Annotated in this window: 60 protein-coding genes, 2 tRNA genes and 1 other annotated feature (2 of these 63 cut by a window edge); of the genes, 56 read left to right on the plus strand and 6 right to left on the minus strand. The window is 33.0% G+C overall.

Translation table 11 applies throughout. The features are described from left to right. The 3 genes from RD055328_RS02425 to RD055328_RS02435 all read left to right on the plus strand — a co-directional run. Positions 1-2,607, plus strand: the 3' portion of a protein-coding gene (locus RD055328_RS02425; RefSeq protein WP_244087222.1) for an LPXTG cell wall anchor domain-containing protein. Its footprint begins 687 nt before the window's first position; the window shows 2,607 of its 3,294 coding nt (coding positions 688-3,294); the start codon falls outside the window, past its left edge; the stop codon is at positions 2,605-2,607. 154 nt (positions 2,608-2,761) lie between these two features. Next, entirely contained in the window at positions 2,762-3,445 is a 684-nt protein-coding gene (locus RD055328_RS02430) for a response regulator transcription factor (protein WP_244087223.1), read from the plus strand. Next, positions 3,445-4,896 (plus strand): HAMP domain-containing histidine kinase, encoded by a 1,452-nt coding sequence (locus RD055328_RS02435; RefSeq protein WP_244087224.1) that lies wholly within the window; start codon positions 3,445-3,447, stop codon positions 4,894-4,896. Before RD055328_RS02430 ends, RD055328_RS02435 begins: the two co-directional genes overlap by 1 nt. A 5-nt stretch (positions 4,897-4,901) precedes the next feature. Here the strand turns inward: RD055328_RS02435 and yidC are convergent, their stop codons facing one another. After that, positions 4,902-5,903 carry a membrane protein insertase YidC gene (gene yidC / locus RD055328_RS02440; protein WP_244087225.1) on the minus strand — a complete coding sequence of 334 codons (1,002 nt, stop codon included), beginning with the start codon at positions 5,901-5,903 and terminating at the stop codon, positions 4,902-4,904. Between the two features lie 69 nt (positions 5,904-5,972). After that, complete coding sequence (locus RD055328_RS02445; RefSeq protein ID WP_244087226.1) at positions 5,973-6,251, minus strand: acylphosphatase; 279 nt, start codon at positions 6,249-6,251, stop codon at positions 5,973-5,975. Between the two features lie 66 nt (positions 6,252-6,317). Here RD055328_RS02445 and RD055328_RS02450 point away from each other — a divergent pair, with 66 nt between their 5' ends. The 14 genes from RD055328_RS02450 to RD055328_RS02515 all read left to right on the plus strand — a co-directional run bounded on the left by RD055328_RS02450 (position 6,318) and on the right by RD055328_RS02515 (position 18,759). Beyond that, positions 6,318-7,082 carry an RNA methyltransferase gene (locus RD055328_RS02450; RefSeq protein WP_244087227.1) on the plus strand — a complete coding sequence of 255 codons (765 nt, stop codon included), beginning with the start codon at positions 6,318-6,320 and terminating at the stop codon, positions 7,080-7,082. Between the two features lie 75 nt (positions 7,083-7,157). Next, positions 7,158-7,661 carry a hydrolase gene (locus tag RD055328_RS02455; RefSeq protein WP_244087228.1) on the plus strand — a complete coding sequence of 168 codons (504 nt, stop codon included), beginning with the start codon at positions 7,158-7,160 and terminating at the stop codon, positions 7,659-7,661. A gap of 295 nt (positions 7,662-7,956) precedes the next feature. Further along, positions 7,957-9,009 (plus strand): phenylalanine--tRNA ligase subunit alpha, encoded by a 1,053-nt coding sequence (pheS, locus tag RD055328_RS02460; RefSeq protein WP_244087229.1) that lies wholly within the window; start codon positions 7,957-7,959, stop codon positions 9,007-9,009. Further along, on the plus strand, positions 9,009-11,411 hold the full coding sequence (pheT, locus tag RD055328_RS02465) for a phenylalanine--tRNA ligase subunit beta (RefSeq protein WP_244087230.1): 2,403 nt from the start codon (positions 9,009-9,011) through the stop codon (positions 11,409-11,411). Before pheS ends, pheT begins: the two co-directional genes overlap by 1 nt. A gap of 114 nt (positions 11,412-11,525) precedes the next feature. Beyond that, positions 11,526-12,611: an endolytic transglycosylase MltG gene (mltG, locus tag RD055328_RS02470; RefSeq protein ID WP_375708073.1), complete on the plus strand. Its 1,086-nt coding sequence runs from the start codon at positions 11,526-11,528 to the stop codon at positions 12,609-12,611. A 93-nt stretch (positions 12,612-12,704) separates the two neighbouring features. After that, positions 12,705-13,181 carry a transcription elongation factor GreA gene (greA, locus tag RD055328_RS02475; protein ID WP_244087231.1) on the plus strand — a complete coding sequence of 159 codons (477 nt, stop codon included), beginning with the start codon at positions 12,705-12,707 and terminating at the stop codon, positions 13,179-13,181. Positions 13,182-13,255: 74 nt separating this feature from the next. Next, complete coding sequence (locus RD055328_RS02480) at positions 13,256-13,549, plus strand: HesB/YadR/YfhF family protein (protein ID WP_244087232.1); 294 nt, start codon at positions 13,256-13,258, stop codon at positions 13,547-13,549. A gap of 14 nt (positions 13,550-13,563) precedes the next feature. Beyond that, positions 13,564-15,660 (plus strand): penicillin-binding protein 2, encoded by a 2,097-nt coding sequence (locus RD055328_RS02485; protein ID WP_244087233.1) that lies wholly within the window; start codon positions 13,564-13,566, stop codon positions 15,658-15,660. A gap of 86 nt (positions 15,661-15,746) precedes the next feature. After that, positions 15,747-15,896, plus strand: coding sequence for a 50S ribosomal protein L33 (rpmG, locus tag RD055328_RS02490; RefSeq protein ID WP_244087234.1), 150 nt, complete (start codon positions 15,747-15,749; stop codon positions 15,894-15,896). Between the two features lie 48 nt (positions 15,897-15,944). After that, positions 15,945-16,496, plus strand: coding sequence for a 5-formyltetrahydrofolate cyclo-ligase (locus RD055328_RS02495; RefSeq protein ID WP_244087235.1), 552 nt, complete (start codon positions 15,945-15,947; stop codon positions 16,494-16,496). Between the two features lie 9 nt (positions 16,497-16,505). Then, positions 16,506-17,174, plus strand: coding sequence for a rhomboid family intramembrane serine protease (locus RD055328_RS02500; protein WP_244087236.1), 669 nt, complete (start codon positions 16,506-16,508; stop codon positions 17,172-17,174). Between the two features lie 4 nt (positions 17,175-17,178). Then, entirely contained in the window at positions 17,179-17,388 is a 210-nt protein-coding gene (locus tag RD055328_RS02505) for a YqgQ family protein (protein ID WP_244087237.1), read from the plus strand. Then, positions 17,378-18,355, plus strand: coding sequence for an ROK family glucokinase (locus RD055328_RS02510; protein ID WP_244087238.1), 978 nt, complete (start codon positions 17,378-17,380; stop codon positions 18,353-18,355). Before RD055328_RS02505 ends, RD055328_RS02510 begins: the two co-directional genes overlap by 11 nt. Positions 18,356-18,357: 2 nt before the next feature. Continuing rightward, positions 18,358-18,759 (plus strand): rhodanese-like domain-containing protein, encoded by a 402-nt coding sequence (locus RD055328_RS02515; RefSeq protein WP_244087239.1) that lies wholly within the window; start codon positions 18,358-18,360, stop codon positions 18,757-18,759. Between the two features lie 39 nt (positions 18,760-18,798). On the opposite strand, the gene RD055328_RS02520 is transcribed toward RD055328_RS02515, so the two are convergent. Continuing rightward, a complete protein-coding gene (locus tag RD055328_RS02520; RefSeq protein WP_244087240.1) occupies positions 18,799-18,981 on the minus strand; it encodes a DUF3042 family protein in 183 nt (60 codons plus the stop codon). A 67-nt stretch (positions 18,982-19,048) separates the two neighbouring features. Here RD055328_RS02520 and miaA point away from each other — a divergent pair, with 67 nt between their 5' ends. Further along, positions 19,049-19,957: a tRNA (adenosine(37)-N6)-dimethylallyltransferase MiaA gene (gene miaA, locus RD055328_RS02525; protein ID WP_244087241.1), complete on the plus strand. Its 909-nt coding sequence runs from the start codon at positions 19,049-19,051 to the stop codon at positions 19,955-19,957. Between the two features lie 67 nt (positions 19,958-20,024). Next, positions 20,025-20,098: transfer RNA gene (locus tag RD055328_RS02530), tRNA-Arg, on the plus strand. A gap of 127 nt (positions 20,099-20,225) precedes the next feature. On the opposite strand, the gene RD055328_RS02535 is transcribed toward RD055328_RS02530, so the two are convergent. Next, positions 20,226-20,312: transfer RNA gene (locus RD055328_RS02535), tRNA-Thr, on the minus strand. A gap of 125 nt (positions 20,313-20,437) precedes the next feature. Here RD055328_RS02535 and RD055328_RS02540 point away from each other — a divergent pair. The 17 genes from RD055328_RS02540 to recN all read left to right on the plus strand — a co-directional run bounded on the left by RD055328_RS02540 (position 20,438) and on the right by recN (position 34,265). Then, entirely contained in the window at positions 20,438-21,649 is a 1,212-nt protein-coding gene (locus RD055328_RS02540) for a carboxylate--amine ligase (RefSeq protein WP_244087242.1), read from the plus strand. A gap of 22 nt (positions 21,650-21,671) precedes the next feature. Beyond that, entirely contained in the window at positions 21,672-22,679 is a 1,008-nt protein-coding gene (locus RD055328_RS02545) for a peptidoglycan bridge formation glycyltransferase FemA/FemB family protein (RefSeq protein ID WP_244087243.1), read from the plus strand. Between the two features lie 114 nt (positions 22,680-22,793). Further along, the gene (locus RD055328_RS02550) at positions 22,794-23,996 is read left to right on the plus strand and encodes a glycine betaine/L-proline ABC transporter ATP-binding protein (protein WP_244087244.1); all 1,203 of its coding nucleotides are present in this window, start codon (positions 22,794-22,796) and stop codon (positions 23,994-23,996) included. Further along, a complete protein-coding gene (locus tag RD055328_RS02555; protein ID WP_244087245.1) occupies positions 23,989-24,843 on the plus strand; it encodes a proline/glycine betaine ABC transporter permease in 855 nt (284 codons plus the stop codon). Before RD055328_RS02550 ends, RD055328_RS02555 begins: the two co-directional genes overlap by 8 nt. A gap of 12 nt (positions 24,844-24,855) precedes the next feature. Next, on the plus strand, positions 24,856-25,755 hold the full coding sequence (locus RD055328_RS02560; protein WP_244087246.1) for a glycine betaine ABC transporter substrate-binding protein: 900 nt from the start codon (positions 24,856-24,858) through the stop codon (positions 25,753-25,755). A 54-nt stretch (positions 25,756-25,809) separates the two neighbouring features. Further along, positions 25,810-25,879, plus strand: a sequence feature (ribosomal protein L21 leader region). Positions 25,880-25,888: 9 nt separating this feature from the next. Next, positions 25,889-26,203, plus strand: a complete 315-nt coding sequence (rplU, locus tag RD055328_RS02565) for a 50S ribosomal protein L21 (RefSeq protein ID WP_244087247.1) — start codon at positions 25,889-25,891, stop codon at positions 26,201-26,203. A 2-nt stretch (positions 26,204-26,205) separates the two neighbouring features. Then, a complete protein-coding gene (locus RD055328_RS02570; protein ID WP_244087248.1) occupies positions 26,206-26,538 on the plus strand; it encodes a ribosomal-processing cysteine protease Prp in 333 nt (110 codons plus the stop codon). 16 nt (positions 26,539-26,554) lie between these two features. After that, the gene (gene rpmA, locus RD055328_RS02575) at positions 26,555-26,827 is read left to right on the plus strand and encodes a 50S ribosomal protein L27 (protein WP_244087249.1); all 273 of its coding nucleotides are present in this window, start codon (positions 26,555-26,557) and stop codon (positions 26,825-26,827) included. A gap of 142 nt (positions 26,828-26,969) precedes the next feature. Next, positions 26,970-27,530, plus strand: coding sequence for an elongation factor P (gene efp, locus RD055328_RS02580; protein WP_244087250.1), 561 nt, complete (start codon positions 26,970-26,972; stop codon positions 27,528-27,530). A gap of 29 nt (positions 27,531-27,559) precedes the next feature. Then, a complete protein-coding gene (locus RD055328_RS02585; protein ID WP_244087251.1) occupies positions 27,560-27,973 on the plus strand; it encodes an Asp23/Gls24 family envelope stress response protein in 414 nt (137 codons plus the stop codon). A 14-nt stretch (positions 27,974-27,987) separates the two neighbouring features. Continuing rightward, the gene (gene nusB / locus RD055328_RS02590; RefSeq protein WP_244087252.1) at positions 27,988-28,419 is read left to right on the plus strand and encodes a transcription antitermination factor NusB; all 432 of its coding nucleotides are present in this window, start codon (positions 27,988-27,990) and stop codon (positions 28,417-28,419) included. A gap of 35 nt (positions 28,420-28,454) precedes the next feature. Further along, positions 28,455-29,309: a bifunctional 5,10-methylenetetrahydrofolate dehydrogenase/5,10-methenyltetrahydrofolate cyclohydrolase gene (locus tag RD055328_RS02595; protein ID WP_244087253.1), complete on the plus strand. Its 855-nt coding sequence runs from the start codon at positions 28,455-28,457 to the stop codon at positions 29,307-29,309. Continuing rightward, the gene (xseA, locus tag RD055328_RS02600) at positions 29,296-30,627 is read left to right on the plus strand and encodes an exodeoxyribonuclease VII large subunit (RefSeq protein WP_244087254.1); all 1,332 of its coding nucleotides are present in this window, start codon (positions 29,296-29,298) and stop codon (positions 30,625-30,627) included. Before RD055328_RS02595 ends, xseA begins: the two co-directional genes overlap by 14 nt. 2 nt (positions 30,628-30,629) lie before the next feature. After that, positions 30,630-30,860 carry an exodeoxyribonuclease VII small subunit gene (locus RD055328_RS02605; RefSeq protein WP_244087255.1) on the plus strand — a complete coding sequence of 77 codons (231 nt, stop codon included), beginning with the start codon at positions 30,630-30,632 and terminating at the stop codon, positions 30,858-30,860. 4 nt (positions 30,861-30,864) lie between these two features. Then, on the plus strand, positions 30,865-31,746 hold the full coding sequence (locus RD055328_RS02610; RefSeq protein ID WP_244087256.1) for a polyprenyl synthetase family protein: 882 nt from the start codon (positions 30,865-30,867) through the stop codon (positions 31,744-31,746). Further along, positions 31,739-32,569, plus strand: a complete 831-nt coding sequence (locus RD055328_RS02615) for a TlyA family RNA methyltransferase (RefSeq protein WP_244087257.1) — start codon at positions 31,739-31,741, stop codon at positions 32,567-32,569. Before RD055328_RS02610 ends, RD055328_RS02615 begins: the two co-directional genes overlap by 8 nt. A 10-nt stretch (positions 32,570-32,579) precedes the next feature. Beyond that, complete coding sequence (gene recN, locus RD055328_RS02620) at positions 32,580-34,265, plus strand: DNA repair protein RecN (protein ID WP_244087258.1); 1,686 nt, start codon at positions 32,580-32,582, stop codon at positions 34,263-34,265. Here recN and RD055328_RS02625 read toward each other — a convergent pair. Further along, a complete protein-coding gene (locus RD055328_RS02625) occupies positions 34,254-34,580 on the minus strand; it encodes a hypothetical protein (RefSeq protein ID WP_244087259.1) in 327 nt (108 codons plus the stop codon). The two genes, recN and RD055328_RS02625, sit on opposite strands and share 12 nt — an antisense overlap. Before the next feature lie 175 nt (positions 34,581-34,755). Between RD055328_RS02625 and gmk the strand changes: the two genes are divergently transcribed. The 10 genes from gmk (at position 34,756) to RD055328_RS02675 (ending at position 45,212) form a co-directional block, all read left to right on the plus strand. Next, positions 34,756-35,367 (plus strand): guanylate kinase, encoded by a 612-nt coding sequence (gmk, locus tag RD055328_RS02630; protein ID WP_244087260.1) that lies wholly within the window; start codon positions 34,756-34,758, stop codon positions 35,365-35,367. Continuing rightward, entirely contained in the window at positions 35,367-35,630 is a 264-nt protein-coding gene (gene rpoZ, locus RD055328_RS02635; protein ID WP_244087261.1) for a DNA-directed RNA polymerase subunit omega, read from the plus strand. Before gmk ends, rpoZ begins: the two co-directional genes overlap by 1 nt. Positions 35,631-35,693: 63 nt before the next feature. Then, complete coding sequence (gene priA, locus RD055328_RS02640; protein ID WP_244087262.1) at positions 35,694-38,087, plus strand: primosomal protein N'; 2,394 nt, start codon at positions 35,694-35,696, stop codon at positions 38,085-38,087. Between the two features lie 9 nt (positions 38,088-38,096). Then, positions 38,097-39,038, plus strand: coding sequence for a methionyl-tRNA formyltransferase (fmt, locus tag RD055328_RS02645; RefSeq protein WP_244087263.1), 942 nt, complete (start codon positions 38,097-38,099; stop codon positions 39,036-39,038). Continuing rightward, on the plus strand, positions 39,031-40,353 hold the full coding sequence (rsmB, locus tag RD055328_RS02650) for a 16S rRNA (cytosine(967)-C(5))-methyltransferase RsmB (protein WP_244087264.1): 1,323 nt from the start codon (positions 39,031-39,033) through the stop codon (positions 40,351-40,353). Before fmt ends, rsmB begins: the two co-directional genes overlap by 8 nt. 11 nt (positions 40,354-40,364) lie before the next feature. Further along, a complete protein-coding gene (locus tag RD055328_RS02655; RefSeq protein WP_244087265.1) occupies positions 40,365-41,108 on the plus strand; it encodes a Stp1/IreP family PP2C-type Ser/Thr phosphatase in 744 nt (247 codons plus the stop codon). 2 nt (positions 41,109-41,110) lie between these two features. After that, positions 41,111-42,985, plus strand: coding sequence for a Stk1 family PASTA domain-containing Ser/Thr kinase (pknB, locus tag RD055328_RS02660; protein ID WP_244087266.1), 1,875 nt, complete (start codon positions 41,111-41,113; stop codon positions 42,983-42,985). Positions 42,986-43,017: 32 nt separating this feature from the next. Further along, entirely contained in the window at positions 43,018-43,896 is an 879-nt protein-coding gene (rsgA, locus tag RD055328_RS02665) for a ribosome small subunit-dependent GTPase A (RefSeq protein ID WP_244087267.1), read from the plus strand. A gap of 2 nt (positions 43,897-43,898) precedes the next feature. Then, positions 43,899-44,543, plus strand: a complete 645-nt coding sequence (gene rpe / locus RD055328_RS02670) for a ribulose-phosphate 3-epimerase (protein ID WP_375708060.1) — start codon at positions 43,899-43,901, stop codon at positions 44,541-44,543. A gap of 9 nt (positions 44,544-44,552) precedes the next feature. Next, on the plus strand, positions 44,553-45,212 hold the full coding sequence (locus tag RD055328_RS02675; protein ID WP_244087268.1) for a thiamine diphosphokinase: 660 nt from the start codon (positions 44,553-44,555) through the stop codon (positions 45,210-45,212). 29 nt (positions 45,213-45,241) lie between these two features. Here RD055328_RS02675 and rpmB read toward each other — a convergent pair whose 3' ends face one another. Continuing rightward, a complete protein-coding gene (rpmB, locus tag RD055328_RS02680) occupies positions 45,242-45,427 on the minus strand; it encodes a 50S ribosomal protein L28 (protein WP_244087269.1) in 186 nt (61 codons plus the stop codon). Positions 45,428-45,628: 201 nt separating this feature from the next. On the opposite strand from rpmB, the gene RD055328_RS02685 reads away from it, so the two are divergent. From RD055328_RS02685 to ffh, 10 genes are all read left to right on the plus strand, one after another. Further along, positions 45,629-45,997 carry an Asp23/Gls24 family envelope stress response protein gene (locus RD055328_RS02685; protein ID WP_244087270.1) on the plus strand — a complete coding sequence of 123 codons (369 nt, stop codon included), beginning with the start codon at positions 45,629-45,631 and terminating at the stop codon, positions 45,995-45,997. A 34-nt stretch (positions 45,998-46,031) separates the two neighbouring features. After that, positions 46,032-47,726, plus strand: a complete 1,695-nt coding sequence (locus RD055328_RS02690; protein ID WP_244087271.1) for a DAK2 domain-containing protein — start codon at positions 46,032-46,034, stop codon at positions 47,724-47,726. Positions 47,727-47,763: 37 nt separating this feature from the next. After that, positions 47,764-49,797: an ATP-dependent DNA helicase RecG gene (gene recG / locus RD055328_RS02695; protein WP_244087272.1), complete on the plus strand. Its 2,034-nt coding sequence runs from the start codon at positions 47,764-47,766 to the stop codon at positions 49,795-49,797. Between the two features lie 15 nt (positions 49,798-49,812). Then, a complete protein-coding gene (gene plsX, locus RD055328_RS02700; RefSeq protein WP_244087273.1) occupies positions 49,813-50,802 on the plus strand; it encodes a phosphate acyltransferase PlsX in 990 nt (329 codons plus the stop codon). A 49-nt stretch (positions 50,803-50,851) separates the two neighbouring features. Continuing rightward, entirely contained in the window at positions 50,852-51,091 is a 240-nt protein-coding gene (gene acpP, locus RD055328_RS02705) for an acyl carrier protein (protein WP_244087274.1), read from the plus strand. A 90-nt stretch (positions 51,092-51,181) separates the two neighbouring features. After that, on the plus strand, positions 51,182-51,874 hold the full coding sequence (gene rnc / locus RD055328_RS02710; RefSeq protein WP_244087275.1) for a ribonuclease III: 693 nt from the start codon (positions 51,182-51,184) through the stop codon (positions 51,872-51,874). A gap of 24 nt (positions 51,875-51,898) precedes the next feature. Beyond that, positions 51,899-55,447 carry a chromosome segregation protein SMC gene (gene smc / locus RD055328_RS02715; protein WP_244087276.1) on the plus strand — a complete coding sequence of 1,183 codons (3,549 nt, stop codon included), beginning with the start codon at positions 51,899-51,901 and terminating at the stop codon, positions 55,445-55,447. A 10-nt stretch (positions 55,448-55,457) separates the two neighbouring features. Then, positions 55,458-56,672, plus strand: a complete 1,215-nt coding sequence (gene ftsY, locus RD055328_RS02720) for a signal recognition particle-docking protein FtsY (protein ID WP_244087277.1) — start codon at positions 55,458-55,460, stop codon at positions 56,670-56,672. Continuing rightward, positions 56,672-57,013, plus strand: a complete 342-nt coding sequence (locus RD055328_RS02725) for a putative DNA-binding protein (protein ID WP_244087278.1) — start codon at positions 56,672-56,674, stop codon at positions 57,011-57,013. Before ftsY ends, RD055328_RS02725 begins: the two co-directional genes overlap by 1 nt. A gap of 15 nt (positions 57,014-57,028) precedes the next feature. After that, positions 57,029-57,671 carry the 5' portion of a signal recognition particle protein gene (gene ffh / locus RD055328_RS02730; protein ID WP_244087279.1) on the plus strand. The gene runs 794 nt beyond the window's last position, so 643 of the gene's 1,437 nt are visible here — the first part of the coding sequence; it begins with the start codon at positions 57,029-57,031; its stop codon lies off the right edge, out of view.

The raw sequence follows: 57,671 nt of genomic DNA on the forward strand, positions 1-57,671 counted from the left end.
GGTTCAAAAATAAAAGTAACTTATCAAATTGATGACAAGTTAGAATATCTTGCAATGGCAGATGTTGGTGCTCCACAACCCAAATTATCTGAAGATAAACATACATTAACATGGGAATTAATTGCACCATCCATTGAAGATCAAATTAATCATCCTGATAGTTTTTTTGAGAGTGATTTGAGTTTGAAATTACACGTAATTGATGATAAGGCTAACGTATTCTTAGATGCTATAAATACGTTATCCGTTGAAGCAACTTTTATTGATGATAAAATATTCAGTCCTGATGTGCTATCAGGTAAAATCACTATTTCACAGTCAGATCCTTCTAGTTTGCCACCGAGTCTTGACGGCTCTGGATTTACTTCGCCTCACGTAGGCCCAGTCGATGATACTGGAGCTGTAGGTAGAATTTCCGAATTTCCTGATATCTCAGTAACTGATTCTGCAACGCTAGGCTTTGGAGTTTTACCAGGATCTTTATGGGCAACTAGTTCAACATTTGATTTTCAAGCTTATACAATACATTACAAAATTGATCCAAACTTAAGTATTAAACATTTCTATACAGGAGACTTTGTTTTTAAACCAAGCTCAACTGTCGGAGGCAATAATGTTCCATTAAAGAATAAGCCTCATTATTCATTTAATGTTCGATATGAAGATGATGAAGATGATGTGCCTTCAACTTATAATGGTAAGGCGATTGTTAATCCATTAACTAATGAACCAGTAACTTATGAAGAAGCCCATAAGAATAATTGGCATACATTAATGGCTGATGTACCATTAGGAACTTGGTTAAGTGCTGAAGATTTGAACATCCCTAAAGGGAAACAAATTAAAGAAGTAATGCTACATTTCCATCCTGAAGCAGGTACCGTGAAAAATGGCTACACAATAACAGGTGATGAAGAAGGACTGCCTGATTATTATGAAACTGATCCACAGGGATTCTTTGGTCAAGGAAGACCTAATAATAAAAAATATTTAGAAAACTGGGCGCCAGCTGGTATGGCTACTAAACAATACCTTAAATTTAATATGGGTGTAAAAAAAGGATATACAGGTCGTGTTGAAAATAGCATGTATATTAACTTTAGGGGAGCAGCCGCAAATAATAATATTTATATTCTAGGTAGTAACTATGATTTCATTAATAAACAGCCTGCCTGGACTAAGACTTCCGGGCCACAAGGGGCAGAAATTATTAGGCCCACAGAAGGAGTTAATCGGGTAGTCAAAACAAATGTGTCATTTGATCAACTAGCTGAGTTACCTGGAGGACAGAAGGTTCTAGTTCCTGGTGAGAATACGGTGACGGCTGAAATAGTGAACACTGAAACTTCAAAAGATAATGTTCCAGGTCCTGCAAGTAGTTATGTGCTCTTACCTAAGGGAGTTACTTATGAAAAAACACCAGACAGTAAGTTAGTAACAGATGATTACAAAGGAACAAAACAAAGTTTGGTAAAAGTTAGTTATGTACAAAACTACATTAAGCCGGGAGAAACTATTAAAGCAACTTTCAAAGTAAATGTGTCTGATAAAATATTGAGTAATCCAAAGCTTAAAATATATAGTTTTATTGATACAGAAGAATTCGATGTTCCAAAAGTAGAAGGTGACCCGGTGATTACTGATACTGTCAAAGATGAAGACGTAGATAATTTGAATGGTAAAGGATCAGACAAGTTAATGTTTTATTCAGGAAAAGATTATTATGTTAATAAATCTAGTATGTTATCAGTGACTTCTTATGTTGATGAAAAAATAGGAGAAACAACGAAAGAACCTGGATCTGTAGCTGAGTATAAATTGGCTTTGAACAATACATCGGATGATGACTTGCAAAATATGATCTTGTTGAATACACTTCCATGTACTAATGATTTATCAATTACAACCAATGAAAAACGTGGATCGCAGTTTTCTATGGGATTAACTGGTCCAATTAGTATTTCTAAAGACTGGAAAGATAAGGTAGATATTTTATATTCAACATGTAGTAACCCTAAAAAAGCAGGAATTTTGGATAAAGATACGATATATCCATCATCATCTCAACAATTAGAGGATCCAGAAGGTGCAATTGATCCTGTTTGGGTTAAAGCACAAGATGTTAAAGATTGGTCAACAATTAGAGCATTTACAATTAGTTTAAAGAAAGACATTGAATGGGTGAGCGGTTCTGATATGAACATTCAATTTAAAGCAAGAGTTCCTGAGTCAGCAACAGATGAACAGGTTGCAAACAACTCATTTGCTTTTGCGGCTAATAACTCACAGGTAATTGAGCCATATAGATCACAAGTTATTGTTGAAGAAAAAGATACTACTGAACCAGAAGAACCGAACAAACCAGAAGAACCAAATAAACCTGTAAATCCTGATGGCAATGTTCCTCCAACTGAAATTAACAACGATAAAAAAGAAACTGAAAAAGTAAAAACAAAAAGTAAAAAAGATGGAGTGAAAAAAATCATGGGGATTACATTACCACAAACTGGTGAAGATTTATGGTATAAATCATTACTGATTGTAGTAGGAATTACGATTGTAAGTATTTCAACATATCTTGTTATTAAGAGAAAAAGGGCTAAATAATTAAAAAGGCTTTTCCAAATGAGGAAAGCCTTTTTATTGCTAATATTTTAATATTATTTTAATAATATGATAAACTTAACGAGTAGAGAATTGACTAGTACAACAGTAATTAGAGATGACTTATAATTAAATATAAAGTGAGCGAGGATTTAGTATGGCAAGAATTTTAATAATTGAAGATGAAAAAAATATGGCTAGATTCGTTGAACTTGAACTACAACATGAAAACTATCAAACTCGCGTTGAATTAGATGGACGTTCAGGACTTGATGCAGCATTGTCAGAAGAATGGGATGCCATTTTACTTGACCTTATGCTACCTGAGTTGAATGGAATTGAGGTTTGCCGTCGAGTTCGTCAAGAAAAAGACACTCCTATTATCATGATGACTGCTCGTGATTCAATTATTGATCGTGTCTCTGGTCTTGATCATGGAGCAGACGATTATATTGTAAAACCATTTGCTATTGAAGAATTATTGGCTCGTTTACGTGCTTTATTAAGACGAATTGATTTAGACGAAGAGAAGAATGTCAATTCTGATCAAATAATTACATACAAAGATTTGGAAATTCAAAAAGATACAAGAACAGTTCGTCGAGATGGAGAAGTTATTGAGTTAACTAAACGTGAATTTGAACTATTAAAGACATTAATGGAAAGCCAAGGTACTGTTTTGAATCGTCAAATTTTATTGGATAAGGTTTGGGGAGAAGATGGCAACGAAGAAACTAACGTTATTGATGTCTATATTAAATACATAAGAAACAAAATCGATAGAGAAGGTAATCCTAGCTATATTCAAACAGTTCGTGGAAGTGGATACGTGATGAAATAATGGAAAAAGAAAGAAAGAAAAAAGGCCCTCGAATTTCTTTAAGATTCAAATGGACTTTTTTTATTACTACAGTTGTCTTTTTTATATATGTAGTATTCTCAACTACAGTCTTATACTTTGTAAGCTCATCGATGTTAAAAAATGAGGTTAATACCATCAAAAACGCTGTTTCAGCTGTTTCAAGTAGATTTGAAGACTCTGAACAGCTTTTGAGTAAAAGAATTGTAAATGACAAAGTAGAAGGTTTGTCAGATGCAGGATATCAAGACACTTTAGTTGAGCAACTAAAGCGGAGTAATTTACAGGTTTTACTTACTGATATAAATAATCAAACTTTGTATAAGACTCAAGATATTAAGATAGATAGTAAAAAAACAGATAGTTTGAAGATAACTAAACTCTATAAGAATTCTAATATTGACTCACTTGCAGGAAGTGCACCAATTAAATCTACAAAAACAGGCGAGATAATTGGATATGTGACTGTTAATAACAAAATGTCGGAATATCATCGTACTATTAGAGAATTATATTATGAATTAATTCCTAATGCGGTATTTATACTTATTCTTAGTGCAGTTAGCGGTTTTATATTTGCCAGTTTTGTATTGCGTAGATTAAAACTAATCAATAATACTATTAAAGATATCAACGAGTCTCCAGATTCTGATGCTAGAATTCCACATCAATCTCAAAATGATGAAATCACTGATGTAGCTGAGCAGTTCAATGAGATGCTAGATAGAATGCAACAATATGCTAATCAACAAAAAGAGTTCGTTCAAGATGTTTCTCATGAATTAAGGACACCAGTTGCGGTTGTTGAAGGTCATTTAAAACTACTTAATAGATGGGGAAAAGATGATCCAGAAATTTTGGATGAATCATTATCTTCATCACTGCAAGAGATTAATCGTATGAAAAATCTAATTCAAGAGATGTTAGATTTAACAAGAATTGAGCAACCAGATAATCAATTTTCAAATGAAATTACAGAAGTAAAACCGATGATTAAACAAATCTATAATGACTTCAAAGTATTACATCCAGAATTCATTATGAATTTTGATGATGATATTCGTGGTGAGGCATGGGTCAAGATTTATCGTAATCATTTAGAACAAATTATTATTATCTTGTTGGATAATGCTATTAAGTACTCAAAAGATCGAAAAGAAGTTAATCTAGCTATTTCTAGAAACGAAAATTATTTAGAAGTTGCTATACAAGATTTTGGAGTCGGGATTTCAGCTGATGATCAAGATAAGATTTTTAACCGCTTCTATCGTGCGGATAAAGATCGTTCTCGTCAAAGTGGTGGGAATGGTTTAGGATTGCCGATTGCTCGTCAGTTGGTTAAGAACTATCAAGGGTTTATGTATGTTGAAAGTGTAGTGGGATCAGGTTCAGTATTTAGAATTGAATTGCCATTACAAAATAAAAAAGACTAGATTGACTAGTCTTTTTTATTTTGTTGAATATTTTTATTTTTATTTCTAGCACGTTCATGGACGTCAGAGCCAGGAGTCTCTTCTGTTGAAGGTGATGTAGAATCTTCGGTTGTTCTTGAAGCAGCACCCTTGATGATAGCATCTAATGATTCTTCCGTAACAACTTGTTTAACGGGATGTTCTTTTAGATATGCATCGATATTTTTCTTAATTTTAGGTTGTAGTACATAACTAGTAATTACTTGTTGAATCAACATTACCACACCACCGGCTAAGAAATATAATCCTAAAGCAGCTGATGAAACCATTGAAATAACAAAAGTAATGATTGGATTCATGTACATAATTGTTTGTGATTGTTTGCGTTGTTCAATAGGCATGGATTGAACAGCTATATAACTTTGAATCACGTAAAAAATTGAAGCAACAATAGCGATCACAACACTCGATTTACCTAATGGGAGACCAAGGAATTTAGCAGAACCAATTTCTGGTGAGTATTGAACGGCTTGATAAATACCAGCCATAACAGGTAATTGAAGTATTAATGGTAAACAACCAATACCACCAACCATACTCATATTGTTTTCACGATAAACGCTCATCATAAGTTGGCTGATTTTTGCTTGTGCTTCAGGTGAATCAGCTTCTTTTTGTTTATCTTGAATTAATTTAAGTTGTGGTTGAACAGCTTTCATTTTTTCTTGTTGAGTAGTAGATTTGTAAGCTTGGTTTAATCCAAGTGGCAATAATACTAAACGAACAATGAAAGAAATAATAATAACTCCCCATGCGAATCCATTAGCACCACCAATGGTCTTGGCAGTGTATTTAATTAATTCTTGGAAAGGATGTCCAATATATTTAAATACTAGAGAATAAGGACCACTAGTTGGTGGTTTAATCACTCCATTAGTACCGGTTTGAGTACATGCTGAAGCAACAACTGCGATCAAAATGAACATTGCCATCAAACCAAATATTTTTTTAAAGTTTTTAGTTTTCAAAATTATTTTCCTCTCTGATACTTTGATAAAACATAACAAGGAATAATATACGTTAAACTAGTGTTTACTTCAACTAATCACTTCAAAATTTGTATAGTTTTTAAATTCTGTATTATAAGTAATATCAAGTTGGTCTACACGGCAAAAGGCCGAAGGTCCAGCTTTAATCGTACTAATGAAGTCTTGCAAGATTATGTCTTCTGCTGTGGCTTCGATTGAAACAGTGCCATCAACATTATTTTTGACGGTACCTAATATATTCATTTTGGTAGCTAAGTGATGAACAGAATATCGAAAGCCAACACCTTGTACGCGCCCGTGAGCGACTAAAGAAACATTTTTAATCATATATTTAACCTCCTAATTGTTGTATGCTTAACTCGGTAATTAAAAAATAGAATATTGAGGTTCAATATGCAACAAATTACTTCGAAGAAAAATGATGTTATTAAAGAAATAAAGAAATTAGATGCTAAGAAAAACCGAAAGAAAAATAATCGTTACTTAATTGAGGGCTTACATCTAATTGATGAAGCTTTAAAATATAATGTTGAGATTGTACATGTTTTAGTAACAGATAAGTATGTAAATCATCGATTAGTTAAAGAAAATTATGATACTGCTTTTGAAATCACTGAAGAATTGTCTGAATATATTTCAGATACTAAATCTCCTCAAGGTATTTTTGCGGTAGCACATATTGATGAAAATAATAAAATCAATGATTTTCATGGTAAGTGGATTTTATTAGATAATGTCCAAGACCCGGGTAACGTTGGAACAATAATCAGAACAGCAGATGCTGCTGGATTTGATGGTGTAATTTTAGGTGATAACACAGCTGATATTTATCAAGGAAAAGTACAACGTTCTACACAAGGTAGTCAATTCCATATCAAAACTATTACTACCGATACAAAATACATTATGGGTGAATTCAAAAACAATGGTATTCCTGTTTGGGCAACTGAAGTTAATCGTCATGCCAAACCTATTACCGAGTTGAATAAAGTTGATGATGTTCTAATTGTAATGGGTAATGAAGCTAATGGTCTTAACCAAGATGTTCTTAACTTAGCAGATGAACAAACTTTCATTCCTATCTTTGGTAAGGCGGAATCATTGAATGTTGGCGTAGCTGCTTCAGTTATGATGTATTATTTAAGTTTAGGTGCTTAAGATTGATTTTTGGGTAAAACCTGTTATAGTTCAGATTAAGTTATGTAATATATAAAAATTGAGGTAACTAATTTAATGATTAGACAAAGTGATTGGCAACATGATTCTCAATACATGGCAATCGTGGCTGATTTATTAATCAAACCTGAAGTTTGTAAGTTAAAAGATATTACGCAGCATATTAATTCGAACCGCTTAGATCATTCAATTATGGTTTCTTATAAGAGCTATGTTCTAGGTAAGAAAATGCACCTTGACTATAAAGCAATGGCTCGTGCCGGTTTGCTACATGATTTGTTTTATTATGATTGGCGAACAACGAAATTCAATGAAGGTTCACATGCTTACGTGCATCCTAGAATTGCACTAGATAATGCAAAGAAAATTACTAAGTTATCTAAAAAAGAAGCAGATATTATAGTTAAGCACATGTGGGGTGCAACTGTTGCTCCGCCTAAGTATATCGAGAGTGCGATTGTATCTTTTGTGGATGACCAATGTGCTATTGTTGAAGCTTCAATTCCTTTTTTCAAAACTAAATATGCAAAATTGAAATTCAAGTTTAGTGGTGTCAGTTAATATTGACCACGATTAGAAGTTAGAGTAAAATAAATTAACATAATATAAGCGTTGAAAAAGAGTAGTAGTTAAATTATATGATTTCAGGAAAGGACGGTAACTGTGAAGTCCTAATCATATGTTAATGAATTCGCTTTGGAGCTTAACTAACGAGTGCACACAGCTTTGTGTGAATTTAGGTGGTACCGCGAGCAATCGTCCTATTGTAATGATAGGGCGATTTTTTTGTATTCTAATTATGAATTTAAAATTCGTTTCGTAATTTAATCAATTATGTTACGTTCTGGAGGAAAGTATGTCATTAAAAGAAAACTTAGAAAAACTAAGAGATAATGGGTTACAAGATATTGCTAATTCAAATGAAGAACAAGTACTAAATGATATTCGAGTAAAATTATTAGGTAAAAAAGGACCAATCACCGATGCGCTTAAAAGTATGAAAGATCTTTCTGCTGAAGAGCGTCCAAAAATAGGTGCAATTGCAAATCAGATTAAAAAAGAATTGACAGAAGCAATTGCTAAAAGACAAGTAGAATTGGTTCAACTCGTAATACAAGAAAAAGTTAAAAAAGAAACAATTGATGTAACGCTACCTAGTCGACAAACCAAGAAGACAGGAACGCAACACATTTTAAATCAAATAATTGAAGACATAGAAGATCTATTTATTGGACTTGGATACCAAGTTATCTCAGGTCCTGAAGTAGAAGAAGACAAGTACAATTTTGAGAAGATGAACATCCCTAAGGACCATCCTGCACGTGATATGCAAGATACGTTCTATATTGATGATGAACTCTTAATGCGTACTCATACCTCACCGCAACAAGCACGTACAATGGAACAACATGATTTTTCAAAAGGTCCATTGAAAATGATAAGTCCTGGTAAAGTGTATCGCCGTGATACAGATGATGCTACTCACTCTCATCAATTCCATCAAATAGAAGGTTTGGTGGTTGATGAAAATATTACAATGGCTGATTTGAAGGGAACACTTGAAGTGTTGGTACGTCATGTCTTTGGTGAGGATCGTAAAATCAGATTCCGTCCTAGCTATTTCCCATTCACAGAGCCATCAGTAGAAGTTGATATCACTTGTTTTGCTTGTGGTGGAGATGGTTGTCGTATCTGTAAACAAACTGGTTGGATTGAAGTTCTAGGAGCTGGATTAGTGCATCCTAATGTCTTACGTAATTCAGGAATTGATCCCGAAGTATATTCAGGATTTGCTTTTGGTGTGGGACCTGATCGTTTTGCTATGCTTAAATACGGAGTAGAAGATATTCGTAATTTCTATTCAAATGATGTTAGATTTTTAGAACAATTCAAAGGAGAAGAAGCTTAATGAAAATTTCACTTAATTGGCTTAAAGATTACTTAAAAATAAATGCACCAGCTAACGAAATTATGAATCGTGTTTCTTTGACTGGAATTGAAGTAGCTGACGTAATTACTCCTAGTGCCGGACTGAAAAAAATTGTTGTGGGTCATATTAATGATGTAAAACCACATCCAGATTCAGATCATTTGAATGTTTGTATGGTTAATGTAGGCGAAGATGAAGACTATCAAATTGTTTGTGGTGCTCCTAATGTAGCTGCTGGACAAGATGTAATTGTTGCCATGCCTAATTCTCATATTGCAGGTAATGAAAAAATTAAAAAAGGTAAATTACGTGGCGTAGAATCAATGGGGATGATTTGTGGTCTTCAAGAAATTGGATTCAGCGATAACGTTGTACCTTTAGAATATAAAGACGGTATTTATGTATTCGAAGAACCTGTTACACCAGGTGAAGAAGTTTACTCAGCTTTAGGTATGGATGATGAAATATTAGATTTTGATATTACACCAAACCGTGCTGATACCTTGGGAATGAATGGTGCCGCTTTTGAAATGGGCGCTATATATGAACAACCAATTTCAATACCAGTACCAGAAGTAGTAGAAACAGATAATACAAATAATATGGTGGTTAATGTTTCTGCAGATACAAAGACGCGTCAATACCGAGTTCGCACTATTGAAAATGTTGAGATTGGTCATAGTCCAATGTGGATACAACGTCGCCTATGGAATGCGGGAATTCGACCAATCAATAATGTTGTTGATATTACTAACTATGTGTTGCTTGAATATGGACAACCCATTCATGCTTTTGATTTGGACAAACTTAGTGGTAATGAAATTACTGTCCGTAAAGCAAAAGATGAAGAAAAAATCATGGGTGTTGATGAGAAAGAATATGAATTAATCAACACTGATGTAGTAATTGCTGATGACAATGGTCCAATTGCTATTGCCGGAGTAATGGGTGGTAAGAATACTGAAGTTGATGCTAATACAAAAAATATAGTTATTGAGTCTGCAGTTTTTGATGAAACTATGGTTAGAAAAGCGGCTCAACATTTGAATATTCATTCAGAATCATCTAGTCGATTTGAAAAAGGAATAGATAATTCAATGACTGCTCAAGCGTTAGATCGTGTAGCAGAATTGATTTCAAAATATGCTGCCGGTGAAGTTACAGAAGGTCAAACAGTTGGTATAGAAACAGAAGTAAAAGATACATTTGTAGAAATAACAACGAGTCGTATTAATCGTGCGCTTGGTTTAGAGATTAGTACTGATGATGTTATTAAGATTTTTGATCGTTTACAATTCAAAACTACTGTTAATGGTGAAAATATCACAGTTGCTGTTCCTGCTAGACGTTGGGATATTTCAATTGATTCTGATTTGATTGAAGAAGTAATACGTTTATACGGATATGATAACTTACAAGGGACTCTCCCAACGGGACGCCAAACCCTTGGTGCTAGAAGTGATAAAGAAAACTTTATCAAAAAAGCAACTAGACAAATGCGTGCTAATGGATTTAACGAAGCCATAACTTATTCAATGGTTGATGAACAAGATGTTGATAGTTTTCAAATGGTTGATAGCAAGCCAACAAAAGTTGCTTGGCCAATGACTGAAGATCACGAATACTTACGTACAAATATCGTAGAAGGTCTACTAGATACTGTTAAGTATAATTCGGCACGAAAACAAGATAATTTGGCATTTTACGAAGCAGGGCGTGTATTTTTACATGAAGATGGTAGTCGTCCAGTTGAACGTGAATATTTAGCTGCTGTTTTAACCGGAGATATAATTGAAAATGATTGGCATCATGAACAACGTGAAGCTGATTTCTTTGACATTAAATCAGCAGTAGAGAATGTTTTAGATTGTTTAAATAGGGATGTTAAATACGAATTTGTTGCGACTGATGAATTCTCGTTTATGCACCCTGGACAAACAGCAAAAATAATTGCTAATAATCAATTTATTGGATTTGTTGGTAAGGTTCATCCGGTTTATGAAAAAATAAAAGATAATCAAGATGCCTTTGTTTTCCAAATTGATTTAGATACTCTGTATGAATTGAATTCAAAAGAAGATATCTATGAACCGATTCCTAAGTATCCAACAATAAATAGAGATATTGCTATCTTGGTAAAAGATAGTATCAGCAATCAAGAAATCGCTAATGTTATCACTGCTAATGGTGGTAAATATCTGGTAAGTATTAAGTTATTTGATATTTATCAAGGAAAGAATATTGAAGAAGGATTTAAGTCAATGGCTTATAATCTAACTTTCCAAAATAAAAAAGAAACATTAACAGATGATCAAATCAATCAAGATTTTGATAAGATTGTTAAAAATTTACAAGAAACGATTGACGCACAAATTCGATAATGATTAACTGTTGTATGCGAGTAATATTTAATTACTTGTTTGGAGGACTAACTTTTGAGCGAGCGAAGAATATCGCATAGCGATAGAATCAAAAATAAAACAAACGAGAAATATATTTTGAGAAATGATGAGAAAAAAGTAGCTAATAAAATAATTTTGTGGATAGTCGGAGTTATTGCATTTTTAGCATTAATTGTTGGAATTTTCACATATCATTATGTTCATACTTCCTTACAACCATTGGATAAGAATGACAAGACTGAAGTGGTAGTAAATGTGCCAATTGGTTCATCTACAAAAGAAATTGCCGCTATTTTACAAAAAGAAAAAGTAATTAAAAGTGCAACAGTTTTTAATTACTTTGTAAAGACACATAGTTATACAGACTTTCAAGCTGGATATTATAACTTCCAACCGTCTATGACTTTGGAACATATTGTTTCATTACTCCAAAAAGGTGGTACCAGTGAGCCTCAAGGTACAGCAATAGCCAAGGTATTGGTTAAAGAAGGAGTGACTGTTGAACAAGTCGGAGATGCCATTGCTAAGAAGACTAAATTTAGCAAAAAAGATTTCTTATCATTGATGAAAGATAAGACATATATGAAAGAGTTAGAGACTAAATACCCTGAATTATTGAAGTCTTCATTAGCTTCAGAAGATGTAAGATATAATCTTGAAGGTTATTTATTCCCTGCTACATATAACGTAGTAAAAGGAATGACTTTAAAACAACTAGTTACATCAATGGTTGAAAAAGCTAACTCTGAATATGCACCTTATTTCAGTACCATTAAAGAAAAAGGTTTAACAGTACAACAAGCAATTACCTTAGCATCACTAATTGAACGTGAAGGGGTAACTGAAAAAGACCGTAAGAAAATATCTGGTGTATTCTTTAACCGTATTGACGCTAATATGCCATTACAATCAGATATATCGGTTATGTATGCATTGAATAAACATAAACATAGTCTAACTAACAAAGATACTTCTGTTGATTCACCATATAATTTATATATCAATGCTGGATATGGACCTGGTCCATTTAATAATCCAAGTATCTCATCATTACAAGCTGTAGTGAATCCAACAGATAGTAATTACCTATACTTTGTAGCTAACCTTAAAACGGGTAAAGTTTACTATTCGAAAACATATGATCAACATTTAAGTAAAAATGCTTCATTAGGACAATAATAGAAACGCCGTTAGGCGTTTTTTTATTAATTTGACAAAAAAGCTAATACCCAATATCATTAGCGATTGTATATAAAAGATTGAGGTGAAAAAATGGCAAGTAAAAGCTATCAAATGACCGCTGAAGGGAAAGTTCAGCTAGAACAAGAATTAGAAGATTTAAAGATGGTTAAAAGACCAGAAATAATTAATCGTATTAAAATTGCTCGAGGATTTGGAGATTTATCAGAAAATTCAGAATATTCATCAGCAAAAGATGAACAAAGTGTAATGGAATCACGTATCTCACAAATACAAGAAATGCTTCAATATGCTGAAGTTGTGGATGTATCAAACGTTCCATCTGATGAAGTTTCAGTTGGTAAAAAAGTAACAATCGTTGAAGATGGAGAAGAACCAGAAGAATACTTCATCGTAGGTTCTTCAGAATCTGACCCAATGTCAGGTAAGATTAGTAATGATTCTCCAATTGCCAAAGCATTGCTTGGTAAGAAAATTGGTGATGCGGTTGAAATTCAAACTCCGGCAGGATCATTCACAGTAAAAATAAAATCTGTAGAAAATGCCTAAAAGCATCTCATTTTGAGGTGCTTTTTTGTTTCTTTTTTTTAAAAATGAGATATTATAGGTCATGGGTGATAATTATGAAAATAGATATTACGGAAAAAGCATTGGATTGGTTCAAAAATGAAATGGGACTAGAAAAAGGCGACGGAGTCCATTTCTATGGCAAAGTCTATGGGAAAACTAATGTACATGATGGTTTTTCACTAGCTTTAGAGGTTAAAAAACCAACTAATCCAGAATATGAATTAAAGAAAAAAGATATAAGTTTTTTTGTTGAACATGGCGATATTTGGTTCTTTTCGGGTTATAATCTAAATATTGATTATGATGCTAGTGTCGATGGACCAAAATATACTTTTGTCGATGCTTAACAAGGAGCTTTATTTTGAGTAGATTTAGACATAGAACAAAAAAAGAAAAGAGTACTAAGTCGATTTTGCCATTTCGATTGAACCTCTTATTTTTTATTGTCTTTTTATTGTTTGCAACTTTAGTTGCACAATTAGCCTATTTGCAGATTGTATATGGTGGGAAATTTCAAGCTGAAGTCGAAAGAACTGATAAGTCTATTATTACTAGCTCAGTACCTAGAGGAATTATTTATGATTCTAAAGGTAGAGTTATTGTAGGAAATGAAGCTAAGAATGCTATAACATATACACGTGGAAGTGATGTAAGTAGTACACAAATGTATAATATTGCCAATCAGTTAAGTAAGTTAATTAATGTTGATACTGACAAATTAACGAAACGCGATAAGATTGATTATTATCTAACTAACACTTCAAATTTTCAAAAAGTTTATGACAAATTGCCTAAAACTGATAAGTTTCTTAATAATGAAAAGTTGGATGATGCAACAGTATATAGTAATGCAGTTGCATACGTAAAAAAAGCGGGATTACATTTAACTTCTAGGCAAACAAAAGCTGCTGCAATCTATAAAAAGATGAGCAGTGTTTATCAATTATCAACTGCGTATATCAAAAATAGTGATGTAACTGAAGAAGAGATTGCAAAAGTTGGGGAACATTTAACCGAGCTTCCAGGAGTTAGATTAGGGACTGACTGGCAAAGAGAGTATCCTGAAGGTGATTCGTTCAAAGATATCGTTGGGAGTGTTTCTACTGAACAACAAGGACTACCTCAGGACCAAATTTCAGGATTACTAGCAAAAGGGTACTCAAGAAATGACCGCGTAGGTACTAGTTATCTTGAAAAAAGCTATGAATCAATTTTGTCTGGGACTAAAGCGCAAACTCAAATTGAAATGAATTCCAAGAATGAAATTAAAAATTCTAAAAATATTTATAAAGGTTCAAATGGATATAATTTACAACTAACTATTGATTCTGAGTATCAAACTGAAGTTGAGAAAATATTAAAACAAGTTTATTCATCAGCAAAAGCTGCTGGACAGACTGCATATTCAGATGGTGTTTACGCTATTGCTATGAAACCTAAAACTGGTGAGATTTTAGCTATGGCGGGAATTAGCAACGATCCAGCTACCGGTAAAGAGACTAGTGATGCACTGGGTACAATCAATAGGAACTTTGTTATGGGATCAGTTGTTAAAGGCGCTACTGTTATGGGAGCTTTAATGGATGGAGTAATTACCCCAGAAAATAATTATCTACCAGATAATCCTGTATACTTGCCAGGTACACCAGTTAAAAAATCTGAATATTCTATTGGAAAATATGCAGGTCTTAACGCTCCAGATGCTTTAGAAGTCTCATCAAATAACTATATGATGAAATTGGCAATGCTTGAAGGTAATGCTAAATATGTTCCTAATAAATATATTCATATGGATCAAGATATATTTACTAAGATGCGGGGTTATTATAATCAGTTTGGTTTAGGATTAAAAACCGGTATTGATTTACCAGGAGAAGTTACTGGTATTGAAGGTGGCTCATTTAATTCTGATGGAACTCTTAAAGCAGGTAGTGTGTTGGATGAATCTTACGGTAATTATGATGCGTACTCATTGGTGCAAATAATTCAGTATATGTCTACAATTGCTAATAATGGATATCGCATGGAACCGCATGTTGTTAATTCAATTTACTCTGGTTCAGAAAAAAATAAGAGTATAGTTTATAAAAGCATGCCAAAGGTTTTGAATAAAGTGGATGCAACTCAAGCAGAGTTTGACGTTGTTAAGCAAGGACTTTATCAGGTTGTTCACGGAAACCCTAATAGGGCGACTGGTGGAACATTGAGAGATGTAAAACCGTCAATTTCTGGAAAAACGGGTACAGCACAATCATTTTATTATGATCGTGATAATCCGAATAATCCTAATCCACCGGCAACAATTACAACTAGTTTTACAGGATATGCACCATCTAACGATCCTGAGATTGCTATATCAGTCGTTTTTCCAAATTTAGCTAGTATGAAAGGTGGATACAATACTGCTGCTGCTAAGTTATTGTTCCAAAAATATTTTGAGTTACAAAATCAGGAATAAGTTAAAAAAATCTAGTCAACCTATAAAAAACATGGTATATTAAGAGAGTTGATTTTAGAAAATCGTGAAAGGGAGATATACATAATATGCGCGTAAATATTACTATGGAATGTACTGAATGTCATGAACGTTCATACTTAACAAACAAAAACAAACGTAACAACCCAGAAAGAATTGAGCTTAAGAAATATTGTCCTCGTGATCGTAAAGCTACTTTACACCGCGAAACAAAATAAAAAACAACAGGTTAATTCCTGTTGTTTTTTTTATAAAGAGTGATAAAAATGCCTGAAAATAAAAAAGAATTTCGTAAACAACAAATTAAATTTCTTACTGACTTTTCAAGAACTAAAGAGGCTCAGCTTGAGTCAGAATCTTTATATGAAAAACTATTTGATAGCCAAGAATTCAAAAATGCTAACTCAATCAGCGTCACAGTTAGTATGGGATTTGAACTTGATACTAAACCAATTATTGAGAGAGCAATTTCGTTAAATAAACAGGTTTATATTCCTAAAACTGATAATCTAACAAAATCTATGACTTTTGTTAGATTTATTGGATATGATGAACTAATAAAAACAGAATTTGGTGTACTAGAACCTGGCAACGAAAATGATACCTTGAATCCATCAGATTTGATTATAGTCCCAGGATTAGCTTACACAGATGATGGTTACCGATTGGGATTTGGCGCTGGATTTTATGATAGATATTTGGCAAAATATCGACCAAGAACTATTAGCTTGGCAAATTCGAAGCAAGTTAATTTATCAAAACAGTGGCAGATAGATAAATTTGACATTCCCGTTAACAAAATAATTACAGCAAAGTAGATGAGACTAATGTATTCAAAATATAAATCAGCACCAATTGTTACATACGTATTATTAGCAATTCAAATAATAGTATTTCTTCTTGAGACAATTAATGGAGGAAGCACTAATTTTAATACCTTAATTTATTATGGGGCTAAAGCTAATGCGCTAGTTATTAACGGTGATTGGTGGCGATTAATCACACCGATGTTTGTACATATTGGATTTACACATATACTGCTTAACTCGTTGACACTTTATTATGCTGGATCGCAACTAGAAGGGATTTTTGGACATTTTAAATACTTCATAATTTATTTTGTTTCGGGAATTCTTGGTAATTTATTTAGTTTTTCTTTTGGATCTGATTTATCGATTTCAGCTGGAGCAAGTACTGCGCTATTTGGATTATTTGCGTCATACATAGCATTAGCATATTTGAATAAGTCAAACCAATATATGAGGGCAATTGGTAATCAATTTATGATGCTGATTGTGTTAAATATTGTCATGGACTTATTTATGACTCAAATTGATATTTGGGGTCATTTGGGTGGTGCTATTGGTGGTTTATTAGCAACATTTATTATTTCAAAAAAATTCTCTGAAAATGAAAATATTCTATTTAGGATTGGCTCAAGTTTGTTATTATTAATATTAGTGGTATTTCTTTATTCACAAGGAATGGGAGCGTAACATTTTGAGAACTCTATATGATGTACAGCAATTTTTAAAAGGTTATGGGACTTTTGTACATGTGGGGAAGCGACTTTGGGACATTGAAGTAATGTCAATGGAACTAAAGAAAATGTATGAGCAAGGAATTGTGCAAAAAGATGAATATATTGAAGCACAATTAATCCTAAAAAAAGAACATAGACTGGAAGAAGAGGATAATCATGGCAAGTAAACAAAAGTTAATCGGTGTTGATTTAGGTGGAACAACAATTAAGTTTGCTATTCTAACTACTGAAGGTGAAGTTCAACAAAAATGGAGTCAAGAGACTAATGTTCTTGCTGAAGGTAGTCTTATTATTCCAGATATTATTGAATCAATTAATCATCATTTAGACCTTTACAATATGAGTGCTGAAGAATTTATGGGTATTGGTATGGGAACTCCAGGTGGGGTTAATCGTGCTGATGGTTCAGTAAGTGGTGCTTTTAATCTTAACTGGGATGCCGACCATAAGGTATATCCTGTGCGTGATATTACTGAACAAACCGGGATTCAAACATATTTAGAAAATGATGCTAATGTGGCAGCTTTAGGTGAAAGATGGAAAGGTGCCGGAAATAACGCCAAGGATGTTGTTTTTGTAACTTTAGGAACTGGTGTTGGTGGTGGAATCATTACTAACGGTAAATTGGTCACTGGTATTGCCGGTGGTGGTGGTGAGATAGGACACGTTACTATTGATCCTGATGGATATGAGTGTAATTGTGGGAAAAAAGGTTGTTTAGAAACAGTTGCATCAGCAACCGGAATCGTTAGAGTTGCACGTGATTTGGCCGAGCAATATGCAGGGAACTCAAAACTTAAATCAATGCTTGATAATGGTGATGATATTTCAGCTAAAGATGTTTATGATTTAGCAAAAGAAGATGATGTTTTAGCATTACAAGTTGTTGATAAGGTTTCAATGTATCTTGGAATAGCGTTAGCTAACCAAGCAAACTCGTTGAACCCAGAATTTATTATTGTAGGTGGTGGTGTTTCAGCTGCTGGAGATTTCTTATTAGAGCATGTTAATAAATATTTCTTAGAATATACATTCCCACTTGTAAGAAGAACAACAAAATTAAAACTAGCTACATTAGGAAATGGTGCCGGAGTTATTGGTGCTGCTTCTCTTGTAATTAATGAAGGTGAATAACTATGAGCATACTATATACAATTAATATTATCCTTGTTGCAATCTTATTATACTTTGGTGGAACTTGGGTATATTATCGACTACGTGGGCGTCAATTAAATGGTGCAATGAGTCCAGAGGATTTTGAGAGTACTATGCGTAAAGCACAAATTATTGATACACGTGAAAAATCTGAATTTGATGCAAAACATATTTTAGGTGCGCGTAACTTGCCTTATACACAAATGAAAATGTATGCTAACGAGTTAAGAAAAGATTTACCTGTATATGTTTATGATCGAAGTGTAAATGCAGCAATTAGATCCACTGGTCGCTTGAAAAAATATGGTTTTACTGATGTATATTGGTTAAATCAAGGATTCAGTGACTGGCAAGGTAAGACTAAAAAAACTACAAAATTGTAAAATAAAAAGACTTGGGAAATCCCAAGTCTTTTATAATAATTAACTTAAATGTGAGTGCATTGATTTTCTGTTAGCGCGAAGACGATTTTCTTCTAGTCTTTCTTCTTCTTTTTCTTCAGGTTCAAGGATAACCTTTGTAAACGCAGTAGCAGCTCCGGCAACAACACCGGCAACAGCGAATGCTCCTACGAAAAATCCTTTAGCAAATGAGTTTTTACTCATAGTAGTACCTCCTAGTTATTTAATTCAAATTCTAACATTTTATATAAATTTTGGAAATGGTAAAGAAATGAAAAAAAATAAAGCAATTATTATTTTAGGCCCAACTGCTATTGGAAAGAGTAGTTTAGGTATCAAATTAGCCCAAAAGTATAACGGTGAAATAATATCTGGTGATTCAATGCAGGTATATCGAAATCTAGATATCGGTACAGCTAAAGTAACTATTGATGAACAACAATTAGTCAAACATCATTTGATTGATATTACTGACGTAACGAAACGATATACGGTTAAAGATTTCCAAGAACAATCAGAAAAATTGATTGAACAAATAAATAGTAGCGGTAAAATTCCAATAATTGTTGGAGGAACTGGCTTTTATTTGAACGCTTTAGTACAAGGAATGAATCTCGGTGGTGAGGGTGAAAGTTCGCAAGAACTCCGTTTCAAATTAGAACAGTACAGTCTAGAATGGCTCATGAATAAATTAAAAGAAGTTGATCCAGAAACCGCTAAAACAATTGATTCAAATAATAAGCGACGAATTATTCGAGCTATTGAAGTTTTTGAACAAACTGGAAATAAGATTTCTGATCAAGAAGATAGTATTAACGATAAAAATGAGTTCTTAATTGTTGGTTTAACTGACAATCGCGAGAGTATTTATGAACGAATTAATAATCGTGTAGAAGACATGTTTAGTGAGGGACTTGAAGAAGAAGCTCGACAATTATATGAAATTAAAGAAACTGTACCTCAAGCAAAAACTGGAATTGGGTATAAAGAGCTATTTGGTTATTTTGATGGAGAATATGATTTAACTGAAGCTAAGCGGTTGATTCAAAGAAATACACGTCATTTTGCTAAACGACAGTTAACTTATTTTAGAAATCAAATGAAAGTTAATTGGGTAGAAATTTCAGATGATAAATTTTCACAAAATATTGAGGAAATTATCAATAAATTCATAAAATAGTTGTGATTCACCGTTGACACAGTACAGTATTATTAATACAATGGTTTAGTACTAATCAAGTATACATGTCGCAGTGGCTCAGCTGGATAGAGCAACGGTCTTCTAAACCGTAGGTCATGAGTTCGAATCTCATCTGTGACATATATATATAAGACTTAGAATAATTCAATTATTCTAAGTCTTTTTTTATCTATTTTTTTTGCACAAAAAAATCCTACCAAACTTCAAGAGTTAAAATTAACACAAGAAAGATGATAGGATCTTATTAAGGAGAGTGAAGGAATTGAACCCCCGCACGCTTACGCGCCCACAAACTACAAGTAGTATTGCAACATTACCGCTCTGCCAACTCTCCATTAGGCATGAATTTAATATAAACTTTTTGTTTTAAATTGTAAAGTGCAATTTTGAGTTAAGTGATAAAAATATACAGTATTTGATGTGTTATAATTAATATTAAAATTTAAGGAGTGAATTAATTTGGATTACGGCAAACAAATTATTCCAGTTTTAGTTGGAACTGACATAAATGTTTATGGAATGGCTCGTTCATTTCATGAAGAATACGGTATTAAAAGTCATTGCATTGGTGTTTCTGAATTAATAATGACTAAAAATTCTAAGATTTGCGATGTTACTATTGTTTCAAATTTAAAAGACAATGAAGTTTTTGTAAAATCATTAATTGAATTATCTACTAGCATTACAAATAGTTTGGATATAAAACCAATATTAATTTGTGCTGGTGATGAATATACAGAATTAGTTATTAAGAATGAAAAAAAGTTAAGCGAATATTTTCTTATTCCTTACCCAAATCAAAGTATCCTTTCCAAAGTTTATTATAAAGATAGTTTTTACGCATTATGTGAAGAATATGGTTTGCCATACCCACAAACTGTAGTAGTTGGCGCTGATGATTATGAACAACAAGTTAATAACTTGAGCTTGAAGTTTCCAGTTGCGATGAAGCCCGTTGATGCTGCACAGCAAATAGCTTTGAATTTTGAAGGGCAACGTAAGGCTTATAAGTTTGAAAACAAAGACGATATTATTAATATGATTAAAAAGACATATGATGCCGGATATATTGGAAAATTCTTATTACAAGATTTTATACCGGGTGATGATACTCATATGTATACAATTAATTTTTATGCGGATGCCGATCATAATGTACGAATGATGACAATGGGGCAACAATTACTGCAAGATCCATCGGATTTCTTAGTAGGTAATTATATTGCAACAATGATTAAATACGTACCTGAAATTGAACAAAAGTTAACTAATTTTATTAAAGAAATAGAGTACTCAGGATACGGTAATTTTGATCTTAAATTTGATGACCGTGATCAAGAATACAAATTAATTGAGTTGAATCCTCGTCAAGGTCGTAGTTCTTTTTACACCACTGCAAGTGGTTATAATTTAGTTAAATATGCAGTTGAGGATTTAATCTTCAACGAGCCATATATAAAAACAGTTTATGCGGATACTGATTTTCTTTGGGTTGGTGTAAATGTTGACGATGCATTGAAGCATGTTAGTGATCCAGAGATTAAACAAAAAATGGAAGAATTGGTTGCGCAGGGTAAGTACGGCGATACGTTGAGATATAAAAAAGATCGCTCAATTACTAGAAATCGACGCGTTAACAAATATTACGCAAGTTATAAAAATAGATTTTAATAATTCAAATGGAGAATGATGTATGCCAGTTGTTAATATAGAAGATAAAGAAGAGTTAGAACGTTATGAGAATTTTGTGAAAAATGCCCCTTTTACATCAGTAACTCAAGACGTTGCATGGGCAAATGTTAAGAATAATTGGGAGCCATTATACGTCTATATAGAAGAAAATAATGAAATAATTGCAGGAATGTCTGTACTTATGATGACTAATGAAGATGGTAAAAAATTTGCCTATTGTTCTAAGGGGCCGGTTTGTGATCCTAGTGATGTAGATATAATAGATGCATTGGTCCAAGAAGGACTGAGTGAATTAAAGAAAAACAATGTTTTCTTACTTAGATTTGATCCAGAAATTAAGTTCTCTGAAGAATTAGATACTAAATTCATTGAACATGGATATATTACTCGTAATCGTAATATGACTAAAGCTCATGATACTATTCAACCGTTATATAATATTGTCGTCGATGTGAAAGATAAAAATATTGACGAAGTTATGGCAAATATGACTGGGAAAACTAGGACCAAAATTCGCAAGTCAATGAAAAGTGGTGTAGAAATTACACAATCAGATAGCTTAGATGATATTTCTGATTTCTTTGAATGTTACAAAACCATGAGTGATATTCATGGTATTACGTACCGTCCGATTGAATACTTCCAACGTATGGTTGAAGTATTTGGTGGAAGAGATATGATGAAAATCTTCATTGCAAGATATGAAGGTCAACTACAAGCATCGGCCATAGCTTTTAATTACGGGGATAAAGTTTGGCATATGTATGGTGGTTCAATGCGTGTGCAAAATAGTTTGATGATTCCATATTATTTACAACATGAAATGATTCAGTGGGCAACTGAAACAAACAAGGAACGTTATGATATGGGTGGAGTATGGGGACTAGATAATGATGATGGACTTTATAGATTTAAACATCCATTTGCTCCCAAACAAGAAGTAGTTGAGTACATTGGTGAAATTGACTACGTTTTAGATCAAGAAGCTTATGAGAAGTTTATTAAATAAGCATTTAAGTATAAGCATTTGAAGTGATTTATTTTTTTTGTTAACATAAGTAAATGATCACATAGAAAACTTTGATATTTATCAAAGTTTTTTTGTTTTATAAAGGAGGCATATATGCCAACAAAAGTTAAGGTAGAGAACCTAACAAAGATTTTTGGCCGTCGAGCTGGACGTGCTAAAGAATTATTGAAAAAAGGAAAATCTAAATCAGAAATTTTGAAAGAAGTAGGTGCTACAGTCGGAGTTAACCAAGCTAATTTCGAAATTCAATCTGGTGAAATATTCGTTATCATGGGTCTTTCGGGATCTGGTAAATCAACTCTTGTAAGGATGATTAACCGTTTAATTGAACCAACAGATGGAAATATCTGGATTGATAATGAAGATCTAATGAAGGTCGATAAAAAAGGATTACTAAATATTCGTCGTAAAAAAATGAGTATGGTTTTCCAAAACTTTGGCTTATTCCCTAATCGAACTGTATTAGAAAATACAGAGTATGGATTAGAAATTCAAGGAATATCTAAATCTGAAAGAGAAGTTAAAGCTAAAGAAGCGTTAGATGAAGTTGGACTTGCAGGATATTATGATCAATATCCAACTCAACTATCTGGTGGGATGCAACAACGTGTTGGATTAGCTCGAGCATTAGCAAATGATTCAGAAATATTGTTGATGGATGAAGCTTTCTCAGCATTAGACCCATTGAATCGTTCTGATATGCAAGATCAATTACTCGATCTTCAAGAACGTTTAAACAAGACAATTATTTTCATTAGTCATGATTTAGATGAAGCACTAAAAATTGGTGATCATATCATGATTATGAAAGACGGTGAGATAATTCAAATCGGGACACCGGAAGATATTTTGACAAAACCTGAAGATGAGTATGTCGAAAAATTCATTGAGAATGTTGACCGTAGTAAGATTTTAACTGCTGAGAATGTAATGATTCGTCCAGCAACAATTAATATTCAAAAAGACGGACCTCGTTTGGCCTTGAAACGTATGCGTGAAGAAAAAGTATCTATGGTTTATGTCGTTGATAATCGTCGTAAATTAGTAGGAACTTTGGATGTAATGGACGTCGCAAACTTAGTAAAAGAAGGTAGTCGTGATTTAGAATCCATTATTAATAAATCTAATCTACCAACAACAACACCTGATAAGCCACTGGCTGAATTAATGGAAGAAATCTCTCAAACACCAATTCCATTCGCTGTTATTGATGATTCAGATAGATTAATAGGAATAATCATCCGTGGTGCCGTATTAGGAGCTTTAACTGGAAACGAGGTAAGTGAATTTGAATAATTTATTAGCAATTCAAAAAATACCATTAGCGCAATGGATTGATTCATTGGTTGATGAACTGACAAAATTTACAGGATTTTTTAATGTCATTTCTAATTTTATTAATGGTATTATTAATGGTTTTCAATGGGTATTTGACTTATTACCTGCTTGGTTATTTATCTTAATCATTTTAGGATTAACCTATTATGCCAATAAAGGTAAGCAAAAATATGGTCTTTTGATATTTGAATTATTGGGATTAATGTTGATTATTAATCTTGGTTTTTGGCGAGATATGACACAAACTTTAACGTTAGTTTTAACTGCAACTTTAATTTCATTAATAATTGGAATTCCATTAGGAATTTTAATGGGTAAAAGTAATACAGCAGAAGTTATTTTGAAGCCTATATTGGACTTTATGCAAACAATGCCGGCCTTTGTTTATCTAATTCCAGCTGTTGCCTTTTTTGGTATCGGAATGATGCCAGGGGTATTTGCATCAGTTATTTTTGCAATGCCTCCAACAGTTAGAATGACTAACTTAGGAATAAGACAAGTTCCAACTGAATTAATTGAAGCTTCAGAATCATATGGATCAACTGAATGGCAAAAATTAATAAAAGTTCAACTTCCATTAGCTAAGTCAACAATGATGGCTGGTATCAATCAAAGTATGATGCTTTCACTTTCAATGGTTGTAATTGCATCAATGATTGGTGCTATGGGATTAGGAACTCGTGTTTACTTTGCAGTAGGTAGAAATGATGCTGGTAACGGATTTGCTGCTGGATTAGCAATCGTTATTCTAGCAATTATTTTAGATCGTTTAACACAAGCACTAACGAGAGAAAAACAAAAATAAGGAGGAGAAATTATGAAGAAAAAAACTATTTCACTTGTTTCCTTATTATTTGTAACAATATTATTAGCTTCATGTTCTGCTTCTCAACCTAAATATGATGATAAAAAAACTGTCGGATCTCAGATTAACTACACAATTACCGGTATTGATGCTGGTGCAGGAATTATGTCATCGACTCAAAAAGCTATTACTAGTTATGGTCTAGATGATAAAAATTGGCAATTACAAACCAGTTCAACAGCTGCTATGACAAGTACTTTAGATAAGGCATTGAAAGATGAACGCCCAATAGTTATTACTGGATGGCAACCACACTGGATGTTCACTAAATATAAGATTAAATTCTTAAAAGACCCTAAAAATGTTTATGGGGAAGCTGAAAACATTCATACAATTGCTCGTAAAGGTTTGAAAGAAGATGAACCTAGTGCTTATGAAGTTTTAGATCGTTTTAACTGGACTAAAGAACAAATGTCTAATGTTATGTTGAAAGTTAATAATGGTGAGGATCCTGAAAAAGCTGCTAATGACTGGATTAAAAAAAATCAAAGTCAAGTGGATACTTGGACAGATGGCGTTAAAAAAGTTAAAAACCGTGAAATCAAGTTAACTTATGTTGCTTGGGACTCAGAAATTGCCTCTACAAATGTCGTGGCTCAAGTGTTGAAATCAATTGGTTATGATGTAACAATTCAAGCCATGGAAATTCAACCAATGTGGTCTTCAATAGCAACTAAAGCGGCTGACGCACAGGTTTGTGCATGGTTGCCTAAAACTTCAGGTGTATTTTATAAAGATTTCAAAGGTAAGTATGATGATTTAGGTGTTAACTTAAAAGGTGCACGTGTTGGGTTAGCTGTTCCTGAATATATGACTAATATTAATAGTATTGAAGATTTGAAAAATAAATGATAAATATAGCCGTACTATTGACTAATGGCGAATTATTTGGTAAATTTATCTAGTTGTAATCTACAACCGCACAATTTGGGTCTTAAAGCTTAGTCACCCATAAATGGCGAGTCTTAGAAGGAGGTACATGTATATGTACGCAATTATTAAAACTGGCGGAAAACAATATAAGGTTCAAGAAAAAGAAGCTATATATGTTGAAAAGCTTGACGTTGAAGAAGGAAAGAAAGTTACTTTTGACGAAGTTATCATGGTCGTTGATGGTACTAAATCTTCAATTGGTGCACCATTTGTTAAAGGTGCAACTGTTTCTGGTAAGGTTGAAAAACAAGGTAAAGAACGTAAAGTTGTTACTTACAAATACAAACCTAAGAAACATTCACATACAAAAACTGGTCACCGTCAACCATACACAAGAGTTATGATTGATAGCATCAAAAACGCTTAATAATGATTAAAGCAAGTTTTATTAAAGATAGTTCAAACCGAATTACAAATTTTGTAATTACAGGCCATGCTGATTACGACGAACATGGACAAGATATTGTCTGTGCTGCCGTGTCAGTGTCGGTGATTGAAGCTATTAACAGTATAGAAATACTTGCCGGTGTTAAGGGCGACGTTGAAATTGATGAAGAAGAAGGGGGACTTATCACATTTGCTGTCAAATATGATAATACTCCAGAACAAAATCATGACGTTGAATTACTCTTAAACCACCTATATAATTCGTATAAAGATATAGTTAAAGAATATTCTGCATTTGCAGGATACGCTGATTAACGGAGGAAAATATATTATGTTAAAATTAGACTTACAATTCTTCTCTCACCATAAAGGTGGAGGTTCAACATCAAATGGTCGTGATTCAGCTGGTCGTAGACTAGGTGCTAAAATCGCTGATGGTCAACGTGCAAACGCTGGTTCAATCATTTATAGACAACGTGGAACAAAAATTCACCCAGGTACAAATGTTGGTATCGGTGGAGATGACACATTGTTTGCTCTTAAAGAAGGCGTAGTTAAGTTCGAACGTCTTGGTAAAGACCGCAAAAAAGTTTCAGTATATTAATACAAAGAAAGCTCTCATTTAGAGAGCTTTTTTTCTGCTTAAAAAAACTTTGACAATTTAGTAACAAAGACTGAATATAGCTTGATTTAATGTACTCATAATTGATATTATTAATAAGATAAATAACGAGGAGAAATAACATATGTCAATTTCTGTAAATGACTTTAAGAATGGGCTAACAATTGATCTAGATGGAGATTTATGGCGTGTTGTTGAATTCCAACATGTTAAGCCTGGTAAAGGTGGTGCATTTGTTCGTTCAAAACTGAAGAACCTTAGAACAGGTGCTCAACAAGAACAAACATTTAGATCAACTGCAAAAGTTGAAAAGGCACAAATAGATACAAAGAAAATGCAATATCTATATGCTAATGGTGATAATCATGTATTCATGGATTCAGAAACCTATGAACAATTAGAAATTGCTGCTCCACAAATCAAAGAAGAACTTAAATATTTACAAGAAAACATGATGGTAAATATTGTTATGCACGAAGGGGAAACTCTTGGTGTTGAATTACCTAATACAGTTAACCTAGAAGTTTCTGAAACAGAAGCTACAATTAAAGGTAATACTCAATCAGGTGGTTCAAAACCAGCAACAATGACAACTGGACTTGTTGTACAAGTTCCATTCTTTATTAATGCCGGAGATGTACTTACTGTTAATACACAAGACGGTTCATACATTTCTAGAGCTTAATTTATCCACTTTCAAAGAGGAGAAACACTATGCCAGATTCAAAAAATATTTTAATTCAACAAGAGAATAGTTCTGTTAACGGAACAGTAGAAATTTCCCCAAGAGTTCTTGAAATAATCTTGGGAATTGCTGCTCGAGAAGTTGATGGTGTTTATGATATGCGCGATTCATTATCAAGTACATTGAATTCTTTATTTGGATTAGAGAATCACGGTAAGGGCGTTACAATCGAACAAAAAGATGATGGATTAATTGCGGACGTTTATGCCTATTTTGATTATGGTATATCTGTACCAAAAGTATCTTTGAAATTGCAAAAAGCTCTTAAAGAACAACTAGTTTTCATGACAGATCTAAAACTAAAAGATATAAATGTACATGTAGTAGGATTAGTTGCGAAAAAAGCCGATGGTAACATCGAAGGAATCAAAATATCTGAATAAAAAGGAAGTTAATTGTGGAAGTTACTCGTCATGAGATTAGAGAATTAGCATTACAAACATTATATTCAATGGGTTCAAATAATGATTTGTCAGAACAAGAATCCATACAAAATGTTTTAGAATACAAATTAAAAACTGATGAGTTGACTGAAGCTATTCCAGAATATTTAGAATTTTTGGTAAATGGCGTTAACCAAAGTCAAAAAGGACTAGATGAAAAAATTGCTCCTAAACTAGGTAAGAAATGGACAATTGATCGATTACCAAAGATGAGTTTAGTAATTCTTAGACTTGGTTTATTTGAAATTTTATATAGTAATGAAGTGCCTCAAAAAGTTGCTATTAATGAAGCAATTGAATTAGCTCATCAGTATAGTGATCCTGATGATGCTAGTTTTATTAATGCCGTACTCTCAAACTTTATAGATGACAAAAACGCTGGTTAATTTTAACCGGCGTTTTATATTTTTAGGAGGATTTCATGGATAAGATATTAGACGGAAAAAACACAGCAATTCAATATGATGAAGAAATGGTACAAACTATTGCTAGTTTAAAACAAGATAATGTCACACCAGGACTAGCGGTTATTATGGTTGGTAATAATAGTGCCAGTGAAATTTATGTTCGAAACAAAAAACGTCGAGCTGAAAAATTAGGATTTAATTTTGAAGAAATAAAGCTCCCAGAATCTATTAGTGAAGATGAATTGTTGAATGAAGTAAATAAACTCAATCAACGTGATGATATTGATGGATTCATTGTTCAATTACCATTACCAGAACATATCTCTGAAGAAAAAATTGTAAATGCCGTAAATGCCGATAAAGATGTTGATGGCTTTGCTCCATATAATGTTGGAAAATTATTTATGAATGATCCAAAACAAGTTCCAGCAACAGCTAAGGGAATAATGTTGTTACTTGAGAAATATAACGTTGAACTTGATGGTAAAAACGTTGTTATAGTAGGGCGAAGTAATATTGTTGGACGCCCTGTAGCGGCTTTAATGTTGAATGCTAACGCTACAGTGACAGTTACTCATTCTCATACTAAGAACTTATCTGAAGTTACTAAACAAGCGGATATTTTAATTGTAGCTATTGGTAAGAGTGAATTTATAACTTCAGATTATATTAAATCTGGTGCTGTCGTTATTGATGTTGGAATGAATCGAGTTGATGGTAAGTTAAGTGGAGATGTTGATTTTGATTCAGCCATCAAACAAGCATCACTTATTACTCCAGTTCCTGGTGGTGTCGGACCTATGACAATAACGGGGTTAATGTATCAAACAATCGAAATTGCTAAGAAGAGGGCAAATGCAAAGAGATAAATATTTATCAGTTACAGCTTTAAGTCAATATATAAAACGTAAGTTTGAAGTGGATCCTTATTTAGGAAGGGTCTATTTAGTAGGAGAAATTTCTAATTTTCGAATGAGACCTAATGCTCATCAGTATTTTTCTTTAAAAGATGATAAAGCTAAAATTTCGGCTATCATGTTTAAAAATGCATTCTCAAGATTAAAATTCCAACCAGAAGAAGGAATGAAAGTCCTGATAACTGGTCGAATTTCTGTTTATGAACCTAGTGGAACATACCAAATATATATTGATAGTATGGAGCCAGATGGTGTTGGTGCTTTGTATCAAGCATACGAACAATTAAAGCAAAAATTACAAGTAGAAGGCGCATTTGATTTACCTAAAAAAGAAATAACCAAATTTCCAAGAAAAATCGCAATAATTACTAGTGAGTCAGGTGCCGTTATTCGAGATATTATTACGACTGTTTCTAGACGTTATCCAATAGCTCAACTAGTACTTTATCCAGCGGTTGTTCAAGGAGACAAAGCAGCAGATGATATTGTTCGCCAAATTAAACGAGTTAATGATCATGGAGATTTTGATACTCTAATTATTGGTCGAGGTGGTGGATCGATTGAAGATCTTTGGCCCTTTAACGAAGAACGTGTAGCAAGAGCAATAATTGATAGCAATATACCTGTTATTTCATCGGTTGGTCATGAAACGGATACAACGATTGCTGATCTTGTGGCGGACGTTCGTGCGGCAACACCTACTGCAGCTGCCGAACTTGCTACGCCTGATTTAACGCAACTAGTTCTTACAATTAACGATTATAAGAGTAGAATTGCTGCATCACAAAATCGTAGAATTAATACAGCAATTGATGAATTAAATAAGATAAAAAGTCGACCAATCATGCAACACCCAGAAAGAATATATGATGTCTATGTTCAAAAATTAGATCAACTTAAATTGATGTTATTTAATAATATTAGAACTAATTTGCGTAGTATCAGTAATACACTACAATTGAATACGCAACAATTGATTAATAATAATCCACAATCACTAATTCAGCATCAAATGAGTAATTTGAAGCTATTAAATGAAAAATTGAACACTAATACTAATAATATTTATGTTCAAAACCGTAATGAATTTAAGAATCAGTTAGATAAGTTGGACAGTTTGAGCCCGTTAAAAACATTGAGTCGAGGTTATTCTGTTGTTACTAAAGATGACAAAATATTAAATCAAACAAAAGACTTTGAAATAAATGATAAAATTGAAATAAAGGTATCTGATGGTGAAATTAGTGCTATCGTTGATGAGGTGAAATAACTATGACAGAGAAAAAATTTGAAGATAACATGAAAAAATTAGAAACAATTGTTGCTGAATTAGAACAAGGAGATGTTCCTTTAGAAGAAGCAATGAAAAAATTTCAGACGGGTATAGAGTTAAGTAATTCTTTAGAGAAGACACTAAAAACTGCAGAAAAAACATTAACAAAAGTCATGACTGACGATAATACTGAAAGAAACATTGATGACACTATAACAGATGCGGAGTAACAGTTTGGATACATTTACTAAGTTTCAAGAAGAACATGCGCAGAAAATAATAGATGTAGCAAAAATTAATATTGAAAAAAATATAGAAAATCACGAACTATCGGAATCAATGAATTACTCTTTGACTGCTGGTGGCAAGCGAATTCGTCCAGTATTGTTCTTAGCTGTTTTAAAAACTTTAGGGATTGGCAATCTTGCTAATTATTATAATCTTTCTAGTAGTCTTGAGATGATTCATACTTATTCACTAATTCATGATGATTTACCTGAAATGGATAATGATGATTTACGACGTGGGAAACCAACTAATCATAAGGTTTTTGGCGTCGGACAAGCTGTTTTAGCTGGAGACGCATTATTGACAATGTCATTTGAAATAATTGCCACTGATAATAGTATTTCTCCACAACAAAAAGTTGACCTAGTTCGAATTTTAAGTAAACAATCAGGTCCTAAGGGCATGATTTCAGGGCAATGGTTAGATATAACAAATGAGAATCGGCAATTAAATCTTGATGAATTAATCAATTTACATAATCAAAAAACAGGTGATTTATTGTTAGCATCTGTTGAAATGGCATTAGAAATTGGAAATAGCTCTTCGATAGCTAAAGAATCTCTAATTAACTTTGCCAAAAAAATTGGATTAGCTTTTCAAATTAAGGATGATATATTAGATGTTATATCCGATAGCGAAAAGATGGGTAAACAAACCCAAAAAGATGAGTTAGAAGGCAAAAATACATTCCCTGCAATCATGGGGCTAGATCAATCTATTCAATATTTACAAGAATTGCAACAATCTGCTAAGCAAGACTTAAATCAATTAGCAGTAGATACGACATTATTAGAAGATTTTTTAAATTATTTTAACTTAGGTGAATAACTTGGCAAAAGAGAGAATTGATGTTTTATTAGTCCAGCAAGAATTATTTGATTCAAGAGAGCAGGCTAAACGTGCTGTAATGGCGGGTGAAGTCTATAATCAAGATAACTTGCGACTAGACAAACCCGGAGAAAAAATTGACGCAGATAGTATTTTGCATCTTAGCGGCAACCAAATGAAGTACGTTGGCCGAGGTGCCTTTAAATTAGAAAAAGCGGTAAATTCATTTAATATAGATTTAACTGATAAGATCTGTCTTGATATTGGTTCATCAACTGGTGGTTTTACTGATGTGGCTTTACAAAATAAAGCTAAACAAGTATATGCTTTAGACGTTGGAACCAATCAATTGGCATGGAAATTACGTAATGATGAGCGTGTTGTTGTTATGGAGAAGGTTAATTTCAGATATAGTAAACCGGAAGATTTCAAACAAGGTTTACCAGAATTTGCAATGACGGACGTTTCGTTTATTTCATTGGAGTTAATTTTGCCACCAATGTTTGATATCATTGTTCCAGGTTCTGAGGCAGTAGCTTTGATTAAGCCACAATTCGAAGCTGGACGTGAGAATGTTGGTAAAAAAGGAATTGTTAAAGAACGTTCAACTCATGAAATGGTAATTAACAAGATTATAGATTTTGCATTTGAAACAGGATTTGATATTTTGGGGCTGGACTATTCACCAATTAAAGGTGGCGAAGGAAACATTGAATTCCTAATTCATATTAAAAAACCTGATATTGGTGATCAAAATAAGATTATGGAAACTGTTTCAGTTGAAAAGACACTTGATCAAGCTTATGCCGAATTAAATAAGTAGGAGTTTGAATATGTTAAAAGAATTATTAATCAAAGACTTTGCGATTATTAATGAAGTTAATATTCAATTTGAAGATAAGATGACTGCTATGACTGGTGAAACTGGTGCAGGTAAATCTATCATAATTGATGCTTTGGGATTATTGACTGGTGGTCGTGGTTCTATAGAATTCATTAAAACTGGTGCACAAAAAGCGGTAATTCAAGGTTTATTTGATATTTCTAAGAACTCTAATACAAAAGAAATTTTAGACGAACAAGGTATTGAATATTCTGATTCTATGTTAGTTTTGAAACGTGAGTTTTCAATTAATGGACGAAATGTTTGTCGGGCTAATGGCGAATTAATCAGTCTTTCTATATTAGCTGAAATAGGACATACCTTAGTTAATATACATGGACAAAATCAGAGTCAGGCTATCTTAAATGAAGATAATCATCTGGGAATGCTCGATGGTTTTGCGGATTCAAACCTGATAACAAAAAAAACTCAATATGTAGAGCTTTTTAATGACTATAAAAAGTTGAAACAGAAGCTTTATAATATTCAAAAGAATTCTCAAGAATTAGCCCAACGAAAAGATATGCTTGAATTTCAGATTGCAGAAATTGATGAAGCAAAACTTCAAGCAAATGAAGAAGATGAATTGGTTGAACAGCGAGATCAATTATCTAATTTTGATAAAATATCAAATGCTCTAAACGATAGTTATAGCCAATTATCGGGAAGTATTGTTGATGCAACAGGTGGTGTAATGGAAGAATTAAACACAGTTGCTGAATACAATTTGGAAGTTGATGATGTAAGTAAAACTGTAACAGGAGCATATTACCAGCTACAAGATGCTATGAGTACTATTCAAACAATAGTTGATGGATTGGATTATAGTCCTGAAACTTTGGATGAAATTCAAAAACGATTATTACTTATTCAAAATCTTGAAAAAAAATATGGGCCAACAGTCAATGATGTTATTTCTTTTGGAGAAAATGCTAAACAGGAATTACTTGATATTACAGATGCTGATTCAAAACCAGACAAGCTTATGGAAGATATTGAGCAATTAACCGGAAAACTGAAAGAACTTGCTCATGAGATTCATAGTATCCGTGTACAAACGGCTACTCGATTATCTAAACAAATTAAAGAGCAGTTAAATGATTTATATATGGATAAAGCTGAATTCCAGGTTAAAATTGATTTAATTGCTGACTTTATAGAAACAGGTAGTGATGTTGTCACTTTTGAATTAAAAACCAATCCGGGTGAGGACTTTAAGCCATTAGTCAAGATAGCTTCAGGTGGTGAATTGTCGAGAATCATGCTGGCGCTTGAAGTTATTATGTCAAAAAACATGAATATATCGACAGTTGTTTTTGATGAAATCGATACGGGAGTTAGTGGGCGTGTAGCTCAAGCTATTGCTAATAAGATTTTTTTAATTGCACAAAATATTCAAGTTCTTTGTATCACGCATTTGCCTCAAGTTGCAGCTATGAGTAATACACAATTGTACATAAAAAAAGCAGCAACTGAAGATACGACTTCAACTGCTGTTTCTAATTTGAATGATATTGAAAGAATTGATATTATCGCGCAAATGTTGTCAGGAACGAAGGTTACTGAACTGGCTAAAAATAATGCTGAGGAATTATTGAAATTAGCAAATAATGAGCAAAAAAAATTAATTAGCTAATTTGATATATTTAATATCATCAAGTTTTAAAATTCTAAATATATTACCGTTAGTATTAAAGATGAAAGTATTTTCATCTTTTTTTGATACTAATTGACCGGTAAGGGCAATATTGTTAGTAAAAGTTATTTCTACATCATATTTTGATTGATAACTTTGTGTTGTAAATTCTTTTAACTGTGCAAGAGGCATTTGCTTAGTGTTGACATTTTCATTATGTCCAAAGTTTAGGTCGAAAGTTGAGTATAGTAAGTTCATTGTTTCGTTAGTAATAGTTTCTTTCAAAGCTGATAGATTATTAGTTTTAAGTTCCATGTTCATTTCCCCCGAACGTATGTTTGTATAAGTTCAGTATACGAACTTTTGTTCGTATATGCAACCCCCTTAATAGTTTCTTAAGATTTTTTACTAATTATTACAAGAAAACCCTTGAAATACAGACGCTTTTAGCCCAAAATATACTTATTATAATTTGAAGAGTAGGGATAATATGTCTAAAGGTATGTTAATTGTTCTTTCAGGACCATCGGGTGTTGGAAAAGGTACTGTCAGAAAAGCAATGGTTAAGAAGTCACGTATTCGATTTGATTATTCTATTTCAATGACAACTCGTGAGATGCGTCCAAGAGAACGTGAAGGTATTGATTATTATTTCCGCACTAAGGAAGAATTTGAGAACGAAATCAAGAATGATGGTATGCTTGAATATGCTCAATATGTTGATAATTATTACGGAACTCCAATAAAATATGTTCAAGAAAAACTAGATGCTGGACGTGATGTACTTTTAGAAATAGAAGTCAACGGAGCCATGCAAGTTCGTGAAAAAATGCCAGATGGTGTTTTTATTTTCTTAACCCCACCAGATTTGGGTAGCTTGCGCGATCGAATTTCTCACCGTGGAACAGAAGATAATGCTACAATAGACAAAAGAATTGAAAAAGCTCGACAAGAAATCGAATTGATGTCACACTACGATTATGCTGTAGTTAATGATGAAATTCCGAGAGCTGTACGTAAAATCGAGAATATTATTCGTAGTGAACATTTAAAAGTTTCTCGTGTATACGATAGTTATAAGAAAGTAATAGGTGATAAATAATGATTATAGATCCTTCAATTGATAAATTATTGGATAATGTGGATTCACGTTATTCGTTAGCAATACTTGCTGCAAAAAGAGCTCATGAATTAGAAACAGGTGATGTTGAAATGATTAGTCAATACAAATCACCTCGTATTATTGGTAAAGCTTTTGAAGAAATTGCTGATGGAAAAATCGAGATTGATCCTGAATCAGTTATGCTTGAAAAAGATGCTGAAAGAATGGATATTGAACAACTAGAAAAAGAATCAAATAAGTAATTCAAGTCCTTCACTTTGCAAAGTGAAGGTTTTTTTGTTTAAGTTTAGCGTGTAGGTGAATATATGATTGCAAAAATTATAGTTGATATACCAACAATGCAAACAAACCGAACTTTTGATTATGAAGTGCCTGTTGAATTAGCTGAGGTTATTCAAAAAGGAGTTCGAGTTGAGGTGCCATTTGGTAGAAGAAAAATACAAGGATTTGTCGATGAATTAGTGGATGACTCTGACTTTAGTGGGAAACTTAAACCAATTAGTAATATTATTGATATTCAACCAGTATTGAATGATGAAATGTTGCAATTGTCAAAATGGATGGCTGATACTACTTATTCATTTAGAATATCTAGTCTACAGACTATGCTACCTAATGTTATGCGGGCAAAATATCATCAAATTGCCATCGTTAAAGATGAGACAATAAAAAACGATTCATTATTTGCTGGCGATGACCAAGTTGAAATTACTGATAAATTAACTAAAGAAGATTTATTAAAATTAAAAAAGTATAAGATTAATGGTCAAATTGATGTAGTTTATGTTGTCGAAAACCGAGCTAAGAAAAAGACAATTTCGGCAATAGTTAATCATAAATCTCCGATGGATTTAGAAAATATAAGTGCTACTTTACCTAAAAATGCTAAGTCAAAAATGAAATTAATAAGTTATTTCATTGATAACCCAAATAGTACAACTGCAATTAATGATTTAGTTAAGTTATTAAAAGTATCGCGTTCTGTGATTACTGGTGTCGTTAAAGATGGTATTTTTGAAAAAGTTGAATTAGAAACATATCGCAGCCCAATTAACCAATATGAAGAAGAAAATAAGTCGCATATATTAAATGAAGAACAAACTCATGCAGTAAACGATATTGTAGAATCTACACTTCAAAATAAGAATGATGTTTTCTTGATTGAAGGAGTTACAGGAAGTGGCAAAACAGAAGTTTATTTGAATTCTATTCAACGCGTCTTGGATAACAAACAAACGGCATTAATGCTAGTCCCAGAAATATCATTAACACCACAAATGGTTAATCGAGTATCTGCTCGTTTTAAAGATGATGTAGCTGTATTACACAGTGGATTGTCAAATGGTGAAAGATATGACGAATGGCGACGTATTGAACGTGGCGAAGCGAAAGTTGTTGTGGGAGCACGTAGCGCCATTTTTGCACCACTTACTAACTTAGGTGTAATCATTATTGATGAAGAACATGAATCTAGTTATAAGCAGGAAGAAAATCCAAGATATCATGCACGTGATATAGCAATCTGGCGAGGGAAATACAATCATTGCCCTGTTGTTTTAGGAAGTGCTACTCCAAGCTTGGAATCTAGAGCTCGTGCTCAAAAAGGCGTTTATCATTTGATAAGAATGAAAAAGCGTGTAAATGATATGGATTTACCGGCTGTAAAGATTGTTGATATGCGTGATTCTCAAAATGCGTCGGAAGCTGGAGATTTCAGCCAGGAACTGATAGATAGCATTCAAAGAACAATCAATAATAATGAGCAAGCAGTATTAATGCTCAATAAACGTGGATATTCGGCATTTTTAATGTGTAGAGAATGTGGAGATGTTTTAAAGTGTCCAAATTGTGATGTCTCATTAACGGTTCATAAAGACAGTCATTCTTTAAAATGTCATTACTGTGGATTTGAACATAGCATCCCAAAAAATTGCCCTAATTGTAATAGTGATAAGCTACGTTCTCATGGAACCGGTACGCAAAAAGTACAAGAACAGTTACAAAAGATTTTTCCAAGTATCAATATTTTACGTATGGATGTGGACACTACTTCTAAGAAAGGTTCTCATAGTAAAATATTAAACAAATTTGCTAAAAAAGAAGCTTCTATTCTTTTGGGAACACAAATGATTGCTAAGGGACTAGATTTTCCTGACGTCACTTTAGTAGGGGTAATTAATGCAGATACAACTTTAGCTATTTCAGATTTTCGTGCGAGTGAAAGAACTTTTCAGCTTCTAACACAAGTTAGTGGTAGAGCAGGCCGTGCGAACAAAGCAGGACATGTAATTGTGCAAACATATAACCCTGATCATTATGCGATTCAGCTGGCTGCCACGCATGATTATGAGAGCTTTTATAAACATGAAATGTACATTCGACATCGTTCTGATTATCCGCCGTTTTATTACACAACGTTGATAACTGTGACTCATCAATATGAAAACAAAGCCCTTAAAAAAGCTTTTGAAATTAAGAATATTTTGAATAGGGACTTAATTGATGAAGTTATAATTTTGGGTCCTACTCCTGGGACTATTTCTAAAATTAATAATCGATATTATTATCAAATAATATTAAAATATAAGAATCAAAATGCTGTGCATGAAGTTTTGACACAGTTATTAATAGATACACAAAAAGATATTCAAAATGGATATAGAATATCTATTGATAAAGAACCCCAACAATTGAACTGAGGTATGTAAATGACAAAGATAATATTTATGGGAACTCCTAATTTAGCGGCGACAGTTTTTAAAGGAATTATTGATGATGGTAATTATGAAGTGATTGCCGCTGTTACACAACCAGATAAACCAGTAGGACGTAAGAAGGTATTACAACCAACTCCGGTTAAACAAGTAGCATTAGATAACGATATTCCTGTCTATCAACCGGAGAAACTATCAGGCAGTGATGAAATTAAGCAATTAATTGAATTACATGCGGATGTTTTAGTAACTGCGGCTTATGGACAGTTTTTACCGATGAGTTTAATTGATTCAGTAGGAGCAGCTGTAAATGTTCATGGATCTTTATTACCTAAGTATCGTGGTGGTGCACCAATTCAATGGTCAATTATGAATGGTGAAGAAAAAACTGGGATTACTATTATGTACATGGTTAAAGCTATGGATGCAGGAGACATGATAGCTAAAGCTGAAGTCAAAATAGAAGACGACGATACAGGGGATACGATGTTTGACAAGTTAAGTATTGTTGGACGTGATCTATTACTTAAGGTATTACCTGATATTGTAAATGGAACAAACGAACGAACACCACAAAATCAGGATGAAGCAACTATTTCACCTAATATATCAAAGGAACAAGAACAAATTGATATTACTGATTCAGCAATAAATATTCATAATAAAGTTCGTGCACTTAATTCAAATCCTGGCGCCTATGCAATTATTAATGGGTTACACACAAAGATATGGAGAACAGAAGTTATATCTGAAGAAAATAGTTTAGAGCCAGGTACCGTTATTGAAAGAACTAAGAAGAAACTTGTGATTGCTACCGGAGAATTTGCGTTAGCAATTAAAGAACTACAACCATCAGGGAAAAAATCGATGGATATTGCTTCGTATTTGAATGGTATAGGTCGTGAGATTGAGGTAGGTCAAAAGATAATTGAATAATAATGCCAGATATATTGCTTTAAATATTTTAAACAGCGTCTTAATTAATGACGCATACTCTAATGTAGAAATTAATCGAGCAATTAATAAAGAAGAACTAAATTCTAAAGATATTGGCCTGATGACTAATATTGTTTACGGTGTATTGCAGAACAAGCTAACACTTGATTTTTACTTACAAGATTATCTTAAAGGTAAAAAAGTAGATCCTTGGGTAAATACATTGTTATTAATATCTATTTATCAAATGGAATTCTTAGATAAAGTACCTGATCGTGCAGTTATATATGAATCTGTAGAAATTGCCAAAAGAAAAGGAAATCGTGGAATTAGCGGTTTTGTTAATGGAGTATTACGAAGCTATCAACGACAAGGACATAAAGATGTAAGTATTATCCAAGACATTGATAATCAATTAAGTGTTAAACATAGTGTCCCTGTTTGGATTGTACGATTGTTAAAAGAACAACTTGGATTAGAAAAAACTAAAAGTATTCTTGAATCTCTTAATTATCCTTCTTCACTATCAATTCGTGTCAATACAAAAAAAATATCACGAAATGACTTGAAGTCTAAACTTTTAGATAAAGGAATAGAAACAATTGAAAGTGAAATATCACCTTTTGGGTTAGTTACTGATGATCATCGTGTGATTAATTCTTCAGAATTTAAAGAAGGTTTATATACGATTCAAGATGAAAGCTCGATGTTAGTTGCTCCTGCATTACAAGTAAAAGCTGATTCAATTGTTCTAGATGCTTGTGCAGCTCCTGGTGGGAAAACTACGCATATTGCAAGTTTTCTTGATGAAAATCAGGGAGGATCGGTACTTGCTCTTGATATATATGATCATAAGCTTGATTTGATAAATCAAAATTCTGAGCGTTTAGGGATGTCAAAAATAATTAAAACACAAAATTTTGATGCTACTCATATTGAAGCTCTGGACCAAAAATTTGATCGAATCTTAATTGACGCACCGTGTTCAGGACTAGGATTATTAAGGCGCAAACCTGAAATGCGTTATAACAAAACTAGTTCAGATATTTCTGAATTAATAGATATTCAAAGAAATATTTTAAATAGTGCTGCTGATTCTTTGAATATTGGTGGAATATTAGTTTATAGTACTTGCACGATTGTTGATGAAGAAAACTCACAACAAGTTCAGAACTTCTTAGATACTCATGATAACTTTGAACAAGTTGATGTTTTAACATCGTTAGGAAATTCAGATGATAAAATGGTAAAATTATACCCAGATGATTATCAAACAGATGGATTTTTCATCAGCGCGATTAAAAGAACTAAGTAGAGGATTATTTCATGAAAACTGCATATTTAACTGATATCGGTAAAAAAAGGCAGTCAAATCAGGACTACGTTAATGTATTCAAAAACACTCAAGGAGCTATACTAGGCCTTGTGGCAGATGGTATGGGTGGACATAGAGGCGGAGATGTTGCTTCTGATATGGCCGTTTCTCATATTGGACATGATTTTGAAAAGACAGAATTATCTAGTTTAGATACATTAAATAACTGGATAATGGCTGAATTAGAAAAAGAGAACAATCGGATTATTGAAGCTGCTAATCAATTTTCAGATCTTAACGGTATGGGAACGACGATGGTCGGCGTCATTATTTATGATGAGAAGATGTTAGTTGCTAATGTTGGTGATAGTCGTTGTTATTTATTACGAGATGATAAATTAACGCAATTAAGTTTTGATCATTCATTAGTGAATGAGTTGGTTGAGTCAGGTGAAATCAGTAAAGATGAAGCTCGTAATCACCCACAAAAAAATATTATTACGCAAACTCTTGGCGTTAATAATAAGGTTAAACCGGCTGCTAAAATATTTAATATACAACCAGATGACATGTTATTACTTTGTTCAGATGGATTGACTAATATGGTATCTGAAAAGCAAATCAAAAAAACACTCACAAAAGACATATTGTTAGAAGATATGTGTAAAGAATTGATAGATTATGCTAATGAGGGTGGCGGTTTAGATAACATTACGGCATTAATCATGCAAAATGTTTCAGGAAAGGAGGATTAATCATGCAAGAAGGATATTTATTTGCAGGTAGATACAAGGTTCTGGGAACAATCGGTGAAGGTGGAATGGCTAATGTTTATTTAGCTGAAGACACAATCTTGCATCGAGAAGTTGCTGTGAAATCATTACGACTAGATTTACGTGATGATAAGTCTATTCAAGAGCGTTTTAAACGTGAAGCAATCTCAACAAGTGAATTGTCTCATCCTAACATTGTTAATGTTTTGGATGTGGGGGTTGATAACGGTAATCAGTTCATGGTTATTGAGTATGTCAAAGGAACTAATCTAAAAACTTATATTAGACAGAATTTCCCAATTCCATATCAACAAGTAATTGATATGATGGAGCAAATCATGTCAGCTGTTAAAGTAGCGCATGAACATAATATTGTTCATCGAGATTTGAAGCCAGAAAATATTCTTGTTGATAATTTTGGTCGCGTAAAGGTATCAGATTTTGGAATTGCTCTTGCTCTTAGTGAGCGCTCAATCACGCAGACAAATGCTACACTAGGTTCTGTTTATTATATGTCACCCGAACAAACTCGCGGTAAAAAAGCTACTACCAAGTCTGATATTTACTCGTTGGGAATTATTCTTTACGAGATGCTGACTAAGCACGTTCCATTTTCAGGTGATACTGCTGTTTCAGTTGCATTGAAACATTTTAGAACGCCAATGCCTTCAGCACGTGAAGTTGATCCAAGAATTCCTCAAGCCTTAGAAAATGTAATATTTAAGGCTACGGCTAAAGACCCTGAACAAAGATACAATACTGTCGTTGAAATGGCAGAAGATTTAAAAACAACGCTTTTATCAACTAGAGCTAATGAGGAACGAGTAATTGTTGATGCACCGCAAGATTTGGCTGAAACTAAAGTTATGGACCCAATAGCTGATAATAAAAACGATGAAGAAGTAAATACTAAGAAAAAATCTAAAAAACGTCGTGCAATTATTATCAGTACAGTTATATTACTGATAGCATTAATCGCTGGAATCTTTTGGCTTAATAGTAACAGTAGTGTAGCAGTTCCAAACGTTTCTAATTTGACCAAAAGTCAAGCTGAAGAAGCCATTTCTAGTAAAGGTCTAGAAATAGGTGATATTAAACAAGTTTATAGCGATACTGTTAAAAAAGGACGTGTAATCGATTCCGACCCAGAGTTTGGTACAAAAGTGAAAAATAATTCATCAATCGATCTTAAAATTAGTTTAGGACAGAAGAAGTATAAGATAGGTGATTATGTAGGTGAAGATTATTCAAGTATTAAAGAGAAACTTGAAGAAAAAGGTTTTACGGTAACTAAAAAAACTGTGTATTCAGAAAGCTATGATAAAGGAACTATTATTACTCAAAGCTTACCTGCTGGAGAACGTGTAGTTCCAAATAAAGAAACAATTGAGTTCGAAGTAAGTAAGGGAATTAACGAAGCTACAACGCCAATGACTATTGAGAACTTGGTTGGAAAGACAATAGAAGAAGCTAAGACCTATGTGGCAAGTAAGGGATATTCTTTAAGCATAAGTTATGATTATTCTGATACTGTTGATAAGGACAAAATAATTAGTCAAACGCCAGCTGGTGGTTCAAAACTTCTTAAAGGAAGCGTAATTTCAATTGTCGTTTCAAAGGGCGAAGATCCTGAAAAAGACCAAAAAACAACTCTTAATTATTTAGTTGGCTCAACTTTGGCGGATGCACAAGCAGAATCTGAAAAATATGCATTCGAACTTAACATTACATACGCAAATTCAGATACAGTTGCTAAGGATGTTGTTATAAGTCAAAGCCCGGATATTCCTAACGGCGGATCTATTCAAATAAATAGAGGATCAGTTGTAACTATTGTTGTTTCAAAAGGTAAACAATAGTGAACACTTAAAAGAAAAGAGTAGGTAATAAATTGGCTGAAGGCAAAATAATTAGTTCAATTAGTGGATTTTACGACATATTGAGTAATGGTAAGGTTTATCGTACTCGTGCACGTGGCAATTTACGTAAGAAAAGTATTAAACCAATAGTGGGCGATAATGTTGAATTTGACGATAACAAAGATCAACTGGGGTATCTGAATGATGTTTTGAAACGTAAAAATTCATTGATTAGACCACCTATGGCCAATGTAGACCAAGCGATTGTTGTTACATCGTGTGTAGAGCCTGATTTTTCAGCGATTCTTCTGGATAAAATATTACTTAACTTAGAAAAAAATAATATTCATCCAATTATTTATATCTCAAAAGAAGATATTGCTGGCGATAAGCTAGATAAAGTCATGCCAATTATTAAGGAATATGACAAAGTCTATCCAGTTATTTATGGAAGCACTGTTAATATAGATGATTTCTATGAGTTGTTTAAAGATAAAGTAACTGTTTTTACTGGTCAAACTGGTGCAGGGAAATCAACCTTGCTCAATCAGATAAAACCCGATTTAAATTTGGAAACTGCTGAAATATCTTCTACGTTAAATCGAGGGAAACATACCACTAGACAAGTTAACTTATTTAGTTTTAATGATGGGTTAATTGCTGATACACCAGGATTTTCATCAATTGATTTAAGAGAAATAAGTTTAGAAGATCTTCCTCAACTATACCCAGATTTTGTTAAATATTCTGATAAATGTAAGTTTAGAGGATGTACTCATATTAATGAACCAAGTTGTGCAGTTAAAGAAGAATTAGAAGCAGGAAATGTTTCAATTATTAGATACAATGATTACAAAACAATAAGAAAAGAAATCGAAGCTAGAAAGCCGATTTATAAGAAGGAGAAATAATTATGAAAATAGCACCGTCAATTTTAAGCGCAGATTTAATGAACATGGGAAGGGATGTTAAGGCGATTTCTGATGCCGGAGCAGACTTGATTCACGTTGATATTATGGATGGACACTTTGTTTCAAATATCACATTTGGAATGGGTATTATTAAATCTCTAAAAGAAACAACAGATGTACCTTTAGATGTTCATTTGATGATAGATCACCCAGAACCATACTTGAAAGATGCAGTAGAATTTGGAGCTGATATGGTTCTAATTCATGCTGAAGCAACTCCACATATTCATGGAGCTATCCAAACAATTCACAATTTAGGAGCTAAAGCAGGGGTAGTAATTAATCCCGGAACATCAGTAGAATCAATTCTTCCAATTCTTCCTATCGTTGACCAAGTTCTTGTAATGACTGTTAACCCTGGATTTGGAGGACAAAAATTCATTAAGGAAATGGCAAACAAGATTGCTCACCTTGATCAATTGCGTCAAACAAATAGTAATTGTAACTTTGAAATTGAAGTTGATGGTGGAGTTGACGACAAAACTATTAAATATTGTTTAGATGCTGGTGCTGATGTATTTGTTGCTGGATCATACGTATTTGGTGGAGATATTAAGCAACGTATTGATTCATTAAGAATAGGCTAGGTTAAACTAATGAAAGTAATTAATTTGTTGTTAGGTGGTCCTATCACTGAATATCCAAAACGATTACTTGAAAATCCTCAAAATATTGAGGGAGACTGGATTGCTGCCGACCACGGTGCTAGTTATTTATTAAAAAAGGGTATTGTTCCTAAGTATACTGTTGGTGATTTTGATTCTAGTAGTAATGCTGATTATCAAAATGTCGTTGATTCAAAATCTCACATAATTCAAGTTCCATCCGAGAAAGATTTTACGGATACACAACTTGCTTTAAATACTGTAATAGATAACTTTGAATTTGATGAAATTCATTTATATGGTGCAACAGGTGGTAGAATTGATCATTTATTAGCTAATATATTTCTGGGAGTTTTACCTGAATATCAAAGTATTATCGAAAAAATTAAAATAATTGATGAAGATAATTTCATTGAATTTTTCAAACCTGGCATTAAAAAGGTAAAAAAAATAACCAATATGAAATATATTGGTTTTGTTACCTTGGGAATAGTGAATAATCTTAATTTGATTAATAGTAAATATCATCTAAATAATTATACTAATCAATTTGAAATAAGTTGGGCAAGTAATGAATTTATAGATGAATATATTGATTTTAACTTTGAATCGGGAACTGTAGTTGCCATTCAGAGTAAAGATCGCAAATAAAAAAGACTAGCATATGCTAGTCTTTTTTATTATACACGAGTAACTTTACCAGATTTAAGTGCACGAGCTGAAACCCATACACGTTTTGGCTTACCGTCTACTAAAATACGAACTTTTTGCAAGTTCGGCTTCCATGAACGTCTTGAAGAGTTCAAAGCATGAGAACGTTTGTTACCGAATGCAGTCTTACGACCTGTGATAAAATCTTTTGCCATGGGACACAACCTCCTTTGGCTATGTGTTTTCTTTTAAAATTTACTTAAATAATTTACCATATAGAAAAAATTATTACAAGTACCTGTAAAGGAAAATACCTTTAAATCCAAAAAAAGTTCATAAAAACTATTTTAGTTTGCAATACTATGTTAAAATTTTCTTTGAATTATTACTTTTACTTTGTGGTAAAGGAGAAAATTATGTCAGTTACTATTAATACAAAATACGGGAAAATTGATATTTCAAATGAAGTAATTGCTACTATCGTCGGTGGGGCTGCTACTGATATTTATGGTGTAGTTGGAATGGCAAGTAAGAATCAACTTCGTGATGGAGTTAATGATATCTTGCGTCGTGAAAACTACTCAAAAGGGATCGTAGTTAAACAAGCAGAAGGAAGTATTATTGTTAATGTCAATATTGTTGTTGGATATGGCGTTAAAATTTCTGAAGTTGCTAAAAACGTTAAAGATAAAGTTAAATTTAATTTAGAAACAATGCTTGGGATGGATGCACAAGAAGTTAATGTTGTTGTCCAAGGCGTTAAAGTTATTGAAGAAGCTAAATAATAAATGTTCTTATAACAATTAGGAGGACAATCTTTTGAGTCTTAAAGTTATTTCAAATAATGAATTTTCAGATATGATGCGCGTTGCGTCACGTAGATTAGGTGACAATGCAAAATTTGTTAATTCATTAAATGTTTTTCCAGTTCCTGATGGGGATACAGGAACTAATATGAATCTAACATTCCAAAGTGGCTATAAAGCAGTTAATGAATCAAATATGAATACTGTTGGTGAATTAGCACAAGCACTTGCTAAAGGTTTGTTAATGGGAGCTCGTGGTAATTCGGGTGTTATTACCTCACAAATCTTTAGAGGCTTCTCTAAGAGCCTTGAAGGTAAAGATACAATAGATGCCAAGGATTTAGCTACTGCGTTCACAGATGGTGTTAAAACATCATATAAAGCGGTTATGAAACCTGTTGAAGGAACAATCCTTACTGTTGCTCGTGTTGGTGCTGAATACGGTGAAGAAGCAGTTAAAGACAGTGACGATATTATTGTTTTATTAAAAGCTGTAATAGAGGGAGCTAGAAAAGCTTTAGCTTCTACTCCTGATTTATTACCAGTATTAAAAGAAGTCGGCGTTGTTGATTCAGGTGGTCAAGGTCTTGTATTTATCTATGAAGGATTCTTAGAAGGCTTAACTGGTGAAACTGCAAGTGTTGAGTATCAACCAGATACTGCCGAAATGGAAGAAATGGCTAATGCCACTCATCATCAATCTGTTCAAGGACACTTCACTACTGAAGAAATCGTTAATGGTTACTGTACTGAAATGATGATTAACCTTGGTCAAAATCCAACTTCAAAAGATAAATTTGATTATGATGAATTCCGTACTCATATCGGAGAACTAGGTGACTCTTCACTTGTTGTATCTGATGATGAAGTTGTAAAGGTTCATGTCCATACACAACATCCAGAAGCAGTGTTTAGCTACGGACATCGTTATGGAGATTTAGCCAAAATTAAGATTGATAATATGCGTATTCAACATGAAACAATTGTTGACGGAGATACATCTGAAGAGGAAAATGAAGCTCCTGTTGCTACAACAACAAAAGCTCCAGCTACAGATTATGGTGTAGTTGCTGTTGCCTCTGGTGATGGACTAAAAGAACTTTTTGAAAGTTTAGGCGTAACTTATGTCATTAGTGGTGGGCAAACAATGAATCCTTCTACAAATGACATCTTGCAAGCGATTGAAGCTACTAACGCTAAACAAGTGCTAATCTTACCTAATAACGGAAATATTGTTATGGCTGCTAAGCAAGCTGTTGAAGTGAGTGAAGTTCCTGCTGCTGTTGTTGAATCAAAAACAATTGCTCAAGGAATGACATCATTATTATCATTTAATCCAGACGCCAGTCTTGAAGATAACAAAGAAAACATGACTGATTCACTATCAGCTGTTGTTTCTGGACAAATCACTAATGCTATTAGAGATACTGAAATTGACGGACTTAAGATTGTTAAAGGTCATTTCATGGGAATTGTTGATGGTAAAATTGTTACCGAAGATGCAGATTTAGAAAAAACTGCTATGAATATGGTTGACAAAATGATCGACGAAGAAAGTGAAATTATAACGATTCTTATTGGTGAAGATGGTAATGAAGATCAAGCCAATTCTATAGCTCAAAGCATAGAAGATAAATATCCTGATGTTGAAACAGAAATACATCAAGGAGATCAACCTGTATATCCATATCTAATTGCTGTAGAATAACTGACTGAGGTCAGTTATTTTTATTTTGAGGAAATTTATGAAATCTTTAGACGATAATATTGGAATGTTAAAAGGAGTTGGAGATAGGAAAGTGGCAGTTTTGAAGTCGCTTGGTATTAATACTATCTCTGATTTGTTGTACTATTTTCCGTTCAGATATGAAGATTTAATTGTTAAATCTCTAGATGAGATTATTGATCAAGAAAAAACGGTAATTAGTGGAGTAGTCGCGAGTGATCCGATTGTTAGTCGTTTTGGGTATAAAAAAAGTCGCTTGAATGTTCGATTACTTGTTGAGAATGAATCTGTAATGGTTACTTTTTTTAATCAACCTTGGCTAAAGGATAAGTTTACGACGGGCCAAGAGGTACAGGTTTATGGGAAGTGGGATCAAATTCGGCGCTCACTAACTGGAATGAAAGTTTTAAACTTAAATGAAGATCAAGATGTTGACTCAGTCTATTCGGTGAATAAGAATATTCGACAATCTACGTTAAAAGCTTTAATTAAACAAGGATTTGATGAATATATTGAATTAATTGAAGAGTCATTACCCGATAATATAATTGAAAAATATAAATTAGTTACTGAACGTGAATTAATAAAAGGGATGCATTTTCCGGATTCTGTTGAAGAAACCGAGAATGCCAGAAGAACTGCTAAGTTCCGAGAGTTTTTCTTGTTCGAATGTGGCATGCAAAATATTAAAAATATTGATCAGGCTAAAAAATCTGGGATTTCTTTGAAATATGATCAAAAAATAATTAACGAATTGATTAGCCAGTTGCCTTTTGAATTGACCAATGATCAAACAAAAGTTATTAATGAAATTCTCGATAATATGAAAAGTAGTTCTCATATGAATCGGCTATTACAAGGTGATGTTGGTAGCGGTAAGACAATCGTTGCAACAATTGCTCTGTTTGCAGCGGTTACTGGTGGATATCAAGCTGCATTAATGGTACCTACAGAAATCCTAGCGGAACAACATTTTGAAAAAATATCTCAGATGTTAGAACCATTGAATGTATCTATTGATTTATTGGTTGGTTCATTGACGCTTAAACAACGAAAACAAAAGATTGAAGATTTAAGCACTGGAAAGACAAATATTGTTATTGGAACGCATGCTTTGATTCAAGCTGACGTTAATTATAAGAACTTAGGTTTTATTGTTATTGACGAACAGCACCGATTTGGTGTTGGACAACGACGTACATTACGTCAAAAAGGTAAGAACCCAGATATACTTGCAATGACCGCCACACCAATTCCGCGTACACTGGCGATTACTACTTATGGCGATATGTCATTATCGGTAATTAAGGAGTTACCTAAAGGACGATTACCAGTAGAAACGTATTGGTTACGTTCCAATAAACTTGACCAACTATACAAGTTTATTGATAAAGAATTAAAAACTGATTCACAAGTATTTGTTGTTACACCATTGATTTCTGAATCTGAAAATATTGATTTGAAAAATGCGGAAGAAATTTTTGATAATTTTCAAAAAATATATTCAAATAAAAAAGTAGCAATTTTACACGGGAAAATGACTACTCAAGAAAAAGATACCATCATGAATGATTTTAAAAATCAACAAGTAGATATTCTCGTATCGACAACAGTAATTGAAGTAGGCGTAGATATTCCTAACGCTAGTGTCATGGTGATTTTTGATGCTAATCGTTTTGGTTTATCGCAATTACATCAATTAAGAGGTCGTGTAGGACGTGGAAGTAAGCAATCATATTGTATTTTGATTGCTGATCCTAAAAACGAAGTGGCTATTGAAAGAATGCGTATTATGACAGAAACAAATGATGGATTTGTATTAGCGCAAAAAGACCTCGAACTACGTGGGCAAGGAGATTTATTGGGTAATCAACAATCGGGACTTCCTAATTTTAGTGTAGGTAATCCTGTGACAGATTTTAATGTTTTGCAGACTGCTCAACAAGAAGCTCAAGTCATTTTTGAAATGGACCCTAACTTAGACAATCCAGACCATAAAATGATAAAATCATATTTATTGAAGAAAATGCAAATAGAGGGAAACTTTGATTAGAATAGAGGAGAACTTATGAAAATAGCAGTAGATGCAATGGGTGGAGATAACGCTCCTCAAGTTGTTATTGAAGGTGTTGAAAAAGCTCGTGATCAATATGATGATTTAGAGTTCACACTTTATGGAAAAACTGAAGAAATCAATAAATATCTTAAAGATACTAAAAATATAACTATTGTACATTCAGATGAAGTTATTCTAGGTACTGATGAGCCAGTAAAGGCCATTAGATCTAAAAAGCAATCTTCAATGGTTATGGCTGCCAAATCTGTGAAGGATGGAGAAAATGATGCTGTTTTCTCCTTGGGAAATACTGGAGCATTACTTGCAGCTGGAATATTTGTCGTTGGACGTATTAAAAAAGTTGATCGCCCGGCACTAATGTCAACATTACCTGTCGCAAATGAAAATGACGGTGTGTTATATCTTGATTCAGGTGCGAATGCTTCGGCTAAAGCTAATTATCTTGAACAATGGGCTACAATGAGTGTTTTTTATGCAAAAGAAATCAAAGGTATTGATAATCCAACTGTCGCACTTCTAAATAATGGTGAAGAATATGATAAGGGCGATGATATGCATAAAGATGCGTATCAATTATTGTCAAACTTAGAAAATATTAATTTTGTTGGAAATATCGAATCTAACGAAATTCTTACTGGAAAAGTTGATATCATTGTTACTGATGGATTCACTGGTAATGCTGCTTTAAAAGCAATTGAAGGTACTTCTAAAATAATAATGGGGCAATTGAAAAAAGCTCTAACTGAAAATGGAATTGTTACAAAGTTAGGAGCTGCGATTGTTTCACCATCACTAAACGGATTACGTGAAATGTTTGATACTTCAAAATCTGGTGGTGCAGTTTTACTTGGATTGAAAGCACCAGTTGTAAAGGCACATGGTAATGCGGACGCACGAGCTGTCTATTACACTATTGGACAAATTAGAGATATGTTGGATAAGAAAATCGTTGAACAAGTAAATGACTATTATAATGACTAATCAAATATGTTATTATTTTGATAATTAATTAAGAAACTAGGTAGAGATTATGTCTGAAGAACAAATTATGGAAAAAATTGTTGGCTTAGTATCTGATCGTTTTGATATTCCAGCTGACCAAATTACTGCTAATACAAACTTTAAAGATAACTTAGATGCAGACTCAATTGATTTGGTTGAATTCACGCTAGAACTAGAAGATGAATTTGGAAACGAAATATCAGATGAAGATGCTGAAAAAATCAAAACTGTTGGTGAAGCAGTAGCATATATTAACAGCAATCAATAAAAGACCCTAAGGGTCTTTTTTTTGTGTGTAAATGTTCATAATTTATGACAAAAAAGGTATAATATAAATATTTGAGAGGTGTCTGATTAAATGATAGATTCAAAATTCACAAGTGAATTACATAAGAAATACAATATTGAATTTCAGAACCATAATTTACTAGAAACAGCATTAACACATTCTTCGTATGCAAATGAACATCAAGAACTAAAATTAGAAGATTATGAACGTTTAGAATTTCTTGGCGATGCAGTCTTAGAAATATCAATTTCGGAATATTTGTTTAAGCATTTTCCTGAAATGCCTGAAGGCAATCTAACTCGATTACGTTCAGCTATCGTATGTACTGCTAGTTTTTCTAAGTTCTCACGTATTGTAGGAATAGATAAATATATTCAAATAGGTAAAGGTGAAGAACGTCAAGGAGCTAGACAACGTGATTCATTACTTGAGGATGTTTTTGAAGCCTTTAACGGAGCTTTGTATCTTGATCAAGGAATGGAAAAAGTCATTGAATTCTTGAATATGATTGTTTTCCCTCGTATTGACGCTGGAGAGTTTTCTGATCGCAGTGATAACAAGACTTTATTACAGGAAAAACTACAAGAATCTGGATCAGTTGAAATAGAGTATCGAGTTATTTCTGAAACTGGCAATGAACATGAGAAAAAATTTGAAATAGCACTTGTGGTAAATAATAAAATTGTTTCTACAGGAACAGGCACAAGTAAGAAAAAAGCCGAAGAACATGCGGCTAAACAAGCATTAAACCAAATGAACTAATGAGGGTAAGACAAGGAGAATTTGATGCCGTTAAAATCGCTGACATTAAATGGATTTAAATCCTTTGCGGATAAAACTAAAATTGAATTCACTTCAGGTATTACAGGAATTGTTGGACCTAACGGTAGTGGTAAAAGCAATATCACAGAAGGTATTCGTTGGGTAATGGGGGAACAGTCAGCCAAAAGTCTTCGTGGGGATAAGATGGTTGATATCATTTTCGCCGGAAGTTCTGTTCGATCTACAATGAACCGTGCCGAAGTAATTTTTGAGTTTGATAATTCAAAACAAGATTTAAAAACGGAGTTTGATCGTGTATTGATCAAGCGCCGTTTATTTAGAGACGGCTCATCAGAGTTTTATATCAATAATAAGAGTTGTCGTCTAAAAGATATTACTGAATTGTTCTTAGATTCAGGATTAGGTCGTGAATCATTTTCAATTATTTCTCAAGGTCGAGTTGAAGCAATCTTTAATAGTAAACCAGTTGATCGTCGTACAATTATTGAAGAATCCGCGGGTGTAGCCCTTTATAAGCAGAAGAAACATGAAGCTGAATTGAAATTAACTGATACTGATGATAATTTGAATCGTGTATCAGATATTTTACATGAGCTTTCTGCTCAAGTTGAACCGCTAAAAGAACAAGCAAGTATTGCTCACGATTATTTGAATCAAAAAGAGCAATATGACAAAATCTATAAAGAAATTTTAGCTATTGAGATAAATGATTTTAATATCAGTAGACAAGAATTTAGTCAAAAATCAATTGATATTAAGAATACACTTAACAGAATTGAAGAAGACGTTAGAAAATCGGATATTGCTGTTAAAGAAAATCGCGCTAATATTGCTAAGCTTTCTGAAGAACTTGATACCAAAAATAAAGTTCTTTTAGAAAAAACCAGACAATTAGAAATTATTAATGGTCAAAAAGCTGTCACAGATGAGCGTAATGAATTTAATAATCAAAACCGTCAACAATTAGAAGAACAGATTAAAGCTTTAACTACTGAGACTAATAGACTTGAAACCGAAATTGAAGTAGCTAATACTGAATATGAAACAGCTAAGAGTGAAGTAGATAAGTTAACAGAGAAGTTATCTGAGATTACTAATTCACAAAATAAAACTCCAGATTCAATTCGTGAAGAGATTGAGGCACTTCGTGGAGATTATTTGAATGCTCTACAAGAACAGACTACAAATAATAATAATGTGAATTTCTTAACCACTCAAAAAGACCGTATTGAAAAATTAATTGCTGAATCTAAAACCGATTTAGACCAAATTTCAAAGCAAAAAGCTGCTAAGCAAACTGAAATTGAAAAGTTTAAACAAGAAGTCACAGAGTTCGATCAGAATAATTTAGGTATTCTAAATGAATTTGATAAGTTAAAAGCAACAGATGAGAGTTTAACGTCGCAAATTACAGATTCTGAAAAACAATACATGAATGAATTAGCAAAGCTACAACAAGCTATTGCTAAGAAAAAAGCACTTGAGGAACTATCAAATGATCATGCTGGTTTCTTCCAAGGAGTAAAGAGTGTTCTAAATAATAAGCAACAATTATCTGGTGTAATCGGTGCTGTTGCTGAGTTAATTCAAGTGCCAAAAGAATATCAAATGGCTGTTGAGGTAGCTTCAGGTAATCAATTGCAGTCTATAGTTACAAAGGACGAGAATGCTGCTAAGAGTGCAATTTCTTACTTGCGTAAGGGGAATTTAGGTCGTGCCACATTCTTGCCTAAAGATATTATTAAGTCCCGTAAAATTGACAGTAATACACTAAAATCGATAAGTAATAAGGGATTTTTAGGTGTTGCTTCTGATCTAGTGAAATATGATAGTGATGTAAAAAATATTGTTGAAAATATTTTTGGAAACCTATTAATTGCCGATAATTTAGATAATGCTGTTGTTATTGCAAAAGCAACTGGTCATCGCTTCAGAATTGTAACCTTAGCAGGAGACATTTTAAGTCCTGGTGGGTCTTTAACTGGTGGACAAGTTAAACAACGTGGCAATAGTTTATTGAGTCGTACGCAAGAACTTGATGATTTGAAGAAAATTATTGATAAGTTACAACTTAAAGCCGATGGTCTTCAATCACAATTGAATCAATTAAAGACTGATAAAAAAGCTAGTGAAGAACAATTAACACTTCGACAAAAAGATATTCAAGAAGTTGATGTAAAACGTCATGATTTTGAACAAAAATTAACTAAACTCACTGATGAGTTACATCGTTTAGAGCAAGATATAAGTTCGGTTGAATATACAATTCGCACTAATGAAAGTGAATTAGACGATGTTGTTAAAGATTTAGCTGAGAACAAAGAAAATAATACTTTAGTTAATCAAAAACTTAAGGACATCAAAGAAAAAACTGATGATAAGAATGATTTACTAGAAAACTTTGGTAAAGAACAAGAGGTTATTAATCAAAGAATTCAGACTTATCAAACACAAATAGCTGTTGCTAATAATACGTTGGATAATAAAAAAGACTTATTACATCGACAACGTAATGAGTTTAAAAAACAATCTAATAGTTTATGTCAGGCACAAGAACAATTAGATTCTTTAAACAATGAACAAAATGAAATTGTTAATTCACATGCTGATAGCAAAAAACAACTAGCAGAACTTACTGATGAAGTAAGTAAGTTAAAATCTGATATTGAGAATCTACGTTCAACTAGAACTGAATTAGAAAGCCAATCAGATGAACTAGCTCAAGCAGCTAGTCGTAATTTCCAACTACAAAAAAATGCATCTGATGAACAAGAAGATACAGCTATTGCATTGACTAAAGCTAATAATGCTATTGATAGTCGACTAGAAATTCTAAGTCAAGAATATAAAACTACTTTTGAAGAAGCTTTTGCTGAAGTGAAAGATAACGATATTGACGTAGAAGCTATGAAAAAAGATGCCAAGTTACTTAAGATGGGTATTGCTGAATTAGGAGACGTCAATATTGCGTCTATTACTGAATATGACAAAGTTAAAGACCGTTATGAATTTTTAAATAAACAACAAGCGGACTTATTAGATGCTCGTGAGCAACTAAAAAATACTATGTCAGAGATGGATGATGAAGTTTCACGTAGATTCAAAGAAACCTTTGACCAAGTAGCAGCTTCTTTTGAAGTTATTTTCCCTGAAATGTTTGCCGGTGGACGTGCTAAACTAGTGCTAACAGATCCAGATGATCTATTAGAAACAGGAATTGAGATTATTGCTCAACCACCTGGTAAAAAATTCCAAAGACTTAGTCTGTTATCTGGTGGAGAACGTGCATTAACGGCAATCACATTACTTTTTGCTATTATTAAGGTTAAACCTGTACCATTCTGTATTTTGGATGAAGTTGAAGCAGCGTTAGATGATGCTAATGTTTATCGATTTGCGAAATACTTGAATAAATACGATGATAATACACAATTCATTGTTATTACGCATCGTAAGGGTACAATGATGAATGTAAACCGTTTATACGGTGTTTCAATGGAAGAACTCGGCGTTTCCAAAATGGTTTCAGTTGAAGTTAAAGAAAATGAATAGGTGATTATAAATGGGCTTATTTGATAAATTAAAGAAAGCAATTGTTGGTGAAGAAAAACCGGAAATCACTTCAGAAGAAGTCATTTCTGAAGAATCTCAATTAGATTCTGAATCAATTGTTGAAACAACCTCAGAAGACAATGAACCTGAAGTGAAATCTGAAAACGAAGAAATAAAAACAGAAATCATTGAAGAGTCTCAAGTTGTTGAAGAATTAATAAGTGATTCTGATTCAGAAGAGGTGATTGAGTCTGAAGTAGAAATTGAAAAAGAAAATGAAGTAGTTACTGATACTGAAAAATATGATGAAGGGCTACAAAAGTCACGTTCAAATTTTTCGGGTCGTATAAATTCATTTTTGGCAAGTTTTCGTTCTGTTGATGAGGACTTCTTCGAAGATTTAGAACAAACACTAATTGAATCTGATGTTGGTTTTGAAACAGCTATGCGTATTTCTGAAGAATTACGAGAAGAAGTTAAATTTCAAAATGCAAAATCTAAAGCTGAAGTATCAAATGTTATCATTGAAAAACTTGTTAACATTTATGAAGAAAATGAAACTGATAATAGTTTGAATTATTCTGAGGATACTGATCCAACTGTAATACTTTTTGTTGGTGTTAATGGAGCTGGTAAAACCACAACAATTGGTAAACTAGCACATAGGTTTGAACAAGAAGGCAAAAAGGTTCTTCTAGCTGCTGGTGATACATTTAGAGCCGGTGCGATTGAACAATTACAGGGCTGGGGTAAACGTATTAATGTTCCGGTTGTTGCTTCTGCTGCACATACCGATCCAGCTTCAGTTGCATTTGATGCAGTTAAAAAAGCAAAAGAAGAAAATTATGATATTTTATTAGTTGATACAGCTGGACGTTTGCAAAATAACGAAGGTTTGATGCGAGAACTAGAAAAAATTAAACGTATAATCAGTCGTGAACTACCTGCTGCACCACAAGAAGTATTATTAGTACTTGATGGAACAACTGGTCAAAACGCTATTAGTCAAGCTCGTCAGTTTAATGAAACAACTGATGTTACTGGTATTGTTTTGACAAAACTTGATGGTTCTTCACAAGGTGGTATCATTTTTGCTATTAAGAATGAACTTCATATTCCTGTTAAGTTAGTAGGACTTGGCGAACAAATGGATGACTTGCGTAACTTTGATTCTGAAAAATTTGTCTACGGTATGTTTAAAGATTTGATTTCGGAGAATAATTAATGGAATTAGAAAAAAGTGAACAAATGAATATTTTGTTTAATTTTTATTCTAAGTTGTTAACTGATAAACAACGTGAATATATGAGTTTATATTATGCAGAAGACTTGTCGCTTGGTGAAATTGCTGAGCAGTTTAATGTTAGTCGACAAGCAGTATATGATAATTTAAAACGCAGTGAAGATATCTTAAAGCATTATGAAAATAATCTTGGAATGGTTAATAATACGATATTAGAAAATGAGTTAACCAATGAATTACAAGATTATGTGAATGATAACTATCCAAATGACAAAAAACTCGTTAAAATGGTAAAAAAACTAGATGCATTATCAAACCGATAGTAAGTGAGGAACAATATGGCTTTTGAAGGATTAAGTGATAGATTACAAAAAACTTTTAAGCGACTAAGTGGTAAAGGTAAAATAAGTGAAACTGACGTCAAAGAAATGATGCGAGAAGTTCGTCTAGCATTATTAGAAGCTGACGTTAATTTTGATGTTGTTAAAAAGTTTGTAAAAACAGTAAGTGATCGTGCTGTTGGTAGTGAAGTTTTAGATAGCTTAACACCATCGCAACAAGTGATTAAGATTGTTAATGAAGAATTGACTGCCGTGATGGGACAAGAAGCTGTTCCGCTAAATAAATCAGAACATATACCAACAATTATTATGATGGTTGGACTTCAAGGTGCAGGTAAAACTACTACAGCTGGTAAATTGGCTAAATACCTAAAAACTAATGAAAAAGCTCGTCCATTATTTATTGCCGCCGATGTTTATCGTCCAGCTGCTGTTGACCAGTTAAAAACAGTTGGTCAACAAGTTGAAGTACCTGTTTTTGAAGAAGGAACTGATAAAAACCCGGTTGATATTGTTCGAGATGGACTTAAAGTAGCTGATGAAAATAAGAATGATTATATAATCATCGATACCGCTGGTCGTTTAGAAATTGATCAAACATTGATGGATGAATTACATAACATTAAAGAATTAGCAAACC

Origin of the sequence: Companilactobacillus sp. RD055328, from assembly GCF_022835675.1 — a bacterium.
Taxonomy (GTDB): domain Bacteria; phylum Bacillota; class Bacilli; order Lactobacillales; family Lactobacillaceae; genus BQUT01.

Coding starts and splice junctions, on each gene's coding strand:
- RD055328_RS02430 (WP_244087223.1), top strand. CDS start 2,762: ATGGCAAGAATTTTAATAATTGAAGATGAAAAAAATATGGCTAGATTC.
- RD055328_RS02435 (WP_244087224.1), top strand. CDS start 3,445: ATGGAAAAAGAAAGAAAGAAAAAAGGCCCTCGAATTTCTTTAAGATTC.
- RD055328_RS02445 (WP_244087226.1), bottom strand. CDS start 6,251: ATGATTAAAAATGTTTCTTTAGTCGCTCACGGGCGCGTACAAGGTGTT.
- RD055328_RS02450 (WP_244087227.1), top strand. CDS start 6,318: ATGCAACAAATTACTTCGAAGAAAAATGATGTTATTAAAGAAATAAAG.
- RD055328_RS02455 (WP_244087228.1), top strand. CDS start 7,158: ATGATTAGACAAAGTGATTGGCAACATGATTCTCAATACATGGCAATC.
- pheS (WP_244087229.1), top strand. CDS start 7,957: ATGTCATTAAAAGAAAACTTAGAAAAACTAAGAGATAATGGGTTACAA.
- pheT (WP_244087230.1), top strand. CDS start 9,009: ATGAAAATTTCACTTAATTGGCTTAAAGATTACTTAAAAATAAATGCA.
- greA (WP_244087231.1), top strand. CDS start 12,705: ATGGCAAGTAAAAGCTATCAAATGACCGCTGAAGGGAAAGTTCAGCTA.
- RD055328_RS02480 (WP_244087232.1), top strand. CDS start 13,256: ATGAAAATAGATATTACGGAAAAAGCATTGGATTGGTTCAAAAATGAA.
- rpmG (WP_244087234.1), top strand. CDS start 15,747: ATGCGCGTAAATATTACTATGGAATGTACTGAATGTCATGAACGTTCA.
- RD055328_RS02495 (WP_244087235.1), top strand. CDS start 15,945: ATGCCTGAAAATAAAAAAGAATTTCGTAAACAACAAATTAAATTTCTT.
- RD055328_RS02500 (WP_244087236.1), top strand. CDS start 16,506: ATGTATTCAAAATATAAATCAGCACCAATTGTTACATACGTATTATTA.
- RD055328_RS02510 (WP_244087238.1), top strand. CDS start 17,378: ATGGCAAGTAAACAAAAGTTAATCGGTGTTGATTTAGGTGGAACAACA.
- RD055328_RS02515 (WP_244087239.1), top strand. CDS start 18,358: ATGAGCATACTATATACAATTAATATTATCCTTGTTGCAATCTTATTA.
- RD055328_RS02520 (WP_244087240.1), bottom strand. CDS start 18,981: ATGAGTAAAAACTCATTTGCTAAAGGATTTTTCGTAGGAGCATTCGCT.
- miaA (WP_244087241.1), top strand. CDS start 19,049: ATGAAAAAAAATAAAGCAATTATTATTTTAGGCCCAACTGCTATTGGA.
- RD055328_RS02545 (WP_244087243.1), top strand. CDS start 21,672: ATGCCAGTTGTTAATATAGAAGATAAAGAAGAGTTAGAACGTTATGAG.
- RD055328_RS02550 (WP_244087244.1), top strand. CDS start 22,794: ATGCCAACAAAAGTTAAGGTAGAGAACCTAACAAAGATTTTTGGCCGT.
- RD055328_RS02560 (WP_244087246.1), top strand. CDS start 24,856: ATGAAGAAAAAAACTATTTCACTTGTTTCCTTATTATTTGTAACAATA.
- rplU (WP_244087247.1), top strand. CDS start 25,889: ATGTACGCAATTATTAAAACTGGCGGAAAACAATATAAGGTTCAAGAA.
- RD055328_RS02570 (WP_244087248.1), top strand. CDS start 26,206: ATGATTAAAGCAAGTTTTATTAAAGATAGTTCAAACCGAATTACAAAT.
- rpmA (WP_244087249.1), top strand. CDS start 26,555: ATGTTAAAATTAGACTTACAATTCTTCTCTCACCATAAAGGTGGAGGT.
- efp (WP_244087250.1), top strand. CDS start 26,970: ATGTCAATTTCTGTAAATGACTTTAAGAATGGGCTAACAATTGATCTA.
- RD055328_RS02585 (WP_244087251.1), top strand. CDS start 27,560: ATGCCAGATTCAAAAAATATTTTAATTCAACAAGAGAATAGTTCTGTT.
- RD055328_RS02595 (WP_244087253.1), top strand. CDS start 28,455: ATGGATAAGATATTAGACGGAAAAAACACAGCAATTCAATATGATGAA.
- xseA (WP_244087254.1), top strand. CDS start 29,296: ATGCAAAGAGATAAATATTTATCAGTTACAGCTTTAAGTCAATATATA.
- RD055328_RS02605 (WP_244087255.1), top strand. CDS start 30,630: ATGACAGAGAAAAAATTTGAAGATAACATGAAAAAATTAGAAACAATT.
- recN (WP_244087258.1), top strand. CDS start 32,580: ATGTTAAAAGAATTATTAATCAAAGACTTTGCGATTATTAATGAAGTT.
- RD055328_RS02625 (WP_244087259.1), bottom strand. CDS start 34,580: ATGGAACTTAAAACTAATAATCTATCAGCTTTGAAAGAAACTATTACT.
- gmk (WP_244087260.1), top strand. CDS start 34,756: ATGTCTAAAGGTATGTTAATTGTTCTTTCAGGACCATCGGGTGTTGGA.
- rpoZ (WP_244087261.1), top strand. CDS start 35,367: ATGATTATAGATCCTTCAATTGATAAATTATTGGATAATGTGGATTCA.
- priA (WP_244087262.1), top strand. CDS start 35,694: ATGATTGCAAAAATTATAGTTGATATACCAACAATGCAAACAAACCGA.
- fmt (WP_244087263.1), top strand. CDS start 38,097: ATGACAAAGATAATATTTATGGGAACTCCTAATTTAGCGGCGACAGTT.
- RD055328_RS02655 (WP_244087265.1), top strand. CDS start 40,365: ATGAAAACTGCATATTTAACTGATATCGGTAAAAAAAGGCAGTCAAAT.
- pknB (WP_244087266.1), top strand. CDS start 41,111: ATGCAAGAAGGATATTTATTTGCAGGTAGATACAAGGTTCTGGGAACA.
- rpe (WP_375708060.1), top strand. CDS start 43,899: ATGAAAATAGCACCGTCAATTTTAAGCGCAGATTTAATGAACATGGGA.
- RD055328_RS02675 (WP_244087268.1), top strand. CDS start 44,553: ATGAAAGTAATTAATTTGTTGTTAGGTGGTCCTATCACTGAATATCCA.
- rpmB (WP_244087269.1), bottom strand. CDS start 45,427: ATGGCAAAAGATTTTATCACAGGTCGTAAGACTGCATTCGGTAACAAA.
- RD055328_RS02685 (WP_244087270.1), top strand. CDS start 45,629: ATGTCAGTTACTATTAATACAAAATACGGGAAAATTGATATTTCAAAT.
- recG (WP_244087272.1), top strand. CDS start 47,764: ATGAAATCTTTAGACGATAATATTGGAATGTTAAAAGGAGTTGGAGAT.
- plsX (WP_244087273.1), top strand. CDS start 49,813: ATGAAAATAGCAGTAGATGCAATGGGTGGAGATAACGCTCCTCAAGTT.
- acpP (WP_244087274.1), top strand. CDS start 50,852: ATGTCTGAAGAACAAATTATGGAAAAAATTGTTGGCTTAGTATCTGAT.
- rnc (WP_244087275.1), top strand. CDS start 51,182: ATGATAGATTCAAAATTCACAAGTGAATTACATAAGAAATACAATATT.
- smc (WP_244087276.1), top strand. CDS start 51,899: ATGCCGTTAAAATCGCTGACATTAAATGGATTTAAATCCTTTGCGGAT.
- ftsY (WP_244087277.1), top strand. CDS start 55,458: ATGGGCTTATTTGATAAATTAAAGAAAGCAATTGTTGGTGAAGAAAAA.
- RD055328_RS02725 (WP_244087278.1), top strand. CDS start 56,672: ATGGAATTAGAAAAAAGTGAACAAATGAATATTTTGTTTAATTTTTAT.